49 protein-coding genes and 1 pseudogene (1 of these 50 running past the window's edge) are annotated in these 57671 nt (G+C 58.8%); 31 read left to right on the top strand and 19 right to left on the bottom strand.

Features of this window, described 5'->3' with window-relative positions:
- A protein-coding gene (locus OKC42_RS17545) for a class I SAM-dependent methyltransferase (protein ID WP_270820368.1) crosses the window boundary here: on the bottom strand, positions 1-1054 show its 5' portion. It extends 140 nt beyond the left edge of the window; the window shows 1054 of its 1194 coding nt (coding positions 1-1054); its start codon is at positions 1052-1054; its stop codon lies beyond the left edge, outside the window.
- A gap of 293 nt (positions 1055-1347) precedes the next feature.
- Between OKC42_RS17545 and OKC42_RS17540 the strand changes: the two genes are divergently transcribed.
- Positions 1348-2916: a flagellin N-terminal helical domain-containing protein gene (locus tag OKC42_RS17540; protein ID WP_270820367.1), complete on the top strand. Its 1569-nt coding sequence runs from the start codon at positions 1348-1350 to the stop codon at positions 2914-2916.
- A gap of 129 nt (positions 2917-3045) precedes the next feature.
- On the opposite strand, the gene OKC42_RS17535 is transcribed toward OKC42_RS17540, so the two are convergent.
- Positions 3046-4476, bottom strand: coding sequence for a methyl-accepting chemotaxis protein (locus OKC42_RS17535; RefSeq protein WP_270820366.1), 1431 nt, complete (start codon positions 4474-4476; stop codon positions 3046-3048).
- Between the two features lie 82 nt (positions 4477-4558).
- Here OKC42_RS17535 and OKC42_RS17530 point away from each other — a divergent pair, with 82 nt between their 5' ends.
- Both OKC42_RS17530 and OKC42_RS17525 read left to right on the top strand, forming a co-directional pair.
- Positions 4559-4831, top strand: a complete 273-nt coding sequence (locus OKC42_RS17530; RefSeq protein ID WP_005345583.1) for an acylphosphatase — start codon at positions 4559-4561, stop codon at positions 4829-4831.
- Between the two features lie 15 nt (positions 4832-4846).
- Positions 4847-5788 carry a CHAD domain-containing protein gene (locus tag OKC42_RS17525; RefSeq protein ID WP_270820365.1) on the top strand — a complete coding sequence of 314 codons (942 nt, stop codon included), beginning with the start codon at positions 4847-4849 and terminating at the stop codon, positions 5786-5788.
- A gap of 61 nt (positions 5789-5849) precedes the next feature.
- Here the strand turns inward: OKC42_RS17525 and metG are convergent, their stop codons facing one another.
- Positions 5850-7883, bottom strand: coding sequence for a methionine--tRNA ligase (gene metG / locus OKC42_RS17520; RefSeq protein WP_151285988.1), 2034 nt, complete (start codon positions 7881-7883; stop codon positions 5850-5852).
- A 186-nt stretch (positions 7884-8069) separates the two neighbouring features.
- Here metG and apbC point away from each other — a divergent pair, with 186 nt between their 5' ends.
- The 5 genes from apbC to OKC42_RS17495 all read left to right on the top strand — a co-directional run bounded on the left by apbC (position 8070) and on the right by OKC42_RS17495 (position 13283).
- The gene (apbC, locus tag OKC42_RS17515) at positions 8070-9152 is read left to right on the top strand and encodes an iron-sulfur cluster carrier protein ApbC (protein WP_270820363.1); all 1083 of its coding nucleotides are present in this window, start codon (positions 8070-8072) and stop codon (positions 9150-9152) included.
- Between the two features lie 110 nt (positions 9153-9262).
- Positions 9263-9907 carry a uridine kinase gene (gene udk, locus OKC42_RS17510; RefSeq protein WP_139494821.1) on the top strand — a complete coding sequence of 215 codons (645 nt, stop codon included), beginning with the start codon at positions 9263-9265 and terminating at the stop codon, positions 9905-9907.
- Positions 9908-9970: 63 nt separating this feature from the next.
- Entirely contained in the window at positions 9971-10552 is a 582-nt protein-coding gene (gene dcd, locus OKC42_RS17505; protein WP_005336719.1) for a dCTP deaminase, read from the top strand.
- A 377-nt stretch (positions 10553-10929) separates the two neighbouring features.
- Positions 10930-12399 carry an inorganic phosphate transporter gene (locus tag OKC42_RS17500; protein WP_270820361.1) on the top strand — a complete coding sequence of 490 codons (1470 nt, stop codon included), beginning with the start codon at positions 10930-10932 and terminating at the stop codon, positions 12397-12399.
- 305 nt (positions 12400-12704) lie between these two features.
- Positions 12705-13283 carry a glucose-6-phosphate isomerase family protein gene (locus OKC42_RS17495; RefSeq protein WP_270820360.1) on the top strand — a complete coding sequence of 193 codons (579 nt, stop codon included), beginning with the start codon at positions 12705-12707 and terminating at the stop codon, positions 13281-13283.
- Positions 13284-13315: 32 nt separating this feature from the next.
- On the opposite strand, the gene OKC42_RS17490 is transcribed toward OKC42_RS17495, so the two are convergent.
- Positions 13316-14323 carry a LacI family DNA-binding transcriptional regulator gene (locus OKC42_RS17490; protein WP_270820359.1) on the bottom strand — a complete coding sequence of 336 codons (1008 nt, stop codon included), beginning with the start codon at positions 14321-14323 and terminating at the stop codon, positions 13316-13318.
- A gap of 212 nt (positions 14324-14535) precedes the next feature.
- Between OKC42_RS17490 and OKC42_RS17485 the strand changes: the two genes are divergently transcribed.
- From OKC42_RS17485 to OKC42_RS17460, 6 genes are all read left to right on the top strand, one after another.
- The gene (locus OKC42_RS17485) at positions 14536-16302 is read left to right on the top strand and encodes a class I mannose-6-phosphate isomerase (RefSeq protein ID WP_151285989.1); all 1767 of its coding nucleotides are present in this window, start codon (positions 14536-14538) and stop codon (positions 16300-16302) included.
- A 5-nt stretch (positions 16303-16307) separates the two neighbouring features.
- Positions 16308-16736, top strand: coding sequence for a PTS sugar transporter subunit IIA (locus tag OKC42_RS17480; protein ID WP_127005574.1), 429 nt, complete (start codon positions 16308-16310; stop codon positions 16734-16736).
- 9 nt (positions 16737-16745) lie between these two features.
- The gene (locus OKC42_RS17475; protein ID WP_064341276.1) at positions 16746-17240 is read left to right on the top strand and encodes a PTS system mannose/fructose/N-acetylgalactosamine-transporter subunit IIB; all 495 of its coding nucleotides are present in this window, start codon (positions 16746-16748) and stop codon (positions 17238-17240) included.
- Between the two features lie 12 nt (positions 17241-17252).
- A complete protein-coding gene (locus OKC42_RS17470) occupies positions 17253-18056 on the top strand; it encodes a PTS mannose/fructose/sorbose/N-acetylgalactosamine transporter subunit IIC (RefSeq protein ID WP_110303716.1) in 804 nt (267 codons plus the stop codon).
- Positions 18056-18904 (top strand): PTS system mannose/fructose/sorbose family transporter subunit IID, encoded by an 849-nt coding sequence (locus tag OKC42_RS17465; RefSeq protein ID WP_270820357.1) that lies wholly within the window; start codon positions 18056-18058, stop codon positions 18902-18904. Before OKC42_RS17470 ends, OKC42_RS17465 begins: the two co-directional genes overlap by 1 nt.
- A gap of 74 nt (positions 18905-18978) precedes the next feature.
- On the top strand, positions 18979-20142 hold the full coding sequence (locus tag OKC42_RS17460) for an AGE family epimerase/isomerase (protein WP_270820356.1): 1164 nt from the start codon (positions 18979-18981) through the stop codon (positions 20140-20142).
- A 19-nt stretch (positions 20143-20161) separates the two neighbouring features.
- Here OKC42_RS17460 and OKC42_RS17455 read toward each other — a convergent pair whose 3' ends face one another.
- Entirely contained in the window at positions 20162-20413 is a 252-nt protein-coding gene (locus OKC42_RS17455) for a DUF1289 domain-containing protein (protein ID WP_139741195.1), read from the bottom strand.
- A 150-nt stretch (positions 20414-20563) separates the two neighbouring features.
- Here OKC42_RS17455 and mltA point away from each other — a divergent pair, with 150 nt between their 5' ends.
- Positions 20564-21715 carry a murein transglycosylase A gene (gene mltA, locus OKC42_RS17450; protein WP_064337973.1) on the top strand — a complete coding sequence of 384 codons (1152 nt, stop codon included), beginning with the start codon at positions 20564-20566 and terminating at the stop codon, positions 21713-21715.
- A gap of 120 nt (positions 21716-21835) precedes the next feature.
- On the opposite strand, the gene yfaE is transcribed toward mltA, so the two are convergent.
- The 5 genes from yfaE to ubiG all read right to left on the bottom strand — a co-directional run bounded on the left by yfaE (position 21836) and on the right by ubiG (position 27672).
- Positions 21836-22159, bottom strand: coding sequence for a class I ribonucleotide reductase maintenance protein YfaE (gene yfaE / locus OKC42_RS17445; protein ID WP_005345363.1), 324 nt, complete (start codon positions 22157-22159; stop codon positions 21836-21838).
- A complete protein-coding gene (nrdB, locus tag OKC42_RS17440; RefSeq protein WP_005336708.1) occupies positions 22156-23289 on the bottom strand; it encodes a class Ia ribonucleoside-diphosphate reductase subunit beta in 1134 nt (377 codons plus the stop codon). The genes yfaE and nrdB overlap by 4 nt, the downstream gene beginning before the upstream one ends.
- An 80-nt stretch (positions 23290-23369) precedes the next feature.
- Entirely contained in the window at positions 23370-25637 is a 2268-nt protein-coding gene (nrdA, locus tag OKC42_RS17435) for a class 1a ribonucleoside-diphosphate reductase subunit alpha (RefSeq protein WP_019838757.1), read from the bottom strand.
- Positions 25638-26260: 623 nt separating this feature from the next.
- The gene (locus tag OKC42_RS17430; RefSeq protein ID WP_201910813.1) at positions 26261-26956 is read right to left on the bottom strand and encodes an HAD family hydrolase; all 696 of its coding nucleotides are present in this window, start codon (positions 26954-26956) and stop codon (positions 26261-26263) included.
- Entirely contained in the window at positions 26956-27672 is a 717-nt protein-coding gene (gene ubiG, locus OKC42_RS17425; protein ID WP_064341269.1) for a bifunctional 2-polyprenyl-6-hydroxyphenol methylase/3-demethylubiquinol 3-O-methyltransferase UbiG, read from the bottom strand. Before ubiG ends, OKC42_RS17430 begins: the two co-directional genes overlap by 1 nt.
- A 198-nt stretch (positions 27673-27870) precedes the next feature.
- Here ubiG and gyrA point away from each other — a divergent pair, with 198 nt between their 5' ends.
- A complete protein-coding gene (gyrA, locus tag OKC42_RS17420) occupies positions 27871-30618 on the top strand; it encodes a DNA topoisomerase (ATP-hydrolyzing) subunit A (protein WP_270820355.1) in 2748 nt (915 codons plus the stop codon).
- A 107-nt stretch (positions 30619-30725) separates the two neighbouring features.
- On the opposite strand, the gene OKC42_RS17415 is transcribed toward gyrA, so the two are convergent.
- Complete coding sequence (locus tag OKC42_RS17415) at positions 30726-32123, bottom strand: alpha-amylase family protein (protein WP_270820354.1); 1398 nt, start codon at positions 32121-32123, stop codon at positions 30726-30728.
- A 262-nt stretch (positions 32124-32385) separates the two neighbouring features.
- Here OKC42_RS17415 and OKC42_RS17410 point away from each other — a divergent pair, with 262 nt between their 5' ends.
- Entirely contained in the window at positions 32386-32541 is a 156-nt protein-coding gene (locus tag OKC42_RS17410) for a hypothetical protein (protein WP_005345370.1), read from the top strand.
- Positions 32542-32699: 158 nt separating this feature from the next.
- On the opposite strand, the gene OKC42_RS17405 is transcribed toward OKC42_RS17410, so the two are convergent.
- The gene (locus tag OKC42_RS17405) at positions 32700-33755 is read right to left on the bottom strand and encodes a PA0069 family radical SAM protein (protein WP_270820353.1); all 1056 of its coding nucleotides are present in this window, start codon (positions 33753-33755) and stop codon (positions 32700-32702) included.
- A 173-nt stretch (positions 33756-33928) separates the two neighbouring features.
- Here OKC42_RS17405 and OKC42_RS17400 point away from each other — a divergent pair, with 173 nt between their 5' ends.
- From OKC42_RS17400 to OKC42_RS17335, 14 genes are all read left to right on the top strand, one after another.
- Positions 33929-34516: a tetratricopeptide repeat protein gene (locus OKC42_RS17400; protein WP_040065596.1), complete on the top strand. Its 588-nt coding sequence runs from the start codon at positions 33929-33931 to the stop codon at positions 34514-34516.
- A 232-nt stretch (positions 34517-34748) separates the two neighbouring features.
- Positions 34749-36677, top strand: coding sequence for a threonine--tRNA ligase (gene thrS, locus OKC42_RS17395; RefSeq protein WP_005336690.1), 1929 nt, complete (start codon positions 34749-34751; stop codon positions 36675-36677).
- A 3-nt stretch (positions 36678-36680) separates the two neighbouring features.
- Positions 36681-37229: a translation initiation factor IF-3 gene (gene infC / locus OKC42_RS17390; protein ID WP_026034907.1), complete on the top strand. Its 549-nt coding sequence runs from the start codon at positions 36681-36683 to the stop codon at positions 37227-37229.
- Between the two features lie 86 nt (positions 37230-37315).
- Entirely contained in the window at positions 37316-37513 is a 198-nt protein-coding gene (gene rpmI / locus OKC42_RS17385) for a 50S ribosomal protein L35 (protein WP_005336688.1), read from the top strand.
- 15 nt (positions 37514-37528) lie between these two features.
- On the top strand, positions 37529-37885 hold the full coding sequence (gene rplT, locus OKC42_RS17380) for a 50S ribosomal protein L20 (protein ID WP_005336687.1): 357 nt from the start codon (positions 37529-37531) through the stop codon (positions 37883-37885).
- 380 nt (positions 37886-38265) lie between these two features.
- Entirely contained in the window at positions 38266-39249 is a 984-nt protein-coding gene (gene pheS / locus OKC42_RS17375) for a phenylalanine--tRNA ligase subunit alpha (protein ID WP_005351972.1), read from the top strand.
- Between the two features lie 12 nt (positions 39250-39261).
- On the top strand, positions 39262-41649 hold the full coding sequence (pheT, locus tag OKC42_RS17370; protein WP_270820352.1) for a phenylalanine--tRNA ligase subunit beta: 2388 nt from the start codon (positions 39262-39264) through the stop codon (positions 41647-41649).
- Positions 41650-41652: 3 nt separating this feature from the next.
- Positions 41653-41949: an integration host factor subunit alpha gene (gene ihfA / locus OKC42_RS17365; protein ID WP_270820349.1), complete on the top strand. Its 297-nt coding sequence runs from the start codon at positions 41653-41655 to the stop codon at positions 41947-41949.
- 15 nt (positions 41950-41964) lie between these two features.
- Complete coding sequence (locus OKC42_RS17360; RefSeq protein WP_270820348.1) at positions 41965-45954, top strand: response regulator; 3990 nt, start codon at positions 41965-41967, stop codon at positions 45952-45954.
- On the top strand, positions 45941-47185 hold the full coding sequence (locus tag OKC42_RS17355) for a response regulator (protein ID WP_270820347.1): 1245 nt from the start codon (positions 45941-45943) through the stop codon (positions 47183-47185). Before OKC42_RS17360 ends, OKC42_RS17355 begins: the two co-directional genes overlap by 14 nt.
- A 3-nt stretch (positions 47186-47188) precedes the next feature.
- Positions 47189-47830: a GNAT family N-acetyltransferase gene (locus OKC42_RS17350; RefSeq protein ID WP_236317535.1), complete on the top strand. Its 642-nt coding sequence runs from the start codon at positions 47189-47191 to the stop codon at positions 47828-47830.
- A 60-nt stretch (positions 47831-47890) separates the two neighbouring features.
- Entirely contained in the window at positions 47891-48664 is a 774-nt protein-coding gene (gene cobB, locus OKC42_RS17345) for a Sir2 family NAD+-dependent deacetylase (protein ID WP_005336680.1), read from the top strand.
- Between the two features lie 91 nt (positions 48665-48755).
- Entirely contained in the window at positions 48756-49232 is a 477-nt protein-coding gene (locus OKC42_RS17340) for a hypothetical protein (RefSeq protein ID WP_005336679.1), read from the top strand.
- Positions 49232-50881, top strand: a complete 1650-nt coding sequence (locus tag OKC42_RS17335; RefSeq protein ID WP_270820343.1) for a GGDEF domain-containing protein — start codon at positions 49232-49234, stop codon at positions 50879-50881. Before OKC42_RS17340 ends, OKC42_RS17335 begins: the two co-directional genes overlap by 1 nt.
- A gap of 86 nt (positions 50882-50967) precedes the next feature.
- On the opposite strand, the gene OKC42_RS17330 is transcribed toward OKC42_RS17335, so the two are convergent.
- From OKC42_RS17330 to OKC42_RS17300, 7 genes and pseudogenes are all read right to left on the bottom strand, one after another.
- Complete coding sequence (locus OKC42_RS17330) at positions 50968-51972, bottom strand: substrate-binding domain-containing protein (RefSeq protein WP_204483504.1); 1005 nt, start codon at positions 51970-51972, stop codon at positions 50968-50970.
- Positions 51972-52904, bottom strand: coding sequence for a ribokinase (gene rbsK / locus OKC42_RS17325; protein ID WP_270820341.1), 933 nt, complete (start codon positions 52902-52904; stop codon positions 51972-51974). The genes OKC42_RS17330 and rbsK overlap by 1 nt, the downstream gene beginning before the upstream one ends.
- 108 nt (positions 52905-53012) lie before the next feature.
- Positions 53013-53888 (bottom strand): ribose ABC transporter substrate-binding protein RbsB, encoded by an 876-nt coding sequence (gene rbsB, locus OKC42_RS17320; protein ID WP_005336672.1) that lies wholly within the window; start codon positions 53886-53888, stop codon positions 53013-53015.
- A gap of 30 nt (positions 53889-53918) precedes the next feature.
- Entirely contained in the window at positions 53919-54887 is a 969-nt protein-coding gene (rbsC, locus tag OKC42_RS17315) for a ribose ABC transporter permease (protein WP_167556405.1), read from the bottom strand.
- A complete protein-coding gene (gene rbsA, locus OKC42_RS17310; RefSeq protein WP_270820340.1) occupies positions 54884-56413 on the bottom strand; it encodes a ribose ABC transporter ATP-binding protein RbsA in 1530 nt (509 codons plus the stop codon). Before rbsA ends, rbsC begins: the two co-directional genes overlap by 4 nt.
- A 36-nt stretch (positions 56414-56449) precedes the next feature.
- Positions 56450-56869 carry a D-ribose pyranase gene (gene rbsD / locus OKC42_RS17305; protein WP_270820339.1) on the bottom strand — a complete coding sequence of 140 codons (420 nt, stop codon included), beginning with the start codon at positions 56867-56869 and terminating at the stop codon, positions 56450-56452.
- Between the two features lie 210 nt (positions 56870-57079).
- Positions 57080-57568, bottom strand: a pseudogene (locus tag OKC42_RS17300) (glutathione S-transferase family protein); the annotation flags it as partial.
- Between the last annotated feature and the right edge of the window lie 103 nt (positions 57569-57671).

Genomic DNA, 57671 nt, shown 5'->3' with positions numbered 1-57671 from the left:
TCTGGAACAGGCTCTGCTCCATCAGGCCGGAGCAGGAGTAGGTCAGCAGCACGCCACCCGGCGCCAGCAGCTGGAACGCCAGCATGTTGATGTCCTTGTAGCCACGGCAGGCACCCAGCAGCTGGGCCTTGCTTTCGGCAAACTTGGGCGGGTCCAGCACGATGACATCGAACTTCTCGCCCTTCTCGCGATATTCACGCAGCAGCTTGAACACGTCGTGACGGACAAATTGGGTGTTGCTGGTATCCAGCCCGTTCAGCTCGGCATTCTGGCGGGCGATATCCAGCGCATTCTGGGAGAGATCGACGTTGACCACTTCCTTGGCGCCGCCCTTGAGGGCATAGACGCCAAACCCACCGGTGTAGCAGAAGCAGTTGAGTACCCGCTTGCCTTCGGTGTACTTGGCTGCAGCCTGACGGTTGTCCCGCTGATCCAGATAGAAACCGGTTTTGTGGCCATTGCGAATATCCACCAGGATCTTGACGCCACCGTTCTCTTCGATGACCACCGGCTCGTTCGGGGTCTCGCCATAGATAACGCCGGTGCGCTCTTTCAGCCCTTCCTTCTTGCGCACTGCCACGTCGGAGCGCTCATAGATGCTGCACTCTGGGTAGAGGGTACGCAGTGCTTGCGTTATCAGCTCACGCTGGAACTCGGCACCGGCAGAGAGGATCTGGCACACCAGAAAATCGGCATAACGGTCGATGGTCAGACCCGGCAGGCCGTCGGATTCGGCGGCGCAGAGGCGATAGCCGGTGAGACCCTGACGCTTGATCAGCGGATCGCGAGACTCTTGCGCATATTTGAGGCGACGGATAAAGAAGTCGAGATCGACGGTCTCATCCTTGTCGAAGGTCCAGACCCGGGCACGGATCTGGGAGCTGCCTGACCAGGCGCCACGGGCGAGCCACTTGCCATCGTTGGCATAGATCTCGACGGTATCGCCGTCAATGGGGTTGCCCTGAACCCGCTCAATCCCCTTGGAGAAGATCCAGGGGTGGCGACGCAGCAGGGATTTTTCGCGGCCTTTGACGAGATAGATGGAAGCGCTCATTGATGTTTGCCGATGGTAGAAAGAAAAGGGGCCACATTCTATGTGCAATAGTGCGGCTAAGCCAGCCTTTGCTGGTATATGGCAGAGTGACGAATTGTACGTCTGGACAACGCCCGAGTGTTGCATATGCAAGATTTGCAGAATCTCAATGTTGGCGTTTCACGCTGTTTATCTTATATGTCACAGTCGGTTGTGCTTGTTTTTTGTTCAGTGCTGGTCACTATGTGTGCACAATGTAGCCAATAAAGCGTTTTAACCTTACTTTATAGTGATTTTCGCTAAAGAGTCATTTGATGATGTCGATAGTGGGGGAGACCATTTTGAATCTTTCCTGTATCGAGCTGTCCATGTCCCTCTCCATCGCTACCAATATTTCAGCCCTCAATACTTCTCGCCATCTTGGTCAATCATCCAACATGCTGGATTCGGTATATCGACGACTCTCATCCGGCTTGCGCATCAACAGTGCCGCTGATGATGCAGCAGGCTTGCAGATCAGTAATCGCCTCACCAGTGAAGTGAACGGGACCAACACCGCTATTCGCAACGCCAATGATGGGATCTCGGTGATCAACGTCGCCGATGGGGCGCTTGATGAGTCGGTGAACCTGATGCAGCGGATGCGCACCCTGGCACTGCAGTCGGGAAGCGGTGCCAATACGGCAGAGGATCGCGTAGCCCTGAATGCTGAGTTCAAGCAACTGCAGTTGGAGATGGACCGGATTGCCACAGGTACCCGGTTTGCCGGACAGGATCTGCTGGCGGGGAGTTACGAAGGTATCTTCTTGGTCGGTGCCTATGCAGGACAGAATACCGTCATTACCGATCTCAATGCCCAGACCAAAAATCTGGGGGAGATGGAGTGGCGAGCGCGCAGTCCGGCAGGAAGCAAGCCAGGGGCGTATGACATTGCTGATCTCAAGCTTTCATCTCAGCCTATCACCCTTAATGGCGTCACTTTTGACAAGGACTATTCAACCCTGGAAGCGTTCGTGGCAGATATTAATGGCACCACCTTTCCCAATAATCAGGGGCCGGTACAAGCGCAACAACTGCCATTTTCTGTCGCCTCTGCGGTCGATTTATCCGCATTACCCTCCTATATCGATGTGGCGGGTCACTCTGTGGATTTGACCACTGGCATTGATATGACCGGATGGGATCCGGTCAATCCGACAGCAAAAAATAGTGCCATCATGGCAACCGTGGTGCAACGCATCAACAGTACTGCGCAATCGGCAGGTCTAGGTTTTTATGTGAGTGCCTCCAACAACAGCAATCCCGCCAGCAATGCGTTGACCATGCATAGCGCTCAGGGCAACAGCCTTGCGCTGGCCAATGGCACAACCCCCCCTCCGCAGCCAGCACCACCGGCGCCTCCGGTGATCAGTAGTTCCTCTCTGAGCTCTCTGTTACCCGATGTTACATCGACGACGTATATCGGTCAGATGGAGCTGCGCTCATCAGGCGACAAGTATTCCAATATTGATATGCAGGGATCCAGCTTGCATGCGCTTGGCTTTTATCAAGAGGACAAGAAGAAATATACCGTTGATAATATTGATGTTCTTAGTGAAGACAACGCCAGCAGGGCTATCAAAACCCTGGATGTGGGTATGAAACAGCTGGGTGTTCAGCGCGCTCGGCTCGGTGCCCAAGCCAATGCGCTGGATTCACGGGTACGCAATCTGGCCAATGCCAATGAGAACCTCAGCGCTGCCCGCTCAAGGATCCGGGATGCCGACATGGCTGTGGAATCGGCTCGCTTGGTCAGCACCCAAATCTTGCAGCAGGCGAGTGCTTCGATTTTGAGTCAGGCAAACAGTCGCCCCAATGCGGCCCTGAGTTTGCTGCAATCCTGAGCGGGACTGCCAGCCGGCATAGCAATTGGTCGCTATCATTCATGGTCACTATCCATAAAGACAAAGAGGCCACCCAATGGGTGGCCTCTTTTCTTATTGCTTCTTGTTGCCGGATGCTATTCGGCAGCGTCAGAGAGTGATCCCCTTGAGTGCCTGGGCCAGTTCGCTGGCGGTGGCTTTAAGCCCCTGCGTACCGGCTACCGAGGCGCTGGCAGACTCCTCCACCTGCGCCGCCTCATGGCGCACCTGATCCAGATTGTGGGTGATCTCGGCAGCGACCGAGCTCTGCTCTTCGCTCGAGGTGGCGATCTGGGTGCTCATCTCCAGCACCGCATCGCTGTGGTTGCTCAGCTTCTCGATATCGAGCCCCACCTCGCTGATGAGCTGCTGGCTGCTGGCGGCGCGCCCTACAGTCTTTTCCATGATCTCGTTCAGCGCCCCGGTACCGGTCTGCAGCTCTTCTATCATCTGCTGGATCTCCACCGTCGCCTGCTGGGTACGGCTGGCGAGGGTACGCACTTCATCTGCCACCACCGCAAAGCCGCGTCCCTGCTCACCGGCACGGGCCGCTTCGATGGCGGCGTTGAGGGCCAGCAGGTTGGTCTGCTGGGAGATGGCGTTGATGACGTTGACCACCTCGTTGATCCGGTTGGCGTTGTGGGTCAAGCGCTCGACCGCGCCGGAGGCGTTGCCAATCTCGTCGGCCAGGGTGCGGATCGCTTCTATGGTGCGGGCTACCCGGTTGGCGCCATTGGCCGCCTCTTCGCTCGACTGGCGGGTTTGTTGCAGGGTGTCGTTGGCATTGCGCGCCACTTCGCGGATCGCTGCCGACATCTGCTCCATGGCTGTGGCCAGTGAATCCATGTGCTGGCGCTGGGAACGCGCCATGTTTTCGCCTTCACTGGCGTGGTCGCGAAACTCGTCGGCGGCCATGGTCAGCGCCTCGGCGGACTCTTCGACCAGCTTGACGATCTGATGCTGGCGGTCGGTAAAGCGGTCGATGCTACCCGCCAGTGTGGAGAACTCGTCCCGCACCGGGAAGAAGTTGAGTCGGAAGGTGAGATCCCCGTCCGCCACGGTTTGCAGCGCCTTGTTGGTGGAGTAGAGCGCACCGGAGACAAAGGTCATCATGTAGTGGATCACCAGCGCCATCAGGGCGGCCAGCGCGCCGATGAGGAGCAGGGTCGAGCCCTGACCCTCCCACATGGAGAGGTTGCCGGTATCGAGATCACCGGTGACGTAGCCCGCCTGACCCGCTGGCGCGGTAAAGAGGTAGTGATCTCCTTGCTGCTGCAACCCGCTGCTGCCTTGCCGGGTCAGACGCAGATCAGCAGGCAACACCAGAGTGGGCTGCTGGCTGACCAGCTGCGCCGTGGTTTCGACCTGTTGTTGCAACTGCGCTACCCGCAGGGAGATCTCCTGCTGATGGCTGGCCGCCAGCATATACCAGCTGAGAAAGGCGATGATGAAGAGAGGTAACCAGAACGCGATATGGAATTTTTCACTGATGGTGAGGTGAATGAGATAGCGGTCAACCCACCGGAATTTAACTTCTTTCATAATGGAGCTGCATCCTGCAGAGATAGAGTGTCGGGCACATTATCGTCTCGGGAAATTTTTTCTTAAGCGGAAGGTGTGAGAAATGGGAGAGCAATCGTTTGTCATTCGGGTGTGGGGGCAGGTGCAGGGGGTGGGATTTCGCTATTTCACCCGTGAGCGGGCGCTGCAACTGGGTTTGCGGGGCCATGCCTACAACCTGGAGGATGGCTCGGTGGAGATCCTCATTAGCGGCCCCGCGCAGGGGGTGCAGATGATGCTGGGTTGGCTGGAGCATGGCCCGCGCACCGCTCGGGTGACCCGGATGGAGTATGAAGAGGCGCTGCCGCCCACCGGTCAGGGCTTTCACACCAACTGAAGGGGCGGAGACGAGATGGACGCTGACAAGGAAGGTCTGTTGCTGACTCAGGCAACAAGCTGGGTCGCCCATTATCAGGAGGCGGCGCGGGCGGTGCGCGAAGAGGCCAGCGAACCGGCCGTGCATGGCTACCGTATCGCGGCGCGCCGCTTGCTGGCACTCCTCGCCCTGTGGCGACCACTCATCTATCATCCCGAGCTGGAGCGGCGTCTGCTGCGCTCGGTCGGGCGGCTTTCGGCGCTGCGGGATGCTCAGGTCTACGCCGAGCGTTTTGGCAAGCCGCCTGCCAGCACGGGTAATACCCACAAATCGGCCTGTCGCGTGCCCCTGTTGTCGCGGCGACTGGCCCGCTGGCTTGCAGCGGTGGCGCAGGTGCCGGATGCACGGGCATTGGCGTTCCTCTATCAGCAGCATCTGGCCCTGCGCCTTGATGAGGCGCAGAGCGGTCTCGATGAACCTATTCCCTGCGTTGGGAAATCGGCCTGCACTCATCAGCAACAGTTGCGCCGCTGGCATCGGCTGCGCCTCGAGATCAAGCAGGCCCGTTATGGCGTGGAACTGTTGCTGGATCTGGGGAGTGGGGATCCCGGTTGGTTGAGCACCCTGACTCACTGGCAGGAGCGACTCGGCCAGTTGCAGGATTGGCGTCAATGGCGGCGGAGGTTGCGAGCAGAGCAGGGGAACACTCGCAAGCAGACGAAACTGCGGCAGCAGTTGAAGGGGAAGATCACCGCCCGTTTGTGTCAACTGGACTGCCAGCAGGCGGAGCTGGTGGCGCTTAAACTGGCGATGCAGGCAGGCCACAACGTGGATGACATGCCAAGTCGGTTGGTCAGGTATTCAGAACAAAATGTATCGTCCACCAAGTCAACCGGGGATAGCCTCGAGGCCGCAATCTGCCGCAGCCATTCGCGACCAGCATCCACAAAAACTATCCAGGACAAACAGTTGAGATAAAAAAAGAGAGGCCGTTTGGCCTCTCTTTTCTATCTGGCTGTGGTCGCAGTCAGCGATACGCTTACTTGACGCGCATGCCCGGCTGGGCGCCTTCCTGCGGCTCCAGGATCCAGAGATCCTTGCCGCCCGGGCCTGCGGCCAGCACCATGCCTTCGGACATGCCGAAACGCATCTTGCGCGGCGCCAGGTTGGCCACCATCACGGTCAGCTTGCCTTCCAGATCTTCCGGGTTGTAAGCGGACTTGATACCGGCAAACACCTGACGGGTTTCGCCGCCGATATCCAGTTGCAGCTTGAGCAGCTTCTCGGCTTCCGGTACCGCTTCGGCCTTCTTGATCAGCGCGACGCGCAGGTCAATCTTGGCAAAATCGTCATAGGTGATGGTTTCGCTGATGGGGTCATCAGCCAGGGGGCCGGTCACTTTCGGTGCCTGCTCCTTGGCCAAGTCTTCCTTGGAGGCCTCGATCATGGCTTCAATCTTCGCCGGCTCGATGCGGGAGAAGAGGGCCTTGAACGGGGCAACGGTGTGATCGACCAGCGGCATCTCGATGCCATCCCAGCTGAGGGTTTCTGCCAGGAAGGCTTCGGCACGCTCGGCCAGCAGCGGCATGACGGGCTTGAGGTAGGCCATTAGCACGCGGAACAGGTTGATGCCAACAGAGCAGACCGCCTGCAGCTCGGCGTCAGCCCCTTCCTGCTTGGCGATAACCCAGGGCGCCTTGTCGTCCACGTAGCGGTTGGCCTTGTCGGCCAGCGCCATGATTTCGCGGATGGCGCGGCTGAACTCGCGGCTCTCATAGGCTTCCGCAATAGCGGTATGGGCGTTGGCGAATTCGGCGTAGAGTTCGGGTTCGGCGCAGGTGGCAGCCAGCTTGCCGCCAAAGCGCTTGGCAATAAAGCCGGCGTTGCGGGAGGCGAGGTTGACCAGCTTGTTGACCACGTCGGCGTTGACGCGCTGCACGAAATCTTCGAGGTTCAGGTCCAGATCATCGATGCGGCTGTTGAGCTTGGCGGCGTAGTAGTAACGCAGGCACTCCGGATCCAGGTGGTTCAGGTAGGTGGATGCCTTGATAAAGGTGCCCTTGGATTTGGACATCTTGGCGCCGTTGACGGTCACATAGCCGTGCACGTTGACCTTGGTCGGCTTGCGGAAGTTGGCACCTTCCAGCATGGACGGCCAGAACAGGCAGTGGAAGTAGGCGATATCCTTGCCGATGAAGTGGTAGAGCTCGGCGTCGGAGTCCGCTTTCCAGTAGCTGTCAAAGTCGATGTCGCCACGCTTGTTGCACAGGTTCTTGAAGGAAGCCATGTAACCGATGGGCGCATCCAGCCAGACGTAGAAGTACTTGCCCGGGGCGCCGGGAATTTCGAAACCGAAGTAGGGGGCGTCACGGGTGATGTCCCACTGCTGCAGGCCGCTCTCGAACCACTCCTGCATCTTGTTAGCCATCTCTTCCTGAATGGCGCCGGAGCCACGCACCCACTCAGAGAGCCATTTTTCAAACTGGGGCAGGTCGAAGAAGAAGTGCTCGGAGTCCTTCATTACCGGAGTGGCGCCGGAGACGGCAGATTTCGGATCGATAAGCTCAGTCGGGCTGTAGGTGGCGCCGCAGCTGTCGCAGTTGTCGCCATACTGATCCGGAGATTTGCACTTGGGGCAGGTTCCCTTGACGAAACGGTCCGGCAGGAACATGGATTTTTCCGGATCGAACAGCTGGGAGATGGTGCGGCTCTTGATAAAGCCACCATTTTTCAGGCGGCCGTAGATCAACTCCGCCAGCTCGCGGTTTTCGTCGCTGTGGGTGGAGTGATAGTTGTCAAAGCTGATGTTGAACCCGGCGAAATCGGCCTGGTGCTCCTTGGAGACAGCGGCAATCATCTCTTCCGGGGTGATCCCCATCTGCTGTGCCTTGAGCATGATCGGGGTGCCGTGGGCATCATCGGCACAGATGAAGTGCACCTGATGACCGCGCATTCGCTGATAACGAACCCAGATATCGGCCTGGATATGTTCCAGCATGTGGCCAAGATGGATGGAGCCATTGGCATAGGGGAGGGCGCAGGTTACCAGCATTTTACGAGGATCAGTTGCCATATTACGTTCTTGATGTGCTTGTTGGGATGATAGAGTGCCGTGCATGTTACCCGAATTGGGGGTAGCCTGCCTAGGGTTGTGGCTATGCCAACCTTGGCAGCACCTGCTGTTACGATGGCAGGCAAGCCACTGATTTGTGTGCGGTAACCGTTCACCTCAAGATAATGACAAGATAATGAGGAGTTAATGGTGATTGATTCAGTAAAACAGATCCTCGCCGAATTTAAGCCAGCAGGCTGGCACAAGGATCTGGTGGATGCCGGATTCGTTCGCGAGATCATCAATCAGGATCAGGGGCTTGCTATCCGGCTGGTATTGCCGTTTGCCGGTCTCTCGCTGCTCGATCAGCTCAAAGAGAACTACGATGCCAGGCTGCGCAGCGCCACCGGTGCCGCCCGTATCGACTGGGCACTGGAGATTGACGTCGCCAGCATGCCACGGGCCCAGGGGCTCAATGCCGTGCAGGGCATTCGCAACATCATCGTGGTCGCTTCCGGCAAGGGGGGGGTAGGCAAGTCCACCACCGCGGTCAATCTGGCGCTGGCCCTGCAAAAAGAGGGGGCGCGGGTCGCTATTCTCGATGCCGATATCTATGGCCCTTCCATTCCCACCATGATGGGCACCCTCAAGGAGCGCCCGGTCAGCCATGACGGCAAGCTGATGGAGCCGGTGATGGCCTGCGGCCTAAAGAGCAACAGTATCGGCTATCTGGTCTCCGAGCAGGATGCCACCATCTGGCGTGGCCCGATGGCTAGCAAGGCGCTGGCGCAGATCCTCCATGAGACCCGCTGGGGTGAGGTGGATTATCTGGTGGTCGACATGCCGCCGGGTACTGGCGACATCCAGCTCACCATGGCTCAGCAGGTGCCGACGTCGGCGGCAGTGATCGTCACCACGCCGCAGGATGTGGCGCTGGCCGATGCCCGCAAGGGGATCGCCATGTTCAACAAGGTCAATGTGCCGGTGCTCGGCATCATCGAGAACATGAGTTATCACGTCTGCAGCGCCTGCGGTCATCATGAGCCGCTGTTTGGTACCGGTGGCGGCCAGAAGATGGCAGAGCAGTATCAAGTGGCACTGCTTGGTCAATTACCGCTGCACATCGATATCCGCCAACACATGGATGATGGCAGCCCGACGGTGTTCGGCGCGCCGGAAGGAAGCCTGGCTCAGGCCTATTTGAAGCTGGCGCGTAGGGTAGGGGCTGAACTCTTTTTCAGCGCAAAACCGATTGCGACCCCCCTTTATGCCATGGCGCTGGATGAATAATCGGCGGTCGGTCACTTGAAAGGGAATTGAGGGTGGGCATGACCCACCCTTTTTTATATAATGGATCGGTTTAAACCATCCCCACTGCTCTTCTCTTTTAGGTATTTGTCATGTCTGATACTCAACATTCGTGTGTGATCATCGGTATTGCGGGCGCATCTGCGTCTGGCAAAAGTCTTATAGCCCAGACCATTTATGAAGAGCTGGTGGCCGAACTGGGCGCAGGTCAGATTGGTGTGATCACCGAAGATTGCTACTACCGTGATCAGACCCACCTGACCATGGAAGAGCGGGTCAAGACTAACTATGACCACCCCAACGCGCTGGATCACGACTTGCTGGTACAGCACCTGAGCCAGCTGGTCAAAGGTGACGCAGTTGCCATTCCCCAGTACTCCTACACCGAACACACCCGGATGAGCGAAGTGACCCCGTTTCCGCCGCGCCGGGTGATCATTCTGGAAGGGATCCTGCTTCTGACCGACAGCCGTCTGCGGGATCTGATGGATGCCTCCATCTTTATGGATACCCCGCTCGACATCTGCCTGTTGCGCCGTCTGGTGCGTGATGTGCAGGAGCGTGGCCGTACCATGGACTCCGTGCTCAAGCAGTACCAGAAGACGGTGCGTCCGATGTTCCTGCAGTTTATCGAGCCGTCCAAACAGTATGCCGATGTGATCGTGCCCCGTGGTGGCAAGAACCGCATCGCCATCGACATGCTCAAGGCGCGTATTCGCCACATGTTGATTGGTTAAGATGAAACAAGCCGGGTGATGCCCGGCTTTTTTAAAAGCACAATTTGTCAGGAGAGTCGCCCAATGCGTCTGTGTGATACCGATATTGAACGCCATCTGGATGAAGGCAAGATCGTCATTGAGCCACGGCCCGGGGTAGAGCGGATCAGTGGTGTCAGTGTCGATGTGCTGCTGGGTAACGAGTTTCGGGTTTTTCGCGATCATACCGCACCCTATATCGACCTGAGCGGCCCGAGCAGCGAGATGGCCGATGCCATCGATCGGGTGATGAGTGACGAGATCCACATCCCCGATGGCGAAGCCTTCTACCTGCACCCGGGTCAGCTGGCGCTGGCGGTGACCTACGAATCCGTCACCCTGCCTGCCGATATCGTCGGCTGGCTGGATGGCCGCTCTTCACTGGCGCGCCTGGGTTTGATGGTGCACGTGACCGCGCACCGCATCGATCCGGGTTGGTCCGGTCGAATCGTGCTGGAGTTCTACAACGGCGGCAAACTGCCGCTGGCGCTGCGTCCGAAGATGAAGATCGGCGCCTTGAACTTCGAGATGCTTTCCGGCGTCGCGGCCCGCCCCTACAACAAGCGGGAAAATGCCAAGTACAAGAGCCAGCAGGGCGCCGTTGCCAGTCGCATCAATCAGGACTGATAACTGGCAACACGGCAACGATTCAAGGGAGCACAAGGTGCTCCCTTTTTGCATCTGGAATCAAACGGATATGGGGTTGATGGTGCTGGTCGGATGAGATTGGTGGGGCTGGGACGTTTTATCACCACTTCTGCCCGTTTTTCTGTCATAAAAACGTCATAAAAATGAAATTATTGGCTTAATTGTCAGCTATTTTTGCCCTTTCCCGCAATCATTGATGGCTTTAATTAATCGATGGCAAGCCGCATGAAGACTGGCTCTAGGATATTTTTTTCCAAAAAGCTCTTTTTTTTTATGGCTGAAATATTTCAATGGTGGCTATGGTGTTGGCCGCCATCTGGCATAATCCGCCGCAACTCATAAACAGGCTTTTTTTTATGTTTGAAATGTTTAGTGGTTTGGGTTTGTGGTGGTCAATCGGTTTGGTATTGGCCGTTTTTTTTGTGCTTGCCTATGAATTTATCAACGGCTTTCACGATACCGCCAACGCGGTAGCAACGGTTATCTATACCAAGGCGATGCCAGCTCACCTGGCGGTTGTTGCATCGGGGATCTTCAACTTTTTTGGCGTCATGTTCGGCGGTCTGGGTGTGGCCTATGCCATTGTCCATCTGCTGCCCATCGACCTGCTGCTTGGGATGGACTCCACCCAAGGGTTGATCATGGTCTTCTCCTTGCTGTTTTCCGCCATCGTGTGGAACCTGGGCACCTGGTTCTTCGGGATCCCGGCCTCCAGTTCACATACCTTGATCGGTTCCATTCTGGGGGTAGGCGGCGCCTATGCCTGGATCACCCATAAACCGGTGACAGAAGGGATCAACGTGGGCAAAGCGATCGACATCATGCTTTCCCTCATCATCTCTCCCACCATCGGCTTCATCATCGCGGCACTGCTGCTGCTGGCGATGAAACGCATCTGGACCAGCAACAAGATCCACAAAACACCGGAAGAGCGTCAGCTGGTGGATGGCAAGAAGCACCCGCCATTCTGGGCGCGTCTGACCCTGGTGGCCTCGGCCATGGGCGTCAGCTTCGTTCACGGCTCCAACGATGGCCAGAAGGGGATCGGTCTGGTGATGCTGGTGCTGATCTGTATGGCGCCCGCCTATTTCGCGCTGGACATGAACAGCCGCTCTTATGACCTGGATCGGACCCAGGATGCCAACCAGCGCATCATGGAGATATACCAGCGTAACCAGTCCGCCCTCTCTGGCGTCATCAACTTCTCTGCACCGGCAACGGCTCAGGAAGAGCTGATGACCCACTGCTCCGCAGATGGCGTGCTGCAGGCGATGGCCACCCTGGATGCCCGTCTGGGTGCCGTGCGTACTTATGATCAGATGAGCCTGACCGACCGCCGCGAAGTGCGTCGTCTGCTGCTCTGTATCGATGACACTGCCCGCAAGGCTGCCAAGCTGCCGCTGCCCGCCAAGGAGCTGACCGATCTGGCCAAATGGCGCAAGGATCTGACCGCGACCGCTGAATACGCACCGACCTGGGTGATCGTCTCCATCGCACTGGCGCTGGGTTGCGGCACCATGGTGGGCTGGCGTCGTATCGTTCATACCGTGGGCGAGAAGATCGGCACGACCGGCATGACCTATAGCCAGGGTATCGCGGCCCAGATCACGGCTGCAACCTCCATCGGAGTCGCCAGTCTGACCGGTATGCCGGTGTCCACCACCCACATCCTCTCTTCTGCGGTGGCGGGGACCATGATTGCCAACAAATCCGGCCTGCAGAGCCAGACTATCAAGACCATCCTGATGGCCTGGGTGTTGACTTTGCCGCTGACCATGATGCTCTCCGGTGGTCTGTTCATCGTCAGCCACCATCTGTTTGGTTGATCTGCCGCGCTCATAACGCGCATCACCATGACAATGCCGCCCGGTCGAAAGATCGGGCGGCATTTTTTGTGTAATTTTCAGTGGAGTTGTATCTCCACCTGATGTTTTTTGTTCTTGAGGTAAACAGATAAGAAGGCTCTTCTTCATTATTTGATTGACGACTCGTTATGGTTTTTCTGGATGAACTTTCGTCATCGAATATCTCTTTCTAATAGTGTGCTTCTCTTGTGATTAATGGATTAACCAATTAGCGTGTTTTGGCGAGGTGCAGATGCACCATCTGATAAAGCGCCACTGAGGAGTAGATGATGAAGCTGATGATCCCGCCCATGGTGGATTTTGCGACCGGCAGCTTGTCCGGTGCCGAACTGGTGGAGAAGTGTACAAGGTTGGCTGATCTGTATGGCTTGTTTGCCGATCCTGCTTCTGAAGCAGGGGTTGACCCGCAAACTGTGCTCTATCGTGTGGCGATGTTGCCCAGCAGTGGCGTGGAGGGGGATCTCAACATGGGTGTTACCCATCTTGAGGCCGGCATGATAGGGAACGAGTTTTTTATGACCCGCGGTCATATCCATGCTCGCGCCGAGCAGGCGGAGTACTACTTCGGGTTGTGCGGAAGGGGACTATTGCTGTTGCAGGATATGGCCGGTGTTTGCCGGTTGGAGCAGGTCTTTGCCGGCAGCGTTCATCATATCCCTGGCCACGTTGCCCATCGACTTGTCAACACTGGCGAGACGCAGCTCTCGGCGTTGGCGGTCTGGCCTGCCATTGCCGGTCATGATTACCGGCTGATGGCAGAGCGGGGGTTTGGCCTGCGGGTGGTCGCAGGGAAGAAAGGGGAACCTTGTGTTGTGAGCAGCGAGGTAAGTGTCTCAATCACCTAACCATCAGACTGCATGGGTCGTGAGCGACCCCGTTAGCGGCTGCCGCAAGATTGGCGTACCACCAGAGTTGGGGGCAGAATGATGCTCTTGGCCGGCTCGTCGTTGCCGGCAATCCGCTCAAGCAGCAGTTCGCCCGCCTTGCGGCCAATCTCCCGCGCCGCCACCGACACCGTCGTCAGGGCGGGCTCTACCAGCGCGGTTTCCGGAATATCGTCAAACCCGACCAGCGCAAAATCCTGGCCAATTCGCCGCTCCTGCTTGCGCAACGCCAGCATGGCGCCCAGTGCCACTATGTCTTGATAACAGACGGCAGCGGTGACCTCCGGATGCTGCTCTAGCAGTGTTGTCATCGCGAGGGTGCCTTCCACCCGGCTGGCGCCGCAGCTGATGATCCACTCCGGTTTGGCAGTGATGCCGTGTTCGAGCAACTTGCTCATATAGCCACCGAGGCGCTGGGAGCGGCTGATGGAGGTGGTTGCCCCCCCAATAAATGCGATGTTGCGGTGGCCGAGGCGGATCAGATGCTCGGTTGCCAGCTGGCAACCGAGAAAGTTGTCGGTGCCGACGAAGTCGATCGCCACATCCGGCACCGGCCGCACCACCAGAATGGTGGGCATATGGCGCCGTTGCAGGCTCTCGAAAAAGCTGTGGGGGGTAGGCTGGGCGGCGCAGATCACCATGCCTGCGGCGCTGTTGCGCTGCAGCGAGTCCATAAACTGTTGCTGCCTTGCTGCTGACTCTTCACTGTTGGCAAGAAACAGCATCAGATCGTGATGCTCCATCTCCCGGCTGAGGCCCGCCGTCATCTCCGCATAGAAGGGGTTGGTGATGTCGTGCAGCAGCAGCCCCACCTGATTGCTGCTCTTGTTGCGCAGATTGGCGGCGGTCTGGTTGTAGACATAGCCGAGCTCATCGATCGCCTTGAGTACCCGCTGGCGGGTATGTTCCGAAATCCGTCCCTTGTTGCGCAGGGTCATGGAGACGGTCGCGGTAGATACCGCCAGATGGCGGGCAATATCGGCAACGGTCACATTGCTCATGAGGTGTCTCCTGTCGTGGTAATGAGAGTAAGGGTATATCGATTAACCCTAATGATTGATTTGACATTAATAAAAGTGAGTCATTGGTCACAAATAACCCGTCCAGTGGTGAGATAACAGTCGATTCTTTGAGGTTAATCTTGTTTATCAGGTTGGGGTTAACGGGTTAATCGATTTATCTTTCTTGCAGATATCAGTGAGAGAGCAGGCCAATGATTCATTCGAGTTATGTATCCAATTACGACAAGTATCCCGAGATTGCGGTTGCCGGATATGAAGATGCCGCCTGTGCGGGGTGGGACGCGATTGCCCGGCACCTGCTGGCCAAAGTGAACGGGCAGGACAGGGCGAAAGTGGTGCTGGTGATCGACTGCTACCACGGCGTGGATCAGGTTGAGCTGCGCACTCAATTGCTGGAGGAACTTGGCCCCCACACGCTTATCGATGTGGAACAGGCTCGTCTGCCCGAGCCCACCGTGCTGGAGATGCTTGAACGCTTCATCACCGACGATCGGGTATTTGGCGTGATGGCCCCCCACAAGATGGTGGAGTTTTTTGACCCGGCGGCGTTAGCCCACCTGCAACGGCAGGTCGCAGAGATCACCAAGGGGCTGGTGGTGGTGATGGGCAGCGGCGCCTCACTGGTGACGCAAGGGGATATGCGGGTCTACGCCGACCTGGCGCGTTGGGAGATCCAGCAGCGTCTGCGCCGTAAAGAGATTGGCAACTGGGGCGCGGATAACACGGAAGAGGACATTCTGCGCCGCTACAAACGCGCCTTCTTTATCGAGTGGCGGGTGTTTGATCGTCACAAGGTGGCGCAATTACCGACCATTGACTTCTTGCTCGATACCAATATCAAGGGCAAACCGACACTGGTGACGGGAGTGGCACTGCATGCCGCACTGCATCAGGCGGCGCGCCAGCCGTTCCGGGTTGTTCCCTTCTTCGACCCAGGAGTCTGGGGCGGGCAGTGGATGAAGCAGGTGTGTGATCTGGACCCAGCCCAACCCAACTACGCCTGGTGCTTTGACTGTGTACCCGAGGAGAACAGCCTCTACTTGCGTTTTGGCGAGGTGCGGGTAGAGATCCCGTCGCAAAACCTGGTGCTGTGCCAGCCAAAAGCCCTGCTTGGGGAGCAGGTACACGCCCGCTTTGGCGCCGAGTTCCCGATCCGGTTCGATTTTCTCGATACGGTGGGGGGGCAGCCGCTCAGTCTTCAGGTGCATCCGCTGACTGAATACATCCAGCAGGAGTTCGGTATGCACTACACCCAGGACGAGAGCTACTACCTGCTCGATGCCAAGCCGGACTCCTGCGTCTACCTCGGCACCCGTAACGGTATCGACCCGCAGGAGATGCTGGCGGATCTGGCCGCCGCCCAGCGCGGCGAGAAGCCCTTCGACGACGAGCGCTTCATCAACCGCTTCCCGGCCCGCAAGCATGATCACTTCCTGATCCCGGCTGGAACCGTCCACTGCTCGGGAGAGGGAGCCATGGTACTTGAGATCAGCGCCACCCCCTACATTTTCACCTTCAAACTGTGGGACTGGGGCCGGGTTGGGCTCGACGGCATTCCGCGCCCCATCCATCTGGAGCATGGCAGCAAGGTGATCCAGTGGGATCGGGATACCGACTGGACCGAGCGAAATCTGGTCAATTGCATTGAGCCCATCGCTGAAGGGGAAGGGTGGCGTGAAGAGCGCACCGGACTGCATGAGCGGGAATTTATCGAGACTCGTCGCCACTGGTTCAGCGTGCCGGTCGAGCACGACACCGGCGGCACTGTACAAGTGCTCAACCTGATAGAGGGTCGGGAGGCAACGGTAGATAGCCCGGACAACGCCTTCGCCCCCTTCGTGGTGCACTACGCCGAGACCTTTATAGTGCCAGCGTCAGTGGGCCGTTACCGCATCCGCCCGAGTGGCGAGAGTGAAGGGCAGACCATCGCCACCATCAAAGCCTTTGTGAGGGGGTAACCAAGATGCTGAGGATCCTTATCGCAACCCATGGTTCACTGGCGCCGGCCCTGCTGGCCAGCGCCAATATGGTCTACGGCGAGTTGCCCGCCGTAGCCACAGTTTCTCTGACCGAAGAGGGAGGAATAGAGGCGTTTCGCGCCGAGTTTGAACAGACCCTGCGCCGTCATGGCGCGGGGGCTGACGGGGTGTTGGTGCTGTGCGACATGGAGTGCGGCACCCCCTACAACGTGGCATGCCGCTTTGCATTTGATTCCGCATGGCCGCAGCCGGTAGCCGTGGTGACCGGGGTGAATTTTCCCATGCTGCTGATGAGTGCCGACTGGTTGGCGGCAACGGATGTGCACGAGGCTGCCCGCCAGTTGCTGGCCCAGGCACTGGAATCCATGGTGATCCCGGCCCCGGCGGCACACCAGCAAGATGACAACTTCTAGGAGAGCGAGATGGCGATTTCATTTGTACGCATTGATGATCGGGTGATCCACGGTCAGTTGGTGACCCGCTGGGCCAGAGAGCTTCCTTGTGACGGTATCGTCGCGATCGATGATGAGGTGGCGGCCGATCCGCTGCTCTCTCAGGTGATGACGGGGGCTGTGTCGGACACCAAGGTGTGGCTGTTTGATGTGGCTACCGCCATTACCAAGTTGCCCAAGGTGATCGCCAGTGACAAACGCTACTTCGTGATTGGCAAGTCGCCGGTCACCCTGCAGCGCCTGTGCGCCGCCGGGATCTCCCTGGATAATCTCAACGGCAAGATCAACGTCGGGCCCATGAGTGCCCGCGAGCAGACTACCACCATAGGCCCCAACCAGTCGGTGACGGCGCAGGAGATCGCCGCTTTTGATTACTTGGCCAACCTTGGCCACGAGATCGACTTTCGGCTGGTACCGGATGCCAGTCACTACAGCTGGGCAGATGCCCAGAAAAAGCTGAAATAGGGAGCAGAGATCATGTTTCTGGAAGCAACTCTCATCGGGATACTCTGCTATCTCGGTGCCCTCAGCAGCCCCTGGCTGCTGGGCTTGACCGGTGGCTGGTACACCATTACCCGCCCGTTGGTATCGGGCATGCTGGTCGGTGCCATTCTGGGGGATATTCAGACCGGTATCCTGATCGGGGTGGCGGTGCAGGCAGTCTATATCGCCATGGTGACGCCGGGCGGTTCCATGCCGGCGGATCTCAACTTCGTCGCCTTTCCGGCCATTGCGCTGGGCATCATGTCGGGCAAGGAGCCATCGGTAGCCGTGGCGATTGCCGCCACCATCGGCATCGCCGGTACCATCCTCTTCAACTTCATGATGGTGTTCAACTCCTACTGGAACCACAGGGCCGATGTGGCGCTGGAGCTGGGCGATGAACAGGGGGTTTACCTCAACAGCGCCATCTTCCCGCAGGCCAGCAACTTTGTGCTGCGTTTCGTGCCGACCTTCATTGCCGTCTACTTCGGCAACCAGTACATCGAAGGGTTCATGAACAGCCTGCCGGAGCTGGTGATCCGTACCATGACGGTGGTGGGCGGCATTCTGCCTGCGGTCGGTATTGCCATCTTGCTCAAGCAGATCATCAAGCAGAACAGCATGCTGATCTACTTCCTGGTGGGTTTTGTCGGCATCGTTTTTCTCAAGCTCAACATGGTGGGGCTGGTGATGATTGGGGCCCTGCTGGCGCTCATTCACTACAACTACAAGCCGGAACCACGCCCTGCAGTCGCTGCCCGTGCTGCCACCCAAACCGATGATGAGGATGAATTCTGATGAACACAGAGCTGCAATCAGGGGAACTGGCGGCCAAGAAACCGGTTGCTCTTACCTCACGGGATCTGCGTGCCTGCTGGCGTTCGTGGATGATGTACAACCTCTCCTCTATGAGCTTCGAGCGTCTCGAATCGTTCGGCTTTTGCCTTGGCATGATGCCGGCGCTCAAGAAGCTCTATCCCGGCAAGGCTGAACGGATGGAGGCGATGAAACGCCATGCCTCTTTCTATAACACCGAGCCCCAGATCGGCGCCATTATCAACGGGCTGGCAGTCGGGCTTGAAGAGAAGCGGGCCAATGGCGAGAAGATCGACGGTGAGACCATCAATACCCTTAAGGTCGGCCTGATGGGCCCCATCGCTGGCATCGGTGATTCCATGATCCCCGGTATGCTGGTGCCCATTCTGCTCAGTATCGGGATGGCGCTGGCGGCAGGGGGGAGTGTGCTGGGGCCGCTGTTTTACATCATCAGCTTCAACGCCATCACCATTACTGGCTCCTACATGTTGTTTATGAAGGGCTACAAGCTGGGCACTGGTTCGGTGGAGTCTCTGGTCAGTTCAGAGTCGGCCAAGCTGCGCGAGGCGCTCTCCCTGCTCGGGGTCTTTGTGATGGGCGGGGTAGCGGCCAGTTATGTCAACCTCTCCACCGGGCTCGATTTTGTCACCTCGGACGGGGTCAATATCCAGGTTCAGAGCATGCTGGATGGCATCTTCCCCAAACTGATGCCGCTGGTGGTGGTGCTGGGTACCTGGTATCTGATGGCCAAGCGCAACGTCTCGCCGGTCAAAGCGATGCTCGGGCTGTTGGTGCTGGCCTTTGTCGGGGTCGCCATCGGTCTGTTCTGATGGGGTCAAGGCCATTTGGTCAACAATGGGAGAGCCTGGCTCTCCCTTTTTATCGCCGTTGCGAGAGGTAAATCATGCATATCGAGGTGACTGAGGCCGCACAGCGTTGCCATCGCTGGCTGGTCTCCGAGGCGCTGCCCCTTTGGGGCGCGCAGGGGGTTGACCCCGAGCGTGGGCTGTTTGCCGAGGGATTGGATAGTGCTGGCCAGCCTTTGTGGCAGCCGACCCGTTTTCGGGTACAGAGCCGCCAGATCTATGTGTTCAGCCACGTCACCCTGCTGGGGTGGTACGACGGGCGCACCCTTGCCGAGCGTTCTGCATTGGTTGGTATGGGTCATTTTGACGATGGGGCGGGGCATAGCGTTTTCTCCATTAATCGGGATGGTTCGATTGCTGATGCATCAGTCTGCAGCTATGAATACGCGTTTGCCCTGCTGGCTGAGTGTTGGCTCTATCGTCTGAGTGGCGATCCACGCTGGCAACAACAGGCCGAGTCGCGCTATCAGGCCATTGAGCAACTCTTTTTGGACCCGCTGCACGGTGGATTCCACTCCAGTTGGCCATCTGGCCCACTGCGCAGCCAAAATCCCCATATGCATCTGTTCGAGGCGCTGCTGGTAGCGGCAGACAGCTTTGATGATGTGATATGGCAGCAGCGGGCAACCGCGCTGTATCGGCTGTTTCGTCAGCGTTTTCTGGAGCCCGGTTTACTGCGCGAGTTTTTCGACGACGCGCTGCTGGTGCGTCATGCCGATTCCCGTCTTATCGACCCGGGTCATCACTACGAGTGGTGCTGGCTGCTGGCACGCTACCGGACTCTTGCCAGCAGCTGGGAAATCCAGCCAACCAGCACCGAGATTGACGAGGCTGTCGGGATATTGACCCGCGTTGCCATCCGCCACGGGCACGGGCAAACCGGGCTGGTGATCGATGAGCTGACCGATGATGGGCAACCCTATCGCGATACCAGCCGGCTCTGGTGCCAGACCGAACATTTGAAAGCACTCCTGGCGACCTATGAGCAACAGGGGGATGAGGCTACCGCCTGCCAGATCAGCAAGGTAGTTGCGCGGATCTTCCACTACTACCTGTTGCCCGCACAGCCTGGACAATGGATTGATCAAGTAGATAGCGAGGGAAAGCCGCTGACCTCTCATGCGCCAGCCAGCACGTTTTATCATCTGTTTGTGGCGTTTAGTGAACTGGCCCGGATCGCGGGGGTGGGTATCGGGGAGTAGGGTGGCCTATGGGAGACGCTTAAAAATCCCAGCCGGGTTGTGTTTGCGGTTCATTGAGCGCGCCTTCCTGTGCCTTGCGCCGCGCAGCCTCGACCCGGCGTTTGCGATCCCGGCACAGGCGCATCACCTCTTGTTGCTGGGCAGGGGTCATGGTGAGCCAGTTGAAACGCTCTTCGCGATTGCGCAGGCACCCCTTGCAGTATCCTTTGTTGTTCACTTCGCAGACCCCGATGCAGGGGCTCTGCAGCGGGAAGATTTCGAGCTGTTCCATCCATCACCTCGCACATCCTGTCACCTTGTTATAACCCAGCGGATCCCCTTTGGAGAAATCCTGCTTCAAGTGATTGATGTCGTTTGCTTTCCCCCTGCAAATTTGGCATCTTCCCCGCCGAGCATGGCTCTTGGCGTTATATGAGGACATATGAACAAACACGCGTACTGGCTGACCGCCGCAGTGCTGGGACTGGCCGGTTGTGCGGGCAACTCTGACAAAGCAGAAGTGCCCAAAAAACAGACCGACAACAGATGCTTTCTTAACTGCGAGGTGCCGGAAAATCTGGGCAAGCAGTATCTGGACGGGACCTTGCCAGAGGATCTGGTGAGGGTGGAGCGGGTCAATAGCCGTGCGCGTGCCGACTACAGCAAGTTTGGCCCGCAAAGCAGACTGGTATTGGAGCGCTCCGGCAAGATGACCCGCCGTTATGGCGAGCTCTATCACCAGCTCTCCCGCTGGGTAGCGGGCGGTGGCAATCCTGCCGACATCACCCGTTACGGTATCAGCCTGGCCCAGCTGGGCGGTGCCGATCGCATGGGCAACGTGCTCTTTACCGGTTACTACTCGCCAGTGCTGGAAGTGCGCCACCGCCCGGATGCCAAGTATAAATATCCCATCTATGCCATGCCAAAATGTGGCGGTCGCTGTCCGACCCGGGCCGAGATCCATCAGGGAGCACTGGCCAACCGCGGGCTGGAGTTGGGTTACAGCAAATCCCTTATCGATAACTTCCTGATGGATGTGCAGGGCTCGGGCTTTGTCCACTACGGGGATGACGATCGGCTGCAATATCTGGGCTACAGCGGCAAGAACGGCCACGGTTACGTCAGCATCGGCCGGGTGTTGATCGATCGCGGTGAAGTGCCCAAAGAGCAGATGTCGATGAAGGCCATCAAGGAGTGGGCCAACCGCCAGCCGGAGGAGAGCGTCAAGGAGCTGGTGGAGCAGAACCCCTCCTATGTCTTCTTCGAGCGTCGACCCACCAATGATGTGATCGGCGCCGCCGGTATCCCGCTGCTGCCGATGGCGGCCGTCGCTGCCGACAAGACCCTGTTGCCGATGGGGACGCCGATCCTGGCCGAAGTTCCTTTGCTCGATAAAGAGGGCAACTGGACCGGCAAGCACCAGCTGCGCTTGTTGATTGCGCTGGATGTGGGCGGGGCGGTGAAGAAGGGGCACCTCGATCTCTACCACGGTATGGGTGAGAAGGCTGGTGTCGCGGCCGGTCACTACAAGCACTTCGGCCGGGTCTGGAAACTGGGTCTGCACCACGGGCCGACTGCCGCTCCCTGGTTGTAATCCTCTGAGGGGTTTTGGGCGTCTGTCATCGGGCGCCCGAGCAATGTGAAGAGACAAAAAAAGCCGCCGGATTGCTCCGGCGGCTTTCTATTTTGTGCGAGTTGCCAGTCTGTGGCTGCGTCAGCTCTTCTGGATATCCAGCCGGATGGCGCCGACCGGTTTGCAGCAGCAGGGGAGGCACTCCCCTTGGGCGACAAATGCCAGCGGCACCGCAGGATAGTGCACCTTGCCAGCCATCAGCGGAGTGCGGCAGGCGCCGCAATAGCCGCTGCGACATTGGAACTCCACATGATGACCGTGGCGTTCCAGGGTCTCCAACACGCTTTCGCCGGGATGGGCGTGCAGCACGGCACCATCCCGGGTATGTACCCGTGGTGCCACGACCGCATGCTGTTCGGCAGGTGCGTGCGGGGCAGGGGTCAGCGTGTTGGTGGCGTCACTCACAGCTCGAAATCACCCAGGTCGTCGGCATTGACTTCGCTGTCGATCTGACCGACCAGATAGGAGCTGACCTCTACCTCTTGCGGGGCGACCTGTACGTTGTCGGAGGAGAGCCAGGTGTTGATCCAGGGGATCGGGTTTTGCTTGGTGCCGGCAAAGGCTGGCTGCAGGCCGACTGCGCTCATGCGCAGGTTGGTGATGTACTCCACATACTGGCAGAGGATGTCCTTGTTAAGGCCGATCATGGAGCCGTCCTGGAACAGGTACTCGGCCCACTCTTTCTCCTGAATGGCCGCCTCCTTGAAGATCTCGAAGCAGGCCTGTTCGCACTCGGCGGCGATCTCGGCCATCTCCGGGTCATCCTGGCCGGTGCGCATCAGGTTCAGCATGTGTTGGGTACCGGTGAGGTGCAGCGCTTCGTCGCGGGCGATCATCTTGATGATCTTGGCGTTGCCTTCCATCAGTTCGCGCTCGGCGAAGGCAAAGGAGCAGGCGAAGCTGACGTAGAAGCGAATTGCTTCCAGCGCGTTGACGCTCATCAGGCACAGATAAAGTTTCTTCTTGAGCTCGCGCAAGGTGATGGTCACCTCGCGGCCCGCGACGGTGTGGGTCCCTTCACCATGCAGGTTGTAGAGGGCGGTCGCTTCGATCAGGTCGTCGTAGAAGTGGCTGATGGAGCCGGCGCGCTTCAAGATCTGCTCGTTGGTCACGATGTCGTCGAACACCTGGGCGGGGGTGTTGACGATATTGCGGATGATGTGGGTGTAGGAGCGAGAGTGGATGGTCTCCGAGAAGGCCCAGGTCTCAATCCAGGTTTCCAGCTCCGGAATGGAGACCAGCGGCAGCAGGGCCACGTTGGGGCTGCGGCCCTGAATGGAGTCCAGCAGGGTCTGGTACTTCAGGTTGGAGATGAAGATGTGCTGCTCGTGGGGCGGCAGGGCCTGATAGTCGATGCGATCACGGGAGACATCCACCTCTTCCGGGCGCCAGAAGAAGGAGAGCTGCTTCTCGATCAGCCGCTCGAACACTTCGTGCTTTTGTTGATCATAACGGGCTACGTTGACCGATTGGCCAAAAAACATCGGCTCTTTGAGCTGGTCGTTTTGGGTTTGGCAGAAAGTTGAATAGGCCATGGTTACCAGAATATGTGAATAGAGAAAACAGGAGAGCGGGAGCTTCATGCTCCCGCCCGGTTATCAGTTCTTGCCGTGACTTAGATTTTGCAAGCCCCGCCAGCGCAACCGTCATCTTGCAGGTCGGTCTGGGCATCGTCTGCACCATCACGGGTGTTGTGATAGTACAGGGTCTTGAGGCCGTATTTGTAGGCGGTCAGCAAGTCCTTGAGCAGCTGTTTCATCGGGACCTTGTTGCCTTCGAAACGGGCAGGGTCGTAGTTGGTGTTGGCGGAGATCGCCTGATCCACAAACTTCTGCATGATACCGACCAGCTGCAGGTAGCCGTCAACGCTCGGTTGCTTCCAGAGCAATTCGTATTGATCTTTCAGGCGATCATACTCGGGCACCACCTGTTTGAGAATGCCGTCTTTGGAGGCTTTGACCGACACCAGACCGCGTGGCGGCTCGATGCCGTTGGTGGCGTTGGAGATCTGGCTGGAGGTCTCGCTCGGCATCAGGGCGGTCAGGGTGGAGTTGCGCAAGCCCACGGACTTGATCTCTTCACGCAGACTTTCCCAATCCAGATGCAGCGGCTCGTTGCACAGCGCATCCAGATCCTTCTTGTAGGTGTCGATGGGCAGGATGCCCTGGGCATAGGTGGTCTCGCCAAACAGCGGGCAGGGGCCGAACTCGCGGGCCAACTGCACGGAGGCTTTCAGCAGGTAGTACTGGATGGCCTCGAAGGTGCGGTGAGTCAGGGCCAGACCGGATCCGTCGGAGTAACGGGCACCGTTTTTGGCCAGGTAGTAGGCGTAGTTGATGACGCCGATCCCCAGGGTGCGACGACCCATGCTGCCCTTCTTGGCGGCGGCAATCGGGTAGTCCTGATAGTCGAGCAGGGCGTCGAGGGCGCGCACGGCCAGGTCGGCCATCTCTTCCAGATCTTCCAGCTTCTCGATGGCACCAAGGTTAAAGGCGGAGAGGGTGCACAGGGCGATTTCGCCACTCTCGTCGTCGATGTTGTTGAGCGGCTTGGTCGGCAGCGCAATTTCGAGGCAGAGGTTGGACTGGCGTACCGGCGCCACGCTCGGGTCGAACGGGCTGTGGGTGTTGCAGTGATCGACGTTCTGGATGTAGATGCGACCGGTACCGGCACGCTCCTGCATCATCAGGGAGAAGAGGTCTACCGCTTTCAGGGTCTTCTTGCGAATGGCCGGATCCTGCTCGTACTTGACGTAGAGCTCTTCAAACTTGTCCTGATCGGCGAAGAAGGCGTCGTACAGGCCCGGCGCATCGGACGGGGAGAACAGGGTGATGTCACCGCCCTTGATGAGGCGCTGGTACATCAGCTTGTTGATCTGCACGCCGTAGTCCATGTGACGAACACGGTTCTCTTCCACGCCGCGGTTGTTCTTCAGTACCAGCAGGCTTTCCACTTCGGTGTGCCACAGCGGGTAGAACAGGGTAGCCGCACCACCGCGCACGCCGCCCTGGGAGCAGCACTTCACGGCGGTCTGGAAGTATTTGTAGAAGGGGATGCAACCGGTGTGGAACGCTTCGCCGCCACGGATGGGGCTGCCCAGACCGCGGATGCGACCGGCGTTGATGCCGATACCGGCGCGCTGGGAAACGTAACGCACGATGGAGCTGGCGGTGGCGTTGATGGAGTCCAGGCTGTCGTCGCATTCGATCAGTACGCAGGAGCTGAACTGACGGGTCGGGGTGCGCACGCCGCTCATGATCGGGGTCGGCAGGGAGATCTTGAAGGTCGAGACCGCATCATAGAAGCGCTTGATGTAGTCCAGACGGGTATCTTTCGGATACTTGGAGAAGAGGCAGGCCGCAACCAGCATATAGAGGAACTGCGGGCTCTCGTAGATCTCGCCGGTAACGCGGTTCTGGACCAGATATTTGCCTTCCAGCTGTTTGACTGCCGCGTAGGAGAAATCCATGTCGCGCCAGTGATCCAGATGGGTGTTCAGCTCTTCGAATTCGGCCTGGGTGTAGTCTTCCAGCAGGTGCTTGTCGTACTTGCCCATGTCCACCAGACGAGCCACGTGCTGGTAGAGGTGGGGCGGTTCGAACTGGCCGTAGGCCTTCTTGCGCAGGTGGAAGATGGCCAGACGGGCTGCCATGTACTGGTAGTCCGGGGTCTGCTCGGAGATGAGGTCAGCCGTTGCCTTGATGATGGTTTCGTGAATGTCGGCGGTACGGATACCGTCATAGAACTGGATATGGGATTTGAGCTCTACCTGGGAGACCGACACGTTGTCGAGCCCTTCGGCGGCCCAGTCCAGCACGCGGTGAATTTTATCCAGATCGATGGGTTCTTTGTGTCCGTTACGCTTCGTCACAAACAAGTTCATTGGCTGATGACCTTCAGTTGATTCCCGAAAAACCATCGCACAATGGCGCCACCCAGGCCCCGGCGGTGTGCGGGAGTTGGGTAGAGATTGTGCGATGAATCACAAGATGTAGTGTTATTTTAAGTTCGAGCTACAAGATAGTGAGGTCAGTCCGCCATTGCAATGTGTGGATAAGTGACGAGCTGTGGATAAATTGTGAGTCTTGCCCCATCAGTTAGTGACCGCTCACAGTGAGCGGGTTTTCATTCGTCCGCTCCGCTAAATGCAAGTCTCCCGATCGAAGATGGAAAATTTAAATAACTTTTTTTGCTTGCGAAACGGGGGGCTTTTTACTAGCAAACGGCGGCTGATTATCCCTTATGCAACAAGGGTCAAAAGCTGTCCAGTTGTCGCAGCCGCGGGCTCAGCGTGGCAAGGGCTTTGCATCAGATGACGGTGGTTTGTGGCCGCTTTGTGACGGCTGCGAGCTTGTCAAATGGGTATCCAACAGGCAGAAAGCTGCCTTTATTATCCATGAATAGAGGCGTGATGGTGGCGCAGGACGCGGGAGCGTAAAGGAAGAGATGCAAGGGGCGAAGAGTCTCTTTGCCCCGTTATCGCATGTCAGCCGGTAAGGCTGTGCGTTACACCTTGGCCGTCAACTCGTAGCGCAGCCAGTGGTGCAGGGCCTGCACGGTATCAAAGTGCAGATCGGCGCCCCACTGGGCGGGATCTTCCTCATCATTGAGATAGCCCCAGCCAGCGACGGCCGTAAGCATGCCAGCATTGCGGCCCGCTTCGATATCCCGCACATGATCCCCCACATAGAGGCAGTGAGCCGCCTCGACCCCCAGCTTCTCACAAGCAAAGAACATGGGGGCGGGGTCGGGCTTGCGTACCGGCAGGGTGTCGGCGCTGACCGTTACGCCGCAACTGGCAAGCTGTGGCAGGGCTGCCAGCAGTGGCTCGGTGAGAAAGCCCGGCTTGTTGGTGACGATGCCCCAGGGGAGCTGTTTCTCATCGAGCCACTCGATAAGATCCACCATTCCCTCATAGGGACGGGTACCGATGCAGAGATTGGCCGCGTAGTAGTCGAGCAGGGCATTGCGCAGGCGTGTGGCCCCCAGCTCTTCAAGCAGTTCGTCGCCGAGGCCCGCTTTCAGCAGCCCGAGCGCTCCGTGGGAGGTGGTCTGACGAATAATATCGTCAGAGAGCGGCGCAAAGCCTTCGCTGATCAGTACATGGTTGACGGCGGCCCCCAGATCCGGGGCTGTGTCGAGCAGGGTGCCATCCAGATCGAACAGCACACCGCGCAGGGGCAGAGGGTGAGAGGCGTTCATCAACCTTGCTCCGGGCGGACAAACTCCACCATATAGTTGACGTCGACATTCTTGCCGAGCTTGAAACTGTTGGAGAGCGGTGCATAGTGCACACCGCTCATGTCCCGCACCAGCAGGCCCGCTGCTTCCCCCATGCGACACAGTTCGGCCGGGGTGATGAATTTTTTGTGATCGTGGGTACCCTTGGGCACCATCTTCATCAGGTATTCGGCCCCGATGATCATCATCAGATAGGATTTGGGGTTGCGGTTGATGGTGGAGACGAACACCCGGCCGCCCGGGCGTACCAGAGTCGCGATGGCGCGCAGCACGGAGGCGGGGTCCGGCACATGCTCCAGCATCTCCATGCAGGTGACCACATCATACTGGCCCGGCACTTCGGCGGCATGGGCTTCGGCAGTGATCTGGCGATATTCGAGCTCGACACCCTGCTCAAGGGCGTGCAGGCGGGCGACGCCGAGGGGCTCCTTGCCCATGTCGATGCCGGTGACCTTGGCGCCACGGCGGGCCATGCTCTCGGAGAGGATGCCGCCACCACATCCGATATCGAGAATGCGCTTGCCAAACAGACCGCCACTTTTGTCGGTGATCCAGTCAAGGCGTACCGGATTGATTTGATGCAGGGGTTTGAATTCACCTTCCATGTCCCACCAGCGGGAGGCGATGGCTTCAAACTTGGCGATTTCTGTCAGATCGACATTGGCATCACTGTTCATTTTTCGAAGATCCTGTGGCAGGGCGCCCGCTTCTGAGTCATGGGCGCAATCTATTGTCCTGGCGGGCATTATAACGGACGGACTTTGTCACACCAGCCCGATCTGATACCCGATTTGTGGCTTAAGGTATTTGGCTCAGTGTGTTACCATGTCGCGCTGTTTAAGCCAAAGAACAACTAATTAGGGATAAGGCTTTCTATGAGCGATCTGGCCAGAGAGATCACGCCGGTCAACATCGAAGAAGAGCTCAAGAGTTCCTATCTTGATTACGCCATGAGCGTGATCGTAGGACGAGCTCTGCCGGATGTGCGTGATGGCTTGAAACCGGTTCACCGCCGCGTTCTGTTTGCTATGAACGAGTTGGGGAACGACTGGAACAAGCCCTATAAAAAATCGGCCCGTGTGGTCGGTGACGTAATCGGTAAATATCACCCGCACGGCGATATCGCTGTGTATGACACCATTGTCCGGATGGCGCAGGATTTCTCCATGCGTTACATGCTGGTCGATGGTCAGGGCAACTTCGGTTCAGTCGACGGCGACAGCGCCGCGGCGATGCGTTATACCGAAGTGCGGATGGCCCGCATCTCCCACGAGCTGCTGGCTGATCTGGACAAAGAGACCGTGGACTGGGTGCCGAACTATGACGGCACCGAGATGATCCCGGCTGTCATGCCTACCAAGGTTCCCAACCTGCTGGTCAACGGCTCCTCCGGTATCGCGGTGGGCATGGCGACCAACATTCCGCCTCACAACCTCACCGAGATTGTCAATGGCTGTCTGGCGCTGATCGAAAACGGCGACCTCACCATTGACGAGCTGATGACCTACATCACCGGCCCGGATTTTCCCACCGGCGGCATTATCAACGGTCGTTCCGGCATCGTGCAGGCGTACCGTACCGGTCGTGGCTCCATCTATGTGCGGGCCAAAGCTGAAGTGGAAGTGGACGAGAAGACCAGTCGCGAGACCATCATCGTTCACGAGATCCCCTATCAGGTGAACAAGGCTCGACTGATCGAGAAGATCGCCGAGCTGGTCAAAGAGAAGAAGATCGAGGGCATCAGTGCCCTGCGCGATGAGTCTGACAAAGACGGCATGCGCATCGTTATCGAGATCAAGCGCGGTGAGTCCGGCGAGATTGTGCTGAACAATCTCTACAAGCACACCCAGATGCAGACCACATTCGGCATCAACATGGTGGCGCTCGATAACAACCAGCCCAAGGTGATGAACCTTAAAGAGATCCTGGATGCGTTCCTGCTGCACCGCCGTGAAGTGGTGACTCGCCGGACCGTGTTCGAATTGCGCAAGGCGCGGGATCGGGCGCACATTTTGGAAGGTCTGGCGGTTGCGCTGGCCAACATTGATCCCATCATCGAGCTGATTCGCCACAGCGCGACCCCGGCCGACGCGAAAGCGGGCCTGGTTGCCAAGGGCTGGGAACTCGGCAACGTGGCCGCCATGCTGGAAAAAGCGGGCGACGATGCGGCACGGCCAGAGTGGCTGGAGCCGGAGTTCGGTATCCGTGAAGGTCAATACTTCCTGACCGAACAGCAAGCCCAGGCCATCCTTGACCTGCGTCTGCACAAGCTGACTGGCCTCGAGCACGAGAAGATCCTGGAAGAGTACCAGTCTCTGCTGGATCTGATTGCCGAGTTGCTGCACATCCTGGCGAGCCCGGCTCGTCTGATGGAAGTGATCCGCGATGAACTGCTGGCCGTGCGTGAGCAGTATGGCGACGAGCGTCGCACCGAGATCAGCATGTCCAGTGCCGAGATCAACATCGAAGATTTGATCACCCCGGAAGACGTGGTGGTTACCCTGTCTCACCAGGGCTATGTGAAGTATCAGCCGCTCTCCGACTACGAGGCCCAGCGCCGCGGCGGTCGTGGCAAGTCGGCCACCCGGATCAAGGAAGAGGACTTTGTGGAGCGTCTGCTGGTGGCCAACACCCACGACACCATTTTGTGCTTCTCCACCCGTGGCAAGGTCTACTGGCTCAAGGTTTACCAGCTGCCGGAGGCGTCCCGTGGCGCCCGTGGTCGTCCGATCATCAACCTGCTGCCGCTGGAAGAGGGTGAGCGTATCACCGCTATCCTGCCGGTGAAGGAGTATGACGCCGAGAAGTATGTGTTCTTCGCCACCGCCAACGGTACCGTGAAGAAGACCAGCCTCTCAGACTTCAGCCGTCCGCTCTCCTCCGGTATTCGTGCCATCAACCTCAAAGAGGGTGATGAGCTGATCGGGGTGGATATCACCGACGGCAGCAACGAGATCATGCTCTTCTCCGACGCGGGCAAAGTCGTTCGCTTCGCGGAAGGCAGCGGTCGCGCCGATGCCGATGTCAGCGATGACGTTGAAACCGACGACGATGCCGGCAATGACGATGATGGCAGCGACAACGGCGAAGGCACCGAAAGCAAGGGCACCTTCAAGGGCGTGCGCCCGATGGGTCGTACCGCCGCCGGTGTCCGTGGCATCAAGCTGGGCGCCGGTGACAAGGTGGTTTCCCTCATCGTTCCGCGCGGCGAAGGTGCCATCCTCACCGCCACCGAGAACGGTTACGGCAAGCGGACTGCGTTGGCCGAATACCCGACCAAGAGTCGTGGTACCCAGGGCGTTATCTCCATCAAGGTGGATGAGCGCAACGGCAAGGTGATTGATGCGATCCAGGTCGAAGATACTGACCAGATCATGCTGATCACCAACGGCGGCACCCTGGTGCGTACCCGTGTTGCCGAGGTGAGCGTTATTGGCCGTAACACCGGCGGTGTCCGTCTGATCCGTACCGGTGAAGACGAGACCGTGGTTGGCCTGCAGCGCATCGCCGAGAGCGACGAAGACGAGAACGACGCGCTGGCCGTTGACGGTGAGGTATCTGAAGGTACCGATACCGCGACCGGCACTGATGCAGTCGATGCTGGGGAAGCGGGCAACGAGTAATCGTCACCTGTTACCCGAGCAACGTCTCTGAGCAAAAAGAGCGACCCTGGTGGTCGCTCTTTTTATTTGTCTGCTTTTTATGACTCTACGCTGCTCTTACGGCTGGATCACTCCTGCAGCCACATTCTGGCGCTGCGGGCGGGAATGGCGACCCGTACCCACTGGCTCTGCACGTTGACTACGGCCCCTTGGTCGAGCACGTCCCGATAGTTGCGATACCAGTTCATCTCGAACCTGGCGGTATCGAGCCAATACTCCTGCTCGTAGTCGCACTTGTTGATACCGACCAGCCCCTGTTTGCCCCGCTTGAACAGCACGAAGCAGTCACCGCTGCCGATCAACTGCATCGGTTGACCCTGCACCGCATTGTGGAAGCGGATCATCCCCTTGAGATCGGCGCGCTGGTAGTAATCCTGCCAGCGCAGTCCATCCTTGGCCTGGGTCTCGCCGTGATCGGAGTAGATCAGCGGCGAGCCACCATCGCGGCCGAGCAGGTAGGCATAGGCCAGCTTCTCGTCAGTCTGGCTTAAGATCTGATAGCGGAAGCCGTCGTTGGTGGGGATGTCGTGGGTCACGGCAAAGGTGACGGCGCGACTGCCCGGTAGTGCCTGACCGTAGGCGCCCGGATCCGCCAGCAGGTTCATGCTGCCACCGTAACTGAAGGCGCCGCGCAGGGAGGCAAACAACGGAAAGTCATAGGCTCCCTGGCCGCTGCTGTCGAGGTAGGGTTTGAGGAAGCGCTCGTAATCGGTGCTGCCTGCCCCCCCAGTGGTAATCACCTCGCCAAACACGTGCATCCCCTGTTTGATCTCGGGGGTGAACACAGCATTGATCTGGTAATCGCTCATGTGTTTGACCGCATCGACCCGAAAACCCTTGATCCCCATCCCCTTGAGTGCTTTGAGGTAGGCCTGTTGCTGACTCACTACCCAGTTGTTGGGATCCAGATCCGGCAGCCCCTTGTCACTGGCGCCACCACAGAGTCGCCAATACTGGACATGACCCGGATCGCTCCAGTCGCTGATGCACCCTTCGGGATGAAAATCCTGACCGGAGAGGAAGTTTTGCCCCAGATCGCCAAACAGTTTCTGGCTCTCGAAATAGGCTGGGTTGCTGGCGTAGCTTTGCAGCAGCTCGTTGCCGGGATAGCTGAGGTCCTGGCGTTTCCAGCTTTCGTTGGCCATGTGGTTGAGCACCACATCGGCGTAGACGGCGATGCCCCGCGCCTTCATGGCGGCGATCAGCTGCTCGAGATCCTGCTTGTTGCCAAGAGGGGAGTCGACAAGACGCAGATCCTGCGGCTGGTAACGGGCCCACCACTCGTTGCCTGATGACTTGAGAGGCGGCGAGATGAGTACCTGTTTGTAACCGGCCGACTTGATAAGGTCGGCTTTGGCGGTCACTTCACTGTACTTCCAGTTGAAGGCGTGAAGTATGACGTCGGCGTGCGCCAAGGGGGCGATCAGCATGCCTGCGATCGCCCATATTCCCGCTGTGTGTTTCATTATTGTGTCCCTGTTTTTATTGATGCCTGAATGGGCAAGCCAGCTTTGGCGGGAACAGAGTGAGCTGCAATCCACAACCTGCAGATTTGTGACCGCTTTCAGGATGATTTCGCCGAATATGTGAACTGTTTCGGCTTTTCCTCGCCACCGCCAGTTGCCTTTTTACAAGTGATTTTTTTGTCATTTCCCTGTCATTCCCAGCCGCTATCCTGCCAGGCGAGTGGTGCGTTGTTGCCATCACCTTCACCGTCAGGAGCTGCATATGACCAGTTGGATCACGTGGGAAATTTGGTGGAGCCGGGTATGGGGCGAGTCAGAGGTGCCGCTGTATGAAGAGGATGAGCACGAAGTGGCTCATGAGCCCTCGCGACTACCGGTTGAAATGGTGCAACAGGGTCGGGATCAGCGCGCAGGCTAAGGCGTTAGCCCTCTCTTTACCGGGTAGCGCTTTCTTGTCGCGACATGGCTACTTCGTTGGAAAATTCTGAAAAGCGGGGTTTCCACAGGATGTGTTGCGGCAGGCCTTCCTCTCAACCTCTTGGCACGCCTGATGTGTGAAGGGCGTGAGCAGGGGGATTAGAAGAGCGACAGCTGCTCCCCGGGGCGGATAAACCCATCCAGCCTGAGCTGAATATGACGTTTGCCCAGATCGAGGCGCTTGCTGATGAGGCGAAAGCGCTGGGCCAGCAGATCGGCAAAGTGCCCCTCACCGCGCATGCGGGTACCGAAGGCGGTACTGTTGAGCCCGCCACCGCGGCTGGCTCGCAACTGATTCAAAATAGCCTCCTTCTGGCCCGGATAGTGGGTATCGAGCCAGTCATCAAATAGCGGCGCCAGCTCGTGGGGCAGCCGCAGCAGGATGTAATCGGCGCAACTGGCGCCAGCCTCGGCAGCCGATTTGATGATCTGCTCCAGCTCAGGTTCATTGAGCCGCGGGATCATGGGGGCGGCCAGTACCCCCACCTGCACGCCAGCGTTGGCCAGCTTCTCGATCACTTTCAAGCGGCCTGCACCCGTGCTGGCGCGGGGCTCCAGCTGTCGGCGCAGGGTTTCGTTCAAGGTCGTCACCGATACCATCACCTGACACAGTCCCTCTCTGGCCAGCTCGGTCAACAGATCGAGGTCGCGCAAGATCATGGCGCTCTTGGTAATGAGCCCGACCGGATGGCGGTGGGCCAGCATCACTTCCAGCAACTGCCGGGTGAGGCGATAGCGCTGCTCGATGGGTTGATAGGGGTCGGTATTGGCGCCAATGAAGATGGTCTGTGGCTGATAGGCCGGTTTGGCAAACTCCCGACGCAGCAGGTCGGCTGCATTGCGTTTGGCAAACAGCTTGCTCTCGAAATCGAGACCGGGGGAGAGCTCCAGATAGGCATGGCTGGGTCTGGCATAGCAGTAGATGCAGCCGTGTTCGCACCCCTGATAGGGGTTGATGGAACGACCAAAGGGGACATCTGGCGAGCTGTTGTAGCTGATGATGCTGCGTGCATCAATCTCCCGCACCTCGGTGCCAGGCACAGAAGGAGTAAAGACGGCATCCCAATTGGACGATTGCCAGCCGTCATCAACCGCTTCGACAAGGGGGCCGCTAAAACGGTGATCGATATTGTGGGGGCTGCCTCGTCCTGCCATGGTGTGCACCGATACTGTTTATACATACAGTTATTTTGCAGGTGCACCGGATAAATGACAACAACTGCTGATCGACCGGGTGCAAAAAGGGTTGTCGCAGGGATCTCTTGCTTGATCGCAACGCTACATTTCGTTTACATAGACGAAATGAGAACTGGATCACGGAAATCATCATGAGACCCACCACTTCCCGCTGGCTATTTATCGGTCTGCTTGCGCTGGTTATCTGGCGTCTGCTTCCGCTCTCCACCGAGCTGGAGATGGCTGCTGCCAACCGTGCTTGGCGTACCGGTCACTTCGATGAGGCGACCCGGATCTGGTCGCCACTGGCGGCGCAAGGGCAACCTAGGGCGCAAGCCTTGATGGGCTGGAGCCATGAAATGGGGCAGGGGAGCGAGCAGGATATCCATCAGGCCATCAGCCTCTATAGCCAGTCGGCGCAGGCAGGGGATCCCTTCGGTCAATACCGGCTGGGGGAGGCCTATCTGCGCGGTGTCGGGGTCAAGCGTGATCTGCGCCAAGCCTTTCACTGGATGGATCAGGCTGCCCGTAATGGTGATGTGCCGGCCATGCTGAAAGTCGGCGTCCTTCATCTGATGGGGGTCAGCGGCAGAGTCGATTTGCCTCAGGCGAAACAGTGGCTCTATCAGGCGGCACAAAAGGGCAACAAGCTGGCGCTTCAGGTGCTGCAAGAGCTGGCGCTGGCAGAGGAGGGGAGCAGTGACTTTGACTTCAACTGGCAATCCCTGCTTGGCGAATAGTCGGCAGGCGACTCATTTGACTGTAGAAAATATCTGCAAATCCGATACAGCACGCCCGACTTCTGGTAACATGGGGCCGTTTTGGCTTGGTCTGTCACGTTAGACATGTGGTTTATGTGTCAGGCCGTCTTCGCAAAGTGCTGTGGAGAACCAGAACATCACCTTTTTGAATCTCTTTTCCATCCCGCATGTGACCTTTGGTAGGGGTCACCACTGTATAAGGAAACACATAATGCCAATCATTACTCTGCCTGACGGCAGCCAACGTCAATTTGCCCACTCTGTTTCCGTCATGGATGTGGCTGCGGACATCGGTCCCGGTCTCGCCAAGGCGTGCATTGCCGGTCGGGTAAACGGTGAACTGGTGGATGCGTGCGAGCTGATCGAAGCCGATGCAGCGCTGGCCATCATCACCGCCAAAGACGAAGAAGGTCTGGACATCCTGCGCCACTCCTGCGCCCACTTGCTGGGTCATGCTATCAAGCAACTCTGGCCCCAGACCAAGATGGCCATCGGTCCTGTCATCGACAACGGCTTCTACTATGACGTTGATCTTGACCGTACCCTGACCGATGAAGATCTGGCTGCCCTGGAAGAGCGCATGCTGGCGCTGGTAGCCAAGGATTACGACGTCATCAAGAAGAAAGTCTCCTGGCAAGAAGCGCGCGATGTATTCGAGGCGCGCGGCGAGTCTTACAAAGTCGAAATCCTGGATCAGAACATTGCCCGTGATGACCAGCCAGGTCTCTATCATCACGAAGAGTACATCGACATGTGTCGCGGCCCGCACGTGCCCAACATGCGTCACTGCCACCACTTCAAGTTGCTGAAGATGTCCGGCGCCTACTGGCGTGGCGACTCCAACAACAAGATGCTGCAGCGTATCTACGGTACCGCCTGGGCTGACAAGAAGCAGCTCAAGGCCTATCTGCAGCGCCTGGAAGAGGCCGCCAAGCGTGACCACCGCAAGATCGGCAAGCAGCTCGACCTGTATCACATGCAGGAAGAAGCACCCGGTATGGTGTTCTGGCACAACGATGGCTGGACCATCTTCCGTGAGCTGGAAACCTTTATCCGCGGCAAGCTCAAAGAGTACGACTATCAGGAAGTGAAAGGTCCGTTCATGATGGACCGCGTCCTGTGGGAGCGTTCAGGTCACTGGGAGAAGTATGCCCAGGCCATGTTCACCACCCAGTCCGAAAATCGCGAGTACGCCATCAAGCCGATGAACTGCCCGGGTCACGTCCAGATCTTCAACCAGGGTCTGAAGTCCTACCGTGATTTGCCGCTGCGTATGGCCGAGTTTGGTTCCTGCCACCGCAACGAGCCGTCTGGTTCCCTGCACGGTCTGATGCGGGTGCGCGGTTTCACTCAGGATGACGCTCACATCTTCTGTACCGAAGAGCAGATCATGGAAGAGGTCTCCGGCTGTATTCGTATGGTCTATGACGTCTACGGTACCTTTGGCTTCGAGAACATCGTGGTCAAGCTCTCCACTCGTCCCGAGCAGCGTATCGGCTCCGACGAGATGTGGGATCGCGCCGAGAAAGCGCTGGCCGAAGCGCTGGAGCTCAACGGTCTGAAGTACGATCTGCAGCCGGGTGAAGGGGCGTTCTACGGTCCCAAAATTGAATTTACCCTGCACGATTGCCTTGATCGTGCGTGGCAATGTGGTACCGTGCAGCTCGACTTTGCCCTGCCTGGTCGTCTGGGTGCCACTTATGTGGGCGAAAACAACGATCGCCATGTACCCGTGATGATCCACCGGGCCATCCTGGGTTCTATCGAGCGCTTCATCGGTATTCTGACTGAAGAGTACGCCGGTCTGTTCCCGACCTGGTTGGCACCGACTCAGGCTGTGGTCATGAATATCACGGACAATCAGGCCGATTATGCGGTGAAAGTAGCCAAAGCATTGAATGATGCGGGCCTTCGCGCAAAAGCGGACTTGAGAAATGAGAAGATTGGCTTTAAAATCCGCGAGCATACTTTGAAGCGAGTACCTTTCATGCTGGTCTGCGGCGATAAAGAAGTTGAAGCCGGTAAGATTGCAGTACGGACTCGTAAAGGGGCTGACCTGGGCACTTATCCTGTTGAAGAGTTTATCGCTCTGTTGACCCAGGAAGTTCAGACCCGCGGACAAAAGAAAGTGGAGGAATAAGCTATAAAAGGCGGAAAAAAACTGGGCAAGCAACCGCAAGCCCGCGCTCACCGGATCAATGAAGAGATCCGTCTGAAAGAAGTTCGTCTGACTGGTCTGGATGGTGAAGCCATTGGCATTACCTCCATTCAGGATGCTCTGAACTTGGCCGCAGAGGCCGGAGTTGATCTGGTCGAGATCAGTCCAAATGCTGAGCCGCCCGTTTGCCGGATCATGGATTACGGCAAATTCCTCTACGAAAAGAGCAAAACAACCAAAGAACAGAAGAAAAAGCAGAAAGTCGTCCAGGTTAAGGAAATCAAATTCCGTCCTGGCACTGACGAAGGCGACTATCAGGTAAAACTACGCAACCTGGTTCGCTTTCTGGAAGACGGGGACAAGGCTAAGGTCACCCTGCGCTTCCGTGGTCGTGAAATGGCCCACCAGGATCTTGGTATCAAGGTTCTGGAGCGCGTCAAGAACGATCTGGAAGAGTTGGCCGTAGTCGAGTCGTTCCCGAAAGTCGAAGGCCGTCAAGCTGTGATGGTCCTCGCACCTAAGAAGAAATCTTAAGGCCCACAAGAAATTGACTCATGGGGCTTGCCCCATGAGTCGGTTCGCCTTGCGATTTTGTTGTCACTCACAATGCGGAGTATGAAATGCCGAAGATGAAAACCAACCGGGGTGCTGCAAAGCGCTTCAAAAAGACTGGCTCGGGTCGCTTCAAGTGCAAGCACAACCACCTGCGTCACATCCTGACCAAGAAGAGCAGCAAGCGTAAGCGTCAGCTGGGGCCGAAATTCATGGTTTCTGCTGCCGACCACAAACGTGTTGTCGCTTGTCTGCCGTACGCATAAGGGGGGATGTGAAAAATGCCAAGAGTTAAACGTGGTGTGACTGCTCGAGCTCGTCACAAGAAAGTAATGAAAGCCGCCAAAGGTTACTACGGCGCACGTTCCCGTGTTTACCGCGTAGCGGTACAAGCGGTAACCAAAGCTGGTCAGTATGCCTACCGTGACCGTCGTCAGAAAAAGCGTCAGTTCCGTCAGCTGTGGATTGCGCGTATCAACGCTGCAGCCCGTCAGAACGGTCTGTCCTACAGCCGTCTGATCAACGGTCTGAAGAAGGCTTCTATCGAGATCGATCGCAAGATCCTGTCCGATATCGCCGTTCACGACAAAATGGCTTTCACCGCCCTGGTTGAAAAAGCTAAAGCAGCTCTGGTTTAATCCAGTTCTGTTATAAACGCTAAAAGGAGGCTCAGGCCTCCTTTTTTGCGTTTGTCATTCACGGTTTCACATTACTTTTCCCTTTCTCCCATCCATATTCTGTCCACTGTTTTACACGCGCTACAGTTTTCTCCACACAAGGCGATATGTGCGAGATGACCTGTTCTACAAATGGGTTTATATGCCAACAAACTGCGTGTTTGTTCTAGTATTTCAGAAGTGGCGGTGAACAGATGAGACTCGCTTGATATAACAAAATGATTTGTAGGGAGAAAAGCCAACCTTAGCTATGGTCAGCGAAGGGGCTTTTTTTGTATTATTCCCCTCTTGACCTTATTTAGCCTAAAGGCTCCTGTACCGGGAGTGGTGACGAGGAAGACATGCAACAGCTTGAAGAAGTAGTCGGCCAAGCCAGAGCCGAAATAGAGGGCGTGAGCGATATCGCGACCCTCGACGAAATCCGGGTCAAATATCTGGGTAAAAAGGGCTTTTTTACCGAGCAGATGAAGGGCCTGGGTGCCTTGTCTGCCGAAGAGCGTCCCGCCGCGGGCGCTGTGATCAACCAGGCAAAACAACAGGTTCAGGATGCGCTGAACGAGCGTCGTGAAGCGCTCGAAGTTGCCGTGCTGAACCAGAAGCTGGCAGCCGAGACCATCGACGTCAGCCTGCCGGGCCGTCGTATCGAGAATGGCGGTTTGCACCCGGTAACCCGCACCATAGAGCGCATCGAGCGCCTGTTTGGCGAGATGGGCTTCAAGGTGGCCCGAGGCCCCGAGATTGAAGATGGCTTCCACAACTTCGATGCGCTGAATATTCCGGCACACCACCCGGCGCGTACCGATCACGATACCTTTTACTTCAATCCTGATCTGATGCTGCGTACCCACACCTCCGGTGTGCAGATCCGCACCATGCAGCAGCAACAGCCGCCGATCCGCATCATTGCACCGGGCCGCGTCTATCGTAACGACTACGACATGACCCACACCCCGATGTTCCATCAGGTTGAAGGTCTGCTGGTTGACGAGCATGCCAGCTTTACCGAGCTGAAGGGCATTCTGCACGACTTCCTGCGCAACTACTTCGAGGAAGACCTGACCATTCGCTTCCGTCCTTCCTACTTCCCGTTCACCGAGCCGAGCGCCGAAGTGGACGTGATGGGCAAGAACGGCAAGTGGCTGGAAGTGCTGGGTTGCGGCATGGTGCACCCGAACGTACTGCGTTCGGTCGGTATCGATCCGGAAAAATACTCCGGCTTTGCCTTCGGCATGGGCGTTGAGCGCCTGACCATGCTGCGTTACGGGGTCAACGACCTGCGTGCCTTCTTCGAAAACGACCTGCGCTTCCTCAAGCAGTTCAAGTAAGGGCGAGAGAACATGAAATTCAGTAAATCCTGGGTGATGGAGTGGGTCCGCACCGAGTTGAGTGACAACGCGCTGGCCGAGCAGATCACCATGGCTGGTCTGGAAGTGGACGCCGTGGAAGCGGTTGCTGGCCAGTTCAACAATGTGGTGGTGGGTGAAGTGGTCGAGTGCGCCCAGCATCCGGATGCCGACAAACTGCGGGTGACCAAGGTCAACGTGGGTGAAGCCGAGCTGCTGGACATCGTCTGCGGCGCGCCGAACTGCCGCCAAGGCTTGAAAGTGTGTGTTGCCAAAGTAGGGGCGACCCTGCCGGGTGATTTCACCATCAAGAAAGCCAAGCTGCGTGGCCAGCCGTCCCACGGCATGCTCTGCTCCTTCAGCGAGCTGGGTATCGACGTCGACGCCGATGGCATCATCGAGCTGCCGCTTGATGCCCCCATCGGGACCGATATCCGTGAATACCTCGCGCTCAACGACGTCAGCATCGATGTGGATCTGACCCCGAACCGTGCCGACTGCCTCGGCATCGCGGGTCTGGCCCGTGAAATCGGCGTGCTCAACAGCGTGGACGTGGTCGAGCCGACCTGGGCGCCAGCTGTTGCCACCATCGACGCTACCTTCCCGATCCGGGTTGAAGCGCCGGCAGATTGCCCCCGTTATCTGGGCCGTGTCATCAAGGGGCTGAACCTGCACGCCCAGAGCCCGCTCTGGATGCAGGAGAAGCTGCGCCGTGGCGGCATCCGTTCCATCGACGCCATCGTCGACATCACCAACTACCTGCTGCTGGAATACGGTCAGCCGATGCACGCCTTCGACCTGGCCACGCTTGAAGGGGAACTGGTGGTGCGCCGTGCCCACGCTGATGAGCCGATGACTCTGCTCGACGGCAACGAAGTGAAGCTCAAAGAGACTACTCTGGTGATTGCCGATGCCAAAGGCCCTGCCTGCATGGCCGGCATCTTCGGCGGCGATCGCACCGGCGTTTCCGAGACCACTACCGACATCCTGCTGGAGTGCGCCTTCTTCGCGCCGCTCTCCATCACCGGCCGTGCCCGTGCCTACGGTCTGCACACCGACTCCTCCCACCGCTTCGAGCGCGGGGTGGATCCCGAGCTGCAGGCCAAGGTGATGGATCGTGCCACCCGTCTGCTGCTGGATATCTGCGGCGGTGAAGCGGGTCCGGTCATCGAGGTCAAATCCGATGCCCATCTGCCGAAAGCGGCACCCATCAAGCTGCGTCGCAGCAAGCTCGACAAGGTGATCGGTATCAGCGTGGCGGATGCTCAAGTGGTCGAAATTCTGACTCGCCTTGGCATGCAGGTTACTGTGGATGCTGACGGTTGGACTGCGTTGGCGCCCTCCTGGCGTTTCGATATCGCCATTGAGGAAGACCTCATCGAGGAAGTGGCTCGCATCTACGGCTACAACAACATCCCGAACCTGAAACCGGCCGCCTCTCTGGCGATGGTTGAGCAGGCAGAAGGGCAGGTGACCTTGAAGCGCGTGCGCGACCTGCTGGTTGACCGCGGTTTCCAGGAAGCGATCACCTACAGCTTCGTCGATCCCAAGACCCAGCAAACCCTGTTCCCGCAGAGCGATGCCATCGTGCTGCCGAACCCGATCTCGGTCGAGATGTCCGCCATGCGTGTCTCTCTGTTCCCGGGTCTGGTGCAGGCCGTCGTTTACAACCAGAACCGTCAGCAGCCGCGCGTGCGTCTGTTCGAGCAGGGTCTGCGTTTCATCAAGGATGAAAGTGCCGAGAATGGCATCCGTCAGGAGCCGATGCTGGCCGGTATCATCACTGGCAACCAGAGCGACGAGCACTGGGACATCAAAACCCGCGCAGCCGACTTCTTTGATTTGAAAGGGGATCTGGAAGCGGTGCTGGACTTGACCGCCGAAGGGGCCACCTTTACCTTCGAGCGCACCGAGCACAGCGCCCTGCACCCGGGCCAGAGCGCAGCCATCCTGCGCAATGACGAGATCATCGGCCACATCGGCGTGATCCACCCGAGCCTCGAGAAGAAGCTGGGCCTCAAGAGCCGCGCGGTGATGTTTGAGCTGGAGCTGGACAAGCTGACCCCGGCCAAGGTGCCTGTGGCTGCCGAAGTTTCCAAGTTCCCGGCGAACCGTCGCGACATTGCCGTGGTGGTCGATCGTCAGGTTCTGGCAGGTGATGTGCTTGCGGTAATTAAAAAAGTTGGCGGAAATCAGGTAGTTGGAATAAACTTGTTTGACGTATACCAGGGTGCTGGTATGGCAGAGGACAAGAAGAGCCTGGCCATCAGTCTTGTATTGCAAGACACCCAGCGCACCCTGGAGGAGAAAGAGATTGCCGAGACCGTAGACAATGTCGTGCGGGCCCTTGGTGAAGAGTTGAATGCATCCTTGAGGGATTGATCTATGGCGCTTACCAAAGCCGACATTGCAGAGCACCTGTTCACCCAGCTCGGGATGAGCAAGCGTGAAGCCAAAGATATGGTGGAAGCCTTCTTTGAGGAAATCCGACAGGCGCTTGAGCGTGGTGAACAAATCAAGATTTCAGGCTTCGGTAACTTTGACCTTCGTGAGAAGAATCAGCGTCCCGGACGCAACCCCAAGACGGGCGAGGATATTCCGATCAGCGCCCGCCGCGTGGTGACCTTCCGGCCTGGCCAGAAGCTCAAGGCCAGGGTAGAAAATGTTGAACCCAACGAGTGATAAAAAGCCAGGCAGATGCCTGGCTTTTGTTTTCAGATGACCAAATTCCCCGTTTTTCTTCTGGGTGCCGTACTGGCACTGCCATTGCACGCCAAGCCTTTGCAGACCACAGTGCTGCCGTTGGCGCCGGCGACCCAAGCTTATGTAAATTCACTGAGTCAGCTTTCGCTCTGTTATCCTGCGACGCTTCCTCCACCATACCTGATGGCCGAGGGGGGACTGCTCAAGGATCGCCTCGCCCGGTTGCAGGAGCTGTTCCCGATTCCGCTTGTGCTCAAAGAGCTGCCCGATTGGCAGACATTGCGCAATGGGCTCGCAGAGGGTGACTGCGACATCATTCCCTATGTCGGAACCCGCAAGAAGGCCGTGGAGGGTATGCGGTTAAGTCGTCCGATGATGGAGACCGATGCCGCCATCCTCTACAAGGGTGAAAATCTCAAACAGGCCCGCTTTCTGGTCTACTCGGTGGCAGACTCTGCCCGCCTGCTACACGAGCTCTATCCCCAGGCACGCATTATTTCCCTACAAAGCGGAGAGAAGGTCTACGACGCGCTGCAGAGTGGCAAGGGTGATGCCTATCTGGGGGACTATCTGCAACTGCGCTATCTGATGCGCGAGTTTCCTGCCGATGGTTTGCGCCTGCGCCGCCTGTTTGGTGAGGATCGGATCATCAGCTATCGCCTGATGATGCGCGATCAGCCGGAGTTGGCCAATCTGGTGGACACCCTGATCCGTCATATGCCCGCCGGTACTATCTATACCGATCTTGCTCGCTATCTCGATCAGGGGTCGCTCTACGTCAACCAACCCCACTTCAGCGATACCGAGCAGGCCTGGTTATCCGGCCGCGGTCGCACCATTCGCCTGGTGGTCAATCCCGAGTTGATGCCCTATAGCGGCGTCAATGATCTCGGGGAGGCGAAAGGGTGGAGCGCGGATGTGCTGCGCTGGGTCACCCAGGAGACCGGCCTGAAATACAAGCTGGTGCCTGCCGCCAGCAAGGCGGAGGCCGTAGAAAAGCTGCGCCGTGGTGAGGCGGATATGATGGCCGGCTTGCCGGAATCCCCGGCATTGACGGATCAGTTCATTTTCAGTCGGACGATCTCCACCAACCGGTTTGCCTTGATCAGCAAGCGCAAGCTGGCTGCCGATCGCATCACCCAACTCAAACGGCAGCGTATTCTGGTGCCGGAATCCCTCTACGATCCCTCCTTGCTCGCCCTGCTCGGTGATCAGGAGTGGGTTCGCACCGACGGCCTCGAGCAGGGGCTTGCAGCGATCAAACAGGGCAAGGCTGACGCCATGCTGAGCGAGCTATATCAGCTGCAATATCCCCAGCGTACCAACTTGCTGGAAGGGCTCGATATCGAGGAGCTGGAAGATCGCTTCAGTCTTGGCTTTGCCATCAACAAGAGTCAGACCGAACTGGCCGGGGTGATGGATCGCAACCTGATGGCCCTGACCAGCACCCAGATCGACGAACTTAACCAGCGCTGGCGCCGCTTGCTCGTCGTGCAGCAGCCCGGCGTGAGCTACGCCGCCTGGTTTGGCTCCATCGCCATGGCACTGTTGATCAGCGGCATTGTCATCGGCGGGATCTGGCGCTCCCGCCAGCAACTGGCACGGGAAGTGGCCCAGCGTCACGCGGCCGAGAAGGCGCTGGCCATCGAGAGCGAGCTACGGGAAACAATGTTTCAGGCGTTGCCGGTGCCCGTCTATCTGCGCAATAGCCAGGGCAAGGTGATCAAATCCAATAAACAGGGGCGACGTCTGGCCCTGCGCTATTCACAACAGTTGATGCTGCCGCCGGTACAACCCCAGAAGAGTGAAGGAGAGCTGGTGCTGGGGGATCAGGTTTTCGCCTATGCCCAACATCCGCTGCGACTGGACAAGCAAGCACCTGCCACCGATCTCATCGCCCTGTCGGATATCAGTGTGCTGCGTGAGCAGGCCCGTTTCCTGCGTCAGGCAGAGCGCCGCCTGCGCGCCCTGACCAATACCGTTCCCGGCGTGGTGCTGCAGTTTATGTTCGAGCGGGGACGGGTAGGGGGGATCGAGTTTATCAGCCGGGGCTGTTACGAACTGCTGGGGCTGGCGAGCCAGCAGATCCGTCGTGAGCCCAAACGGGTGCTCATTATGCTGGAGCGCGAGGATCGCCGCCGGGTACGCCGTGAGATGTTCGCCATGTTGCAGGCTGGCAAACCCTTCGCATTCACCATGCGCTACCACCATCCGACCAAGGGTCTGCGCTGGTTGCAGCTCTATGGCCGTGGCCGCAGTCAGCCGCAGGGTTGGCGGATCTATGCGGTGATGCAGGATGCCACTACCAGGGTCGAGCAGGATCAGGCATTGCAGCACTCCCATGAGCAGGCGCAACAGGCAGTGCTGGCCAAGGGGCGCTTTCTGGCCGCCATCAGCCACGAGATCCGCACGCCGATGAACGCCATGCTCGGCTTGCTGGAGTGGCTGGCCAGTACTCCTTTGTCGAGAGAGCAAGACTCTGCGCTGGCGCGGGTGCGTCAGGCGGGGGATGAGCTGCTCGGCCTGCTCAACGATGTGCTCGACTTTAGCCGCAACGAAAACAGCAAACTCTCCCTCTCGCCGCAACCTACCGATTTTGCCGAGCTGTGCGAGCACGTGGCGGCAGTGCACTGGACCAAGGCGCGGGCCAAGGGATTGCAATTGCGCCTTAACTTGGATCCGGCTCTGCCAGCCCTGCAGACCCTCGACCCTCACCGGGTACGGCAAGTGCTCCACAACCTGCTCTCCAATGCCATCAAGTTCAGCCTGCGTGGGGAAGTGGTGCTGTGGGCCGAGGTGGTCGCATCGACCTTGCGCTTTGGTGTGGATGATCAGGGACCGGGGATCACCGCCAAGATGCGTACCACGCTCTTTATGCCGTTCGAGCAGTTTGCCGTTGAAGGCCAGCTGCGGGCGCCGGGCACCGGTCTTGGTCTGGCGATCTGCAAGCAGCTGATCGAGCAGATGGGGGGTCTTATCGATGTCGAGGGGCGTGCAGGTGGTGGTAGCCGCTTCTATTGCGAGTTGCCCCTGAAGCGGGTGCAGCAGGAGCCGGACTGGCTGCCCAATGTGCGGCAACTGGCACTCTCTTTACCCCACGATGAGGCGCAAGCGCTGTCGCCCTGGCTCAGTCGCTTGGGGATCGCCACCGTCAGCAACGCCGTTGATACGCTGCAAGCGGAGGTGGACGAGAAGGGGCTCTACTATTGGGCCTGGCAAGGGGAGTCCTGGGTGCCCGGGACCATCATCACCCTGCTGCAGCCACGGCTGACCCCGGATCAACCGGTCGCAGGCACCCAGCCCGGGCTCGGCATGCGGGTACTGCTGGTTGAAGATCACGATGTCAATCGCGAGCTGATCAGCCTGCAACTGGGGCAACTTGGTGCCAGCGTTATCACTGCCGCCAACGGGCAGCTGGCGCTGGAGATGCTGGCGCAGCAGGAGGTGGATTTTGTGCTGACCGATCTGCAGATGCCGGTGATGAACGGGGCCGAGCTGTGCAGGCAATTGCGCCAATCCGCCCGTTGGGCCCGTCTGCCGGTCTATGTGATCACCGCAGATCTCAGTGATCAGGCGGCAAGGGAGCTGCAATCCTGCGGTTGCGATGGCCATCTGGACAAGCCGGTCGCCCTCAAGGAGCTGGCGACCTTGCTGCGCCATATTGCCAAAGAGGGGAGCAATGCTGTCGCCCCGACACCGGTTACCTCGCTGCTGACCGATGAACTGGCCGCCCTTTATCTGAAGGCTACCCGTGATGATTTGGCCGAACTTGAGCGCTGCAGCACAGAAGAAGATGAAGTTGGCGTGAATGCTGCTTTACACAAGTTGAAGGGGGCCGCCAGAATGGTAGGGGCGACTGCGTTGGTGGCGGTCATTGAAGAGTGGCAACAGGCGCCCCATCCGATGCTGCAAGCCAGATTGAACCGGGCACTGGATGAGTTCAGCCAGCAGTTTTCAAAGAGGGCTCAAGATGATCATCACTGATGAAGAATTACTGGCGTTGCTCGATTCGGAAGAGCATGAGGCGGCAGGATTTTGCCCCATTGTGCTTTATGCCCTCGACAGCACCGCCCATGAGTTGGCCAGCACCATGACATTGCCCTCCTATGTCACGCTGCACCGTACCCGACCGGATGCCTGCTGGCAGTGGGAAGGGCTGTTTGCGGCCGGTGCCATTGCCCTTTACGACCCTGCCGCTCATCAGCAGGCGGACTACTTCCCCCAGTTGCAGCAGCATGAGGGAATTTACGCTATCGGCGAGGATTGGCTGGGGGGGCTTGCCGCCAGTAACCGTAACTGGTGCAACTGGCTGGCCGCTAACAAGGTGCTGCTGCTCGAGGATCACCCGTTTCAGGGGATGCAATTGCAACAGACCATCGCCGGGTTGGGGCTCTCCTGTCAGTGGGTACAGGATGAATCGGCCTGTCTTGCGGCATTGTCGGCGGGCGACATCAGCCTGCTGGTGTGCGATCTCAGCCTGGTGGAGCAAGATGCCATCAGTCTGCTGATGAACCAGCCCCAGTTGCAGGAGGCCGGGCTGCCCATTGTGCTGCTTTCGGCCCATGAGCAGACGCTGATCGACGGTGCCCGCCGCCTGCTGCACGATGCCGGTTTCAACATTCTGGCGGCATTGGCCAAACCACTCGATTGCGACGAACTGCTCAGGTTGCTGCGTCGACTCTATTTGGGCCCGCTCCGTCAGCAGCGCTTGAGCGGCCAGCGCCGCTCCATCCGCCGGTGGCAGGGGGAGGTGCAGGGTCAGCTTGGGCTGCTCTCCAGTCCCGCGACCCCTCATCCGGTCTGGCTGGCGGTAACGGGTTTACCCAGCCGCTGGGAGGCGCTCAAGGAGTGGCTGACGGAGCAGTCGCGTACCCCAGCCGAACTGACCCTGTTGATCCACCGTCGTGACCACCTGCTCGGCAATGCCGATCGCTTCGCGCTGGTGCTGCAAGCCAGTCTGGCGGGGAGCAAGCTGGCGCTGCTGCTCGATAACAGCCAGCATCTGCCATTCGATCTGCTGGAGCGTTTGCCGCTGCAAGCCTTGCTGCTGGGGCAGGGGATCTTGCCGGAGATGGAGTCCTTGACCGGTGACTCCCTGCAGGGACGCTTTATGGCCCGGGTTCGAGAGCTGGGGATTGCCGTCTATCTGGATGATCCTTACAACCTGCTCGACGTCGAAGTATGGCGAGAGCGCGGTATGACGGGGCGCTGGTAAGCCATGCCGCGCTACCTCTGCTGGCCCATGCACCGGGAGCGCCTTGGTAAAGGGCTGGAAGGCTGGCCCCATCCGGTTTCCCGGGCCGCGCTGCCACTGGCTATGGAGGTCTCCGGGGTGCCTTGCCTGCTGCGCGAGCTGCATGGGGTGGCGCCTGCCCGCATGCTGGCCGCTTACGATGCATTGAGTGAAGAAAGCATCTATCTGCGCTTTATGCGTCCGAAACGGACACCGCCACCGGAACAGGTGGCCCAATTTCTCAATTACCATCCCGAACAACAGATCTCGCTGTTGCTGACCGATCTGGCCGGTGAGCCGCTGGCTCAGGCGCAATCAATCCGCCGCCGCCTTCATCCCGATCGGGCGGAGTTTTCTTGCATCGTGGCGGATCACTTTCAGCACAAGGGGGCGGGGAGGCGCATTCTGCTGGCGCTGGCACTGCTGGCCAGAGCGGACGGGATCCGGGAGTGGACGGCGGAAGTGCTGGCCCAGAACCGGCCGATGCTGACTCTGCTCAAGCGCCTTGGCTTGCCGCTGACTCTGGTGACCGGACGGGAGATGGTCTTTGTCAGGCTGGATCTGTCGGTACTGGATGCCTGGTTACCCGTGCCGCCAGCGGCGCCGCTTAAGACCAAGGGCGAATAGTGACACTTTTTTCCCTGTGCTAAGGTCACATTTATTGTGCGGGGATAGACGGAGCAGCTTATGGCGCAGTCATATAAACATATCGTGATCCTGACCGGCGCGGGGATCTCTGCCGAATCCGGCATCAAGACTTTTCGTGCCTGCGACGGTTTGTGGGAAGAGCACAAGGTCGAGGATGTGGCGACCCCCGAGGGGTATGCCCGGGATCCCGAACTGGTGCTGCGCTTTTACAACTCCCGCCGCAAACAGCTGCAACAGCCCCAGGTTCACCCCAATCCGGCCCACTATGCGCTGGCCCGCCTCGAACGACTGCTGCCCGGTTCGGTGACTCTGGTCACCCAGAACATCGACAATCTGCACGAGAGCGCTGGCAGCAAGAACCTTATCCATATGCACGGCGAGCTGCTCAAGGCCCGCTGCCCCGAGTCCGGTCAGGTGATCGAGTGGCGTGGCGATCTCCATCAGGACGAGCTCTGCTCCTGCTGCCAGTTCCCCCAGCCGATGCGCCCCCATGTAGTCTGGTTTGGCGAAATGCCGCTCGGGCTGGATCGCATCTACAGCGCGCTTGCCCAGTGCGATCTCTTTATCTCCATCGGCACCTCTGGCGCTGTCTATCCGGCCGCCGGGTTTGTCCATGAAGCGGGCCTCAACGGGGCGCACACCATAGAGCTCAATCTCGAGCCGAGCGAAGTGGGCAGCCAGTTTGACGAAAAACGCTATGGCCCAGCCTCCCTGCTGGTGCCCGCCTATGTCGATGAGTTGCTGGAGGCGTGCGGCATTCATCAACCGAGGCAAGTCGAGGGACACAACTGGATGGAGATGCGCGGTCCCTGAGCTACTGTGCGACGGGACAGTTGCAATGGTTCGGTGAAATCGCCACACTGGCAACCATTAAAAAAATGGGACGCAGTTGGCGCAAATTACCATGACCGCAGTAAAGCAATGGATCGCTTTTTTTCTCCTGATGCTGGCCAGTGCCAGCGCATCGGCCTCCATCCCCCTGATGACCCTGGTACTGCCAGATGGCCAGCAGGTGACCCTCGATGAGGCGGCTCTCTCCGCCTTGCCACAGACCGAATTCACCACGACTACCCCCTGGACTCAGGGCGCCCACCACTATCGCGGGCCGACCCTGTCAGCCGTGCTGGCGGCGCAAGGGATCCCGGATGCTCGCAAGATCGCCGTCTCGGCCCTCAACGGCTATCAGCAGGTGGTGGATCTGGCCCTGTTCGACGGCGTGCCGCTGACCCTGGTGCGTCAGGAGGACGGCAAACCGCTGACCCGGCGCAACAAGGGGCCGCTCTGGCTGCTCATCCCGTTCACCACCTATCCCAAGCTGGACGTCCCAGCCATTCACAACTGCATGGTGTGGCAGGTGACCCGCATCGAGATCGTCGATTGATGGGGCTATCCCGCCAAAATCTGCTGTTGGTTGCGGTGTCGCTGCTGTTTCTGCTCTCGTCGGGCAGCAGCCTCTATCTGCAGTATCGGCAGGAGCAGCTGGTCGATACTTTCTACCGCAATGTCCACTGGAACATCAGCCAGGTTATGCTCGAATCCCAGCGTTTCCTCTACGACCTGCAGCTCTACCGGGCTGGCAGACTGTCGATGGAGACCCTGAGCCTAGATTACGATCTGCTGTGGAACCGGCTCGACATCTTCCTCATCAGCAGTGAAACCGCCGAGATGCGCCAGCGGCACGGGCTCGGCAAGGTGCTGGCCACCCTGTTCGAGCAGATCAAGCAGCTCGAACCCCAGATGGAGGCCGGTGCGCTGCGCGAGGGGGCTGAGCTTGCCCGCTTGCAGGAGGCGATCGCCAGCCAGACCCGTCTCATCGAACAGATAGGGGATCAGATCCTCTCCGGCCAGGAGCGGGAGCATTCGGTCAGCCAAATCCGCAACAGCCTGTTCTGGCTGCAGATCTGGCAACTGATCCTGCTACTGACCGGTGGCGCTCTGGTCGCTGCCCTCATTCGCGCCAATCTGGCGAACCGTCGGCTTGCCCTGCTCGATCCCCTGACCCAGCTTGGCAACCGCCGTGCTCTGCAGGAGCAGCTCTCTCGCGCTCTGCATGCCGATGATGTGAGCGCCCTGGTGGTGCTCGATCTCAAGCGCTTCAAGCAGGTCAATGATCTGCTGGGTTATCAGGTCGGTGATCGGCTGTTGCAGATGGTGGCCAACAAGCTGCAGCAGGCCCATGGCAGCCACGCTTACCGGCTCGGCGGAGATGAATTTGCCGTGGTGCTGACCAAGGCGGATGATGCGCTGGAAACCGCCATTCATGAGCTGGTGGATCTGCTCCATTTCGAGTTCGTGACCCGGGAGTGCAGCTTCGATCTGGCCTGTCGGCTCGGGGTTGCCAAGGCGCAGCAACAGGATGCCGCCCGGTTGCTGGATCAGGCCATCCTGGCCCTTAACCAGGCCAAGCGTAGTCAGGAGGGGGCGATCAGCTGGTTTGAGCCTGCCATGCTGCAGCAGTTGCAGTTGAGTCAGCAGCAGCTTCATCAGCTGCGAGAGTGGCTAGCGGGGCGCGAGCCAGCACCGCTGCGAGTGGCATTGCAGGCGCTGACGGACGGGCAGGGCAACGAGATGTGGCAATTGGCGCTTGAGTGGGGTGAGCAGGGAGTGCCCTGCCACATGCGCTGGCTGCAGGATTGCGGTGTGCTGGGGCCCGTGTTGGCCCGGGTGCTGCAAACGCACGAGGCGCAGTATGCCGATGGTCGGGCACTGCTGGTCCCGCTCGACAACCAGGCCCAGCTGACCCATCTACTGGCCTATCTGCCGGGGTCTTCCCGCACGCCGCTGGTGTTGCTGATACCAACGCTGCAGCCGGATGGTGTCTTGCTGGCGGGATTGCGGCAGCAGGGTTGCACTCTGGCGCTCAGAGAGATTGGCAGCACCACCTCGGCGCAGCTGGCAGCCGGCTGGCCTGTTCGCTACTGGTTGCCGCAGGGTGATGATGATGGCGAGTTGTTGCAGCCTCTGGCCAGACGATTGGGGCTGGTGCCACTGCAAGTGCTGGCAGCCAGGGAGACCCGGTCGCTGGCCTGAGGGCAAAAAGCGGTATTGCACCGGCAAGAGACAGAATGAAACAAGGCGACCTCGGGGTCGCCTTGTTCTTTTGTTGCCCCTGAAAATCAGGGGCGGGGGGCGCAGGATTGCCTGATCACCAGGTCCGGGTCGACGGTGATCAGGTGGTTCTCCACCGCTTCGCCGTTGATCCGCGCCAACAGGCGGGTGACGGCGAGGCGCCCCAGCTCCTCTTTGGGCTGGTTGACGGTGGTGAGCGGCGGCGACATAAATTCGGCCAGCGCCACATTGTCATAGCCGACGATGGAGATATCCCGCGGGATCACCAGCCCCGCCTGATGGGCGGCACTGATGGCACCCATCGCCATCATATCGTTGCAGACAAAGAGGGCGGTGGGGCGCTCGGGCAATGCCAGCAGACGAGTCATCGCCTGATGGCCGCTGGCGCAGTCAAAGTCCCCCTCCTGGATCCACTCTTGATTGATCGTGAGACCCGCCTCCTGCAACGCCTGCTCGAAGCCAGCTTGGCGCTGGTTGGCGGGGGCGCGGCTATGGGGACCTGTGATACAGCCGATGGCGGTATGGCCCAGCTCAATCAGATGGCGGGTTGCGAGATAACCGCCGTGGAAGGAGTTGTCGGCGATAAGGTCTACATCCTTGCTGACCAGACCCCAATCCATCACCACCACCGGCAGGCTCTTGAGCCAGTCGAGCTGGTTGAAGACCTCTTGTTGTCCTTCGCTACACATGATCAGCAGGCCATCGACCCGCTTGCGCAGCATCATCTTGAGGTAGGAGAGAGCGGTTTCCGCCTGACCCTCGGTGTTGCCCAGCATCAGGTTGTAGCCCTGCTCGAAGCAGTAGCGCTCCACCCCGCGCACCACCTCGGCAAAGAAGGGGTTGCTGGAGGTGGTGACCAGCATGCCGATACTGTTGGTCTCCTTCACCTTGAGGCTGCGGGCCACCAGACTCGGGGCATAGTTGAGCTCGCGCATGGCGGCGAAGACCCGTTCGCGGGTCTCCTCGGCCACAAAGCGGGTCTCGTTGATGACATGGGAGACGGTGGTGGTGGAGACCCCCGCCAGCGCCGCCACCTCCTTGATATTGGCCATCAGTGCCCCTGCGCAGTCTGCTCAAGCAGGAAGGTGTCGACCTCCTGCTTGCTCGGGATGGAGCTCTGGGCGCCGAACCGGGTGACGGAGAGCGCTGCGGCACCGTGGGCAAAGCGCACCGCGCTGTGGAAATCGGCTCCGGCCAGTTCCGCCGCCAGCAGGGCGCCGTTGAAGGTATCGCCCGCGGCAGTGGTATCCACCGCCTTGACCCGAAAGCCCGGGATCAGCTGTTGCTGCTGTGCGTTGCTGCAATAGACCCCCTGCGACCCCAGAGTGATCATCACATCCGCAATGCCCATCTGGTGGAAGCGGGCGGCCGCCTCGCGGGCGCTCGCTTCGTCGGTGACTTTTACGCCAGTCAACAGCTCGGCCTCGGTCTGGTTGGGGGTGATAAGGTCGACCAGTGCCAGCAGTTCGCTTGAGAGCGGACGGGCAGGGGCGGGGTTGAGCACCACCCGGGTGCCGTGGGCGCGAGCCAGGCGTGCAGCTTCGTGGACGCTCTCGAGCGGCACTTCCAGCTGCAACAGCAGGGTGTGGGCGTCAGCGATCATCGCTTCGTGGTTTTTCACCACGGTAGGGGTGATGGCCCCGTTCGCTTCGGCGGAGATACCTATGCTGTTCTCCCCCTCATCGCTCACATAGATGATGGCGATACCGGTCGGGAGCTTGGGATCGAGTTCGACGGCGCTCACGTCAATACCGTCTTTGGCAAAACCGCTCTTCATCTGGTGGCCGATGGCGTCATCACCGATGCGGGCGATAAAGGAGACGGGGGCGCCGAGGCGGGCGGCAGCGACTGCCTGATTGGCCCCCTTGCCACCCGGGACTACCTGATAGCTGTGGCCGGTCAGGGTTTCACCCGGGCGAGGAAAGTGGGGAACGCGCAGCACATGGTCTGCATTGACACTGCCCAGAACGACGAGACGATTCATGTTGACTACTCCTGATGCATCTTGGCTTGAACACGATGACTGAGTGAGTTCAAGCCGGGAGGCACCTGAACGAGAGGGAAAAGGGGAGGCGAACCTCCCCTCGAGCACTTACTTGCTGACCACTTGCAGCGGTACCGGAATGGATTTCTCGACCGGCTGACCTTTCAGCACCTTGTCGGCAGTCTCGACGCCGATGGCACCGATCAGCGCGGGCTGCTGGGCCACGGTGGCGGCCAGTTTACCCTTGGCAACGGCGGCTTTGCCATCGTCAGTGCCGTCGAAGCCGACGATCATCACCTCTTTACCGGCAGCCTGCACGGCGCGGATGGCACCCAGCGCCATTTCGTCGTTCTGGGCGAACACCGCCTGTACGGTCGGGTGGGCAGCCAGCAGGTTTTCCATGACGTTCAGACCCTTGGTGCGGTCAAAGTCGGCAGGCTGGGAAGCCAGCACCTGCAGCTTGTTGGCCGCTACGGCCAGGGCAAAACCTTCACCACGGTCGCGGGCGGCGGATGTACCGGCAATCCCTTCCAGCTGGATCACCTTGGCACCGGTACCCAGTTTCTCGGTGATAAAGTCACCGGCCAGCTTGCCGCCAGCCACGTTGTCGGAGGCAATGTGAGCCTTGACCTCACCCTGCGCGGCGCCGCGGTCCAGAGTCAGTACCGGAATGCTGGCACGGTTGGCCAGACGAATGGCGTTGCCGACCGCTTCGGAGTCGGTGGGGTTGATCAGGATGGCGCCGACCTTGCGCACGGTGAGATCTTCCATGTTGGAGAGTTCTTTGGCCGGGTCATTCTGGGAGTCCAGTACCACCAGCTCGTAGCCAAGCTCTTTGGCTTTGGCTTCGGCACCCTCTTTCATGGTGACGAAGAAGGGGTTATTGAGGGTGGAGACCACCATGGCCAGGGTTTGATCGGCGGCATGGGCGGTGCCCAGCACGGACATGATGGCGGCAGCGAGCAGGGTATTGAGCTTTTTCATCATTTCATTCCTTGTGTGTGGCTTGTCTTATCAACGATTGCTTTTGTTATCGATCATCACGGCAAGCAAGATCACGCTGGCCTTGGCGATCATCTGGTAATAGGAGGATACGTCGAGCAGGTTGAGGGCGTTGTTCAGGAAGCCGATGATCAAGGCACCGATCAGTGTCCCCATGATGCGGCCCTTGCCGCCCATCAGGCTGGTACCACCCAGCACCACAGCGGCGATGGCATCCAGCTCGTAACCCATGCCCGCCGTCGGCTGGGCAGAGGAGAGGCGAGAGGTAACGATAAGCCCTGCCAGTGCCGAGAGCGCGCCGCACAGACCATAGACCGCCAGCTTCACCCGATCCACATTGATGCCGGAGAGGCGGGTGGCAGACTCGTTGCCACCCAGCGCGTAGATGTAGCGACCGAGACGGGTATGGTTGAGCATGAACCAGGCGAGCAGGAAGACGATAGCCATCAGCCAGATGGGCACCGGCAGACCGAACAGGTAACCGGTACCAAGCCAAGCAAAGTGATCGGCGCCGTCACTGAAACCGGTGGAGATGGGGCGTCCCTCGGTATAGACCATGGTGATGCCGCGCAGAGCGGTCATGGTGACCAGGGTGGCGATAAATGCCTGTACCTTGCCCTTGGCAATGATGAGGCCGCTAACGCCGCCCAGCAGGGTACCGGCCCCCAGAGTGAGGGGCACCACCAGCCAGATGGGCAGCTCCATGGCGACCATGGTGGCAGCCAGCGCGCCGCACAGGGCCAGTACCGAGCCGACCGACAGATCGATACCGGCGGTAAGGATAACCAGCGTCATACCGACCGCCATGATGGCGTTGACCGAGGTCTGGCGCAGGATGTTGAGCAGGTTGTCGGCGGTGAAGAAGTTGGGGCTCAGAAAGGAGACCACACCAATCAGGACCAGCAGCGCGACCAGGGATTTGTTCTCGATCCACCACGCCTTGCTCATGACGCCACGGCGGGAAAGGGTTTGGGTTGTCATTGGGATGCCTCTTGCTCTGCTTGCCACTGTTTACCGACTGCCGCCGCCATCAGCTTCTCCTGATTGGCATCGCGGGTGTTGAACTCTGCGCTTATGCGCCCTTCGTGCATCACCATGATGCGATCACTCATGCCGAGCACTTCCGGCATCTCGGAGGAGACCAGAATGATGCTCATCCCCTCCTTCTTGAACTGGTTGATCAGCTGATAAATTTCCTTTTTCGCCCCCACGTCGACGCCGCGGGTCGGCTCGTCGAGGATCAGCACCTTCGGCCTTGTCAGCAGCCCCTTGGCGATGGCTACCTTCTGCTGGTTGCCGCCGGAGAGCAGCTTTATCAGCTGATCCTGACTCGGGGTCTTGATGTTGAACAGACGCACATAGTCGCTCACCGCCTGCCGCTCGGCCTTGCCGTTGATCTTGCCGTTGCTGATGAACTCGTCGAGGGCACACAGACTCATGTTTTCGCGCACCGACAGCTCCAGCACCAGCCCATCGCCCTTGCGATCTTCGGAGATATAGGCGATGCCGGCGGCCAGACCATCCGCCGGGCTTTTGGGCACCAGCGCATGACCGTCAACTTGCACTTCACCGGCGCTGATGGGGCTGGCGCCATAGATCAGCTTCATCAGCTCGGTACGGCCGGAGCCCATCAGGCCGCTAAAGCCCAGAATTTCCCCCTGACGCAGGGAGAAACTCACCCCGCGCACGCCGGGACCTGCCAGATCTTTCACCTGCAGGCTGACGGGGCCAAGCTCGCGCTCAAGTCGCGGATACTGCTCTTCCAGCCGGCGACCCACCATCATCTCGATGATCTTGTCCTCATCCAGATCGCTCACCGCCTTCTCGCCAATCCACTTGCCGTCCCGCAGCACGGTGACCCGATCGCAGATCTCGAAGATCTCTTTGAGGCGGTGGGAGATATAGACGATGCCGCAACCCTGCTCACGCAGCTCGCGGATCACCTTGAACAGCTGCTCGGTCTCGGTATCGGTCAACGCATCGGTCGGCTCGTCCATGATGATGACGCTGGCATCGAACGACAGCGCCTTGGCGATCTCCACCATCTGCTGTTCGCCGATGGAGAGATCCCCGAGCCGGGTATCCGGGCCATGCTTGACGCCAAGTCGCGCCAGCAGGCCGCTCGCCCGTTCGCGCAGCTGTTTGTGGTCGATGCTGCCAAAACGGGTACGGGGCTCGCGACCGAGGAAGATGTTGGCGGCAATCGATAACTCCGGCAGCAGGTTCAGCTCCTGATGGATGATGCTGATCCCCTGATCCTGAGAATCGCGCGGCCCCTTGAAGTGGACCGGCTGGCCGCGATAGCTGACGCTGCCCGCATCGGCCTGATAGATGCCGGTCAGCACCTTCATCAGGGTGGATTTGCCGGCGCCATTTTCACCGAGCAGGGCCATCACCTGGCCCGGATAGACCCGCAGACCCGCTTCGTCGAGGGCGCGCACACCGGGGAAAGTCTTGACGATCCCGGTCAGCTCCAGAATGGGTGATAAGGGGGAGGTTGTGCTCATTTGCAGCTTCCTTGAAGAGGCCTTCTTTGAAGAATGTCAGAACGCCACACCGGCGCAGAGGATCAGGTTGGCGTAGGGAGTCACCTCGCCGCTGCGCACGATTGCCTTGCTCTGGCGGGAGCGGGTTTTGAACTCCTCGTGCAGGCAGTATTCGATGGCTATGGGTTTGCCCTGGGCGGCTGCGTGGGCCTCAAGCTGATCGACCAGTGCCTGATGGGCGGCGGTGCTGATCTGCTTGATCTCGCTCGCCATGATCACCTTCTCCACCACCAGATCGGTGAGCAGGGCGGTCAGTACGGTTGCAAGGCTGGGCGTCCCCGCCATTAGCGCCAGATCGATCCGCTCCGGACCTGCCGGAATGGGCAAGCCTGCATCGCAGACGGTGATCTCGTCGGTGTGGCCCATCTGTGCCACCAGAGCACTCAGGGGAGCATTGAGCAGTACGCCTCGTTTCATACAGCACCTCATCAGGCCTTGGCCCGTCAATCTGTGAACCGCTAGGCAACCGGTTACGCAACCGGTTGCGTCATGGCACAAAGATAGGCCTTTTACTAAGGAAGGGCCACGGCAAAACCACGGAAATGTGAAAACGATCTCAAAGGCGGGGCAGGAAAGAGAAAGAAGGGTGCCAGCAGAGCCTCGGCACCCTTTCTATTGATTTTTTACTTAGTTGGAGAGGGCTTTGTTGACGGTCGGACGGGTCAGCATGCGGCGATAATGATCAGCCACTTTGGGGAATTCACTGATCTCGACCCCATCGCTTTTCAGCCAGCCCGCGACCACGAACAGATAGATATCCGCCACGCTGAACTGCTCACCCAGTACCCAGGGGCCTGCCAGATAGTGCTGCTCAATCTGGGCAAAGCCATCGCGCATATTGCTGGCGACTTTCTGCTGCATGGCGGCAATGGCCTGCTCGTCATCGGCCCAGCGGCTGCCACGGCGACCGTGGGCGTGGGAGACATGCACAGTGGAGGCGAGGAAGCTGTTGACCTCCTGCATGCGCGCCAGCAGGAACGGGTTGTCCAGCGGCGCCAGTTTGGCATCGGGGAAGCGCTGCGCCACATAGTACAGCAGGGCCGGGGTCTCGGTCAGGGTGCCCTGCTCGGTGACTAGGGCAGGCACCCGCCCTTTGGGGTTGATCCGACATTCCGCACCTGATTTAGGAATAAATTTGCCGATAGCGCTCACCCAATACCTCCAAAATGATCTGCTGGTCTCCTGTTAGCTCCGTTACTTGTGGCGGAGCTTCTCCCAG

Source organism: Aeromonas sp. Y311-2, from assembly GCF_027706025.1.
GTDB lineage: Bacteria > Pseudomonadota > Gammaproteobacteria > Enterobacterales > Aeromonadaceae > Aeromonas > Aeromonas veronii.
Note: the sequence above shows the minus strand (reverse complement) of the source record. Positions and strands in the feature narration are given on the sequence as shown.

Bases quoted from the DNA above. Each gene is read 5' to 3' on its own strand.
- mltA (WP_064337973.1), top strand. From the start codon at position 20,564: ATGAACAAACACGCGTACTGGCTGACCGCCGCAGTGCTGGGACTGGCC.
- OKC42_RS17350 (WP_236317535.1), top strand. From the start codon at position 47,189: ATGCCGCGCTACCTCTGCTGGCCCATGCACCGGGAGCGCCTTGGTAAA.
- nrdB (WP_005336708.1), bottom strand. From the start codon at position 23,289: ATGGCCTATTCAACTTTCTGCCAAACCCAAAACGACCAGCTCAAAGAG.
- OKC42_RS17360 (WP_270820348.1), top strand. From the start codon at position 41,965: ATGCCTGGCTTTTGTTTTCAGATGACCAAATTCCCCGTTTTTCTTCTG.
- OKC42_RS17400 (WP_040065596.1), top strand. From the start codon at position 33,929: ATGAGACCCACCACTTCCCGCTGGCTATTTATCGGTCTGCTTGCGCTG.
- metG (WP_151285988.1), bottom strand. From the start codon at position 7,883: ATGGCAACTGATCCTCGTAAAATGCTGGTAACCTGCGCCCTCCCCTAT.
- rplT (WP_005336687.1), top strand. From the start codon at position 37,529: ATGCCAAGAGTTAAACGTGGTGTGACTGCTCGAGCTCGTCACAAGAAA.
- OKC42_RS17540 (WP_270820367.1), top strand. From the start codon at position 1,348: ATGATGTCGATAGTGGGGGAGACCATTTTGAATCTTTCCTGTATCGAG.
- rbsC (WP_167556405.1), bottom strand. From the start codon at position 54,887: ATGACAACCCAAACCCTTTCCCGCCGTGGCGTCATGAGCAAGGCGTGG.
- nrdA (WP_019838757.1), bottom strand. From the start codon at position 25,637: ATGAACTTGTTTGTGACGAAGCGTAACGGACACAAAGAACCCATCGAT.
- pheT (WP_270820352.1), top strand. From the start codon at position 39,262: ATGAAATTCAGTAAATCCTGGGTGATGGAGTGGGTCCGCACCGAGTTG.
- OKC42_RS17475 (WP_064341276.1), top strand. From the start codon at position 16,746: ATGGCGATTTCATTTGTACGCATTGATGATCGGGTGATCCACGGTCAG.
- OKC42_RS17410 (WP_005345370.1), top strand. From the start codon at position 32,386: ATGACCAGTTGGATCACGTGGGAAATTTGGTGGAGCCGGGTATGGGGC.
- OKC42_RS17455 (WP_139741195.1), bottom strand. From the start codon at position 20,413: ATGGAACAGCTCGAAATCTTCCCGCTGCAGAGCCCCTGCATCGGGGTC.
- pheS (WP_005351972.1), top strand. From the start codon at position 38,266: ATGCAACAGCTTGAAGAAGTAGTCGGCCAAGCCAGAGCCGAAATAGAG.
- rbsK (WP_270820341.1), bottom strand. From the start codon at position 52,904: ATGAATCGTCTCGTCGTTCTGGGCAGTGTCAATGCAGACCATGTGCTG.
- rbsB (WP_005336672.1), bottom strand. From the start codon at position 53,888: ATGAAAAAGCTCAATACCCTGCTCGCTGCCGCCATCATGTCCGTGCTG.
- OKC42_RS17490 (WP_270820359.1), bottom strand. From the start codon at position 14,323: ATGAGCAATGTGACCGTTGCCGATATTGCCCGCCATCTGGCGGTATCT.
- OKC42_RS17355 (WP_270820347.1), top strand. From the start codon at position 45,941: ATGATCATCACTGATGAAGAATTACTGGCGTTGCTCGATTCGGAAGAG.
- OKC42_RS17525 (WP_270820365.1), top strand. From the start codon at position 4,847: ATGGACGCTGACAAGGAAGGTCTGTTGCTGACTCAGGCAACAAGCTGG.
- OKC42_RS17485 (WP_151285989.1), top strand. From the start codon at position 14,536: ATGATTCATTCGAGTTATGTATCCAATTACGACAAGTATCCCGAGATT.
- OKC42_RS17335 (WP_270820343.1), top strand. From the start codon at position 49,232: ATGGGGCTATCCCGCCAAAATCTGCTGTTGGTTGCGGTGTCGCTGCTG.
- ubiG (WP_064341269.1), bottom strand. From the start codon at position 27,672: ATGAACAGTGATGCCAATGTCGATCTGACAGAAATCGCCAAGTTTGAA.
- thrS (WP_005336690.1), top strand. From the start codon at position 34,749: ATGCCAATCATTACTCTGCCTGACGGCAGCCAACGTCAATTTGCCCAC.
- OKC42_RS17460 (WP_270820356.1), top strand. From the start codon at position 18,979: ATGCATATCGAGGTGACTGAGGCCGCACAGCGTTGCCATCGCTGGCTG.
- OKC42_RS17415 (WP_270820354.1), bottom strand. From the start codon at position 32,123: ATGAAACACACAGCGGGAATATGGGCGATCGCAGGCATGCTGATCGCC.
- OKC42_RS17500 (WP_270820361.1), top strand. From the start codon at position 10,930: ATGTTTGAAATGTTTAGTGGTTTGGGTTTGTGGTGGTCAATCGGTTTG.
- OKC42_RS17495 (WP_270820360.1), top strand. From the start codon at position 12,705: ATGATGAAGCTGATGATCCCGCCCATGGTGGATTTTGCGACCGGCAGC.
- OKC42_RS17470 (WP_110303716.1), top strand. From the start codon at position 17,253: ATGTTTCTGGAAGCAACTCTCATCGGGATACTCTGCTATCTCGGTGCC.
- ihfA (WP_270820349.1), top strand. From the start codon at position 41,653: ATGGCGCTTACCAAAGCCGACATTGCAGAGCACCTGTTCACCCAGCTC.
- rbsA (WP_270820340.1), bottom strand. From the start codon at position 56,413: ATGAGCACAACCTCCCCCTTATCACCCATTCTGGAGCTGACCGGGATC.
- OKC42_RS17405 (WP_270820353.1), bottom strand. From the start codon at position 33,755: ATGGCAGGACGAGGCAGCCCCCACAATATCGATCACCGTTTTAGCGGC.
- OKC42_RS17340 (WP_005336679.1), top strand. From the start codon at position 48,756: ATGACCGCAGTAAAGCAATGGATCGCTTTTTTTCTCCTGATGCTGGCC.
- rbsD (WP_270820339.1), bottom strand. From the start codon at position 56,869: ATGAAACGAGGCGTACTGCTCAATGCTCCCCTGAGTGCTCTGGTGGCA.
- cobB (WP_005336680.1), top strand. From the start codon at position 47,891: ATGGCGCAGTCATATAAACATATCGTGATCCTGACCGGCGCGGGGATC.
- dcd (WP_005336719.1), top strand. From the start codon at position 9,971: ATGCGTCTGTGTGATACCGATATTGAACGCCATCTGGATGAAGGCAAG.
- apbC (WP_270820363.1), top strand. From the start codon at position 8,070: ATGGTGATTGATTCAGTAAAACAGATCCTCGCCGAATTTAAGCCAGCA.
- udk (WP_139494821.1), top strand. From the start codon at position 9,263: ATGTCTGATACTCAACATTCGTGTGTGATCATCGGTATTGCGGGCGCA.
- OKC42_RS17430 (WP_201910813.1), bottom strand. From the start codon at position 26,956: ATGAACGCCTCTCACCCTCTGCCCCTGCGCGGTGTGCTGTTCGATCTG.
- OKC42_RS17535 (WP_270820366.1), bottom strand. From the start codon at position 4,476: ATGAAAGAAGTTAAATTCCGGTGGGTTGACCGCTATCTCATTCACCTC.
- OKC42_RS17465 (WP_270820357.1), top strand. From the start codon at position 18,056: ATGAACACAGAGCTGCAATCAGGGGAACTGGCGGCCAAGAAACCGGTT.
- rpmI (WP_005336688.1), top strand. From the start codon at position 37,316: ATGCCGAAGATGAAAACCAACCGGGGTGCTGCAAAGCGCTTCAAAAAG.
- OKC42_RS17330 (WP_204483504.1), bottom strand. From the start codon at position 51,972: ATGGCCAATATCAAGGAGGTGGCGGCGCTGGCGGGGGTCTCCACCACC.
- OKC42_RS17530 (WP_005345583.1), top strand. From the start codon at position 4,559: ATGGGAGAGCAATCGTTTGTCATTCGGGTGTGGGGGCAGGTGCAGGGG.
- gyrA (WP_270820355.1), top strand. From the start codon at position 27,871: ATGAGCGATCTGGCCAGAGAGATCACGCCGGTCAACATCGAAGAAGAG.
- OKC42_RS17480 (WP_127005574.1), top strand. From the start codon at position 16,308: ATGCTGAGGATCCTTATCGCAACCCATGGTTCACTGGCGCCGGCCCTG.